Origin of the sequence: Klebsiella sp. 141251, assembly GCF_050600725.1 — a bacterium.
Lineage (GTDB): Bacteria > Pseudomonadota > Gammaproteobacteria > Enterobacterales > Enterobacteriaceae > Klebsiella > Klebsiella aerogenes.
Map to the genome: position 1 here is coordinate 115,343 of NZ_JAQIRG010000010.1, position 57,671 is coordinate 173,013.

Here is a 57,671-nt window from a genome sequence, read left to right on the forward strand (position 1 = left end):
CGCCTTTACCGGTCAGCGCGTTAAGGTAGGCCGGCAGGGTCGCGGTCAGGGTTTTACCTTCACCAGTACGCATTTCCGCGATGCAGCGGTCGTTCAATACCATACCGCCCAGCAGCTGCACGTCGAAGTGACGCATACCGAAGACGCGTTTACTCGCTTCGCGCACCACGGCAAAAGCTTCCGGGATCAGGCTTTCCAGGCTTTCGCCTTTCTCCAGACGCGCGCGGAATTCTCCGGTTTTGGCTTTCAGCTCGTCATCAGAGAGCTTTTCCATCGCCGGTTCCATACCGTTGATGATATTGACGACTTTGCGCATACGACGCAGCGTACGGTCGTTACGGCTACCGAACACCTTAGTTAACATTTTAATTAGCATAATAAAATCTCAAACGCCCCGCAGTGCGGAGTAAAAAAATAGGATGGTCCGTGTTTATTTTCAGCTGAGACGTTGAGGCCCTGCGCGGATCCCCGCTACCTGGCTTATCCAGGCGCTGACGCGGAAGACAGAATAAGAGGAAGGGATATAAGCTGCCTGGCGGATAACCACCGGCGGTCTGCTGTCCTGGGTCAGCAGCGCGCTGAGCGTATCGAGCAGGGCCAGATGCTGAGCCTGAAGCGGCGACGATTCTTCCGCCACCGGCAAAGCCTGCGGCGCCATCGCGAACGACAGATGGCGAATAACGGTGCGAATCGCATGCTGATGCCAGTAATCGACGGTAAAGTTCGGCCGACGGTTGGCCTCCAGCAGCGCCAGCTGGGAGAAGTTAACTTTATTCGGGTTATGGTTGCTGGCCGTGGCTTTCGCCGGCGTAGTGGTTTCGTGGCTGTTGTTAAGCGCAGGCAGGCCGAGGCTAGCCGCGACCATCCCCAACAGGAGATGCGGCCAAAAATACCGTCTGCCAAACTGTCGCCAACGCGTCAGCAATCCACTCACTTTCTTTACCTTTAGTTGGTATTCCTGCGTCCTTTCAGGCGGTCCATTTTATTGGCGGTCTTCGCAGTACAGCCTGAAATCGACAGGATAAAGCAACCCAGAGAAAAATTTTGCGCCCAAATACTAACATTAATACCGCGCCGAGACAGCAGGAATGAACGCTAATGCTGCGGTAAAACGCTTAATAAAGCAGCGAACGCGCACAGGTTATTGCCAGCGAAACGCAGTGAAAAGCGGTTTGGGGAGGCTAAAAAGAAAAACGACTGGTTCCCTGGACGGAGAGAGTACCAGGTTACCAGTCGAATTTACTGAATGGTCAGGCTTACGCCAGAACCATTGACGGTGCGCGGAATGCCAGCGGCAGTTTTGCGTCGTCTTCGAAGGTCACATACTCCCAGGCTTCCTGTTTTGCCAGAACAGCCTGCAGCAGTTTGTTATTTAACGCGTGACCGGATTTGAACGCCGTGAATGCGCCGATAATGTTGTGACCACACATAAACAGGTCACCGATCGCATCCAGCATTTTGTGGCGTACAAACTCATCTTCAAAGCGCAGACCGTCTTCGTTCAGTACGCGATAATCGTCAACAACGATGGCACAATCGAAGCTGCCGCCCAGGCACAGGCCACGGGACTGCAGATATTCGATATCACGCATGAAACCGAAAGTACGAGCACGGCTAATCTGACGCATGAACGCATCGGCCGAGAAGTTCAGCGCATAGCGTTGGGTGCTGGAGTCAATCGCCGGATGGTTAAAGTCGATGGTAAAGTCCAACGAAAAACCATTGTACGGCTTAAACTCAGCCCATTTGTCGCCATCTTCAACGCGAACCGTCTCTTTGATACGCACAAATTTCTTGGCGCTGTTCAGTTCATCGATGCCGGCATCCAGCAACAGATAAACGAACGGAGCGGCGCTACCGTCCATAATCGGGATTTCCGGCGCATCGACTTCAACAATAATGTTGTCGATGCCCAGGCCAGCCAGTGCGGCATTTAAGTGCTCGACTGTAGAAATCCGCACGTCATGCTCGTTCACCAGGCAAGTACAGAGCATGGTATCACGCACAGATTTGGCATCAGCCGGAAAATCAACCGGTGGATTCAAGTCGGTGCGACGATAGATGACCCCGGTATTTGCCGGCGCAGGGCGTAAAGTCAGCGTGACTTTCTTGCCGGTATGCAAACCGACACCAGTCGCCTGAACAATACGTTTAAGAGTCCTTTGTTTGATCATCGTATAATCTCGCCAAGTTACCTATCCAACCGAAGTGTACTATACATTCGGCAGGGCAGTTTAGCACAAAGAGCGCAGATGCCCAACTTCCAGCCAATTCTTAATCGGCTTGCTTACGCAGGAAAGCTGGAATATCCAGATAATCCGGCTCTTTCGCGGTTTGCGGCGTATTGTCGTTCACCACTTTCGCGACCGGTTTCTGCTCTTGAGTTAATGGAGCCATACCGTGCTGCTGGTAGCGATCCATTACCGGCTGCTGTACCTGTTTGTTGGTCACCAGGGTAATTTCCGGACGCTTGTCCATACCGATACCGGTGGCAACAACGGTTACACGCAGTTCATCGTTCATATCCGGGTCCAGAGAGGTACCGATAACCACGGTGGCGTTATCCGAAGCAAAGGCGCGGATCGTGTTACCGACGGTCTCGAACTCATCCAGACGCAGGTCGAAGCCAGCGGTGATGTTGACCAGTACGCCGCGCGCGCCGGACAGATCGATATCTTCCAGCAGCGGAGAAGAGATAGCCATTTCAGCCGCTTCTTCCGCACGGTCTTCACCGCTCGCCACGCCGGAGCCCATCATTGCGTAGCCCATTTCCGACATCACGGTACGAACGTCCGCGAAGTCGACGTTCATCAGACCCGGACGGGTAATCAGTTCGGCAATACCCTGCACCGCGCCTTTCAGTACGTCGTTCGCCGCGCCGAAAGCGTCAAGCAGAGAGATACCGCGACCCAGTACTTTCAGCAGCTTGTCGTTCGGGATGGTGATCAGTGAGTCAACGTGCTTGGACAGCTCGGTGATCCCCTGCTCAGCAAACGCCATGCGCTTCTTGCCTTCGAAATTAAATGGCTTAGTGACGACCGCAACGGTCAGGATACCCAGATCCTTCGCCACTTCCGCGACCACTGGCGCCGCACCGGTACCGGTACCGCCGCCCATACCCGCCGCGATAAAGACCATGTCCGCGCCATCAAGCGCAGCGCGCAGCGCTTCACGGTCTTCGTCAGCCGCATTACGGCCAACTTCCGGGTTCGCGCCTGCACCCAGACCTTTGGTAATACCGCTACCGATCTGGATAGTCTGGCCAACAGCCGTTTTACGCAGCGCCTGCGCATCGGTGTTCACCGCGAAGAATTCAACACCCTCAATGCGCTCGCGCACCATGTGTTCAACGGCATTACCGCCGCCGCCACCGACGCCGATGACTTTAATCACCGCGTCGTTGGTCAGTTCCATAGGTTCAAACATAGTTTCTCTCCGTCTTGTGCCTGTCGCCTGAGAACGCTAATTGTCTGCGTTCTCTTAAAAAATTAAAACTCTTTTCGCAGCCAGCTGTTGAGTCGCTTAATCCACGAGCCCACTGACGCCGTCACGCGTTTTTCGACTTCTGCTTCACCACTGAGATGTGACTCTTTTCCGTAGTGCAGCAGCCCAACCGCCGTCGAATAATACGGCTCCTGAGCGTAATCCGTTAAACCGGTAATGTTCAGCGGCGCGCCAATGCGTACCTGCGTATGGAACACGCGCTGCGCGCAGGCCGCCAGGCCTTCGATTTGCGCGGCGCCGCCGGTTAAAACAATCCCCGCCGCCAGATGGTGTTTGACCCCTTGCTGACGGAGCTGTTCCTGCAGCTGCAGGATTTCTTCATTAACCAGATTGAGCAGTTCGGTATAACGCGGTTCAATCACCTCCGCCAGCGTCTGACGCTGCAGGCTACGCGGCGGACGTCCGCCCACGCTCGGTACTTCCACGTTTTCGTCTTTACCGACGATTGAACCTAATGCGCAACCGTGACGAACCTTGATGGCTTCGGCGTCGCTCGGCGGCGTACCGAAGGCATAGGCGATGTCGCTGGTCACCACGTTGCCCGCGTAAGGGATCACTTTGGTGTGACGCAGCGCGCCGCCGGTATACACGGCGATATCCATTGTACCACCGCCGATGTCCACTACGCAGACACCCAGCTCACGTTCGTCTTCCGTTAATACGGAATAACTGGCCGCTAAACCGGCGAAAATAAGTTGGTCAACTTTCAGACCACAACGTTCAACCGCTTTAACAATGTTTTTCGCCATATCGTTATGGCAGGTAATCAGATGTACCTTCGCCTGCATACGCACGCCGGATAACCCTACCGGGTTTTTAATACCTTCCTGGTAGTCGATGGCGTATTCCTGCGGGATGACGTGCAGTACGCGATGCTCGTCGCGCACGCGTACCGATTTCGCAGTATGAACGACGTTTTCCACGTCATCCTGCGTCACCTCTTCTTCGGAGATAGGCACCATGCCAATCTCATTTTGACAGCTAATATGCTTACCTGAAAGCGCCAGATACACTGATGAGATCTGGCAATCGGCCATCAGTTCAGCCTGGTCGATAGCGCGCTGTACGCATTTCACTACCGACTCGAGGTCATTCACCCCGCCTTTATCCATGCCGCGCGATGGGCAACTGCCCACGCCAATGATATTAATCATACCGTCGGGCAGAACTTCCCCTACTAAAGCGGCAACCTTCGCGGTGCCAATCTCCAGTCCAACTACCAGTTTTCTGTCCGTCGCCTTGATCATCGTTGTTCTGCCTGTGCCTGATTCTGTTGTTGATTATTTTCCTCTACGGGAGCAGGTACCCAACCTACCGCCGCACCCGAGTCATAGCGCAAATCAACGTAGCTTATCCGTTTGCCGTCGGTCTGTGCCTGCTGCTGAAGAACCGGGTAGAGTTCCATAAAGCGCTGAAGCCGTTTCATGGTGTCGCCGCGGCCAAGGTTGAGCTTAATATCGTTATTAAGCGTCAACTGCCAGGAGCGACGCGCGGTCATTGCCGCCACTTTCAACGTGAACTTATTCTTTGCCAGCACCTGCCCCATGTCGCGGTATCCCTGCAGCACTTCATTTTCGCTGCCTTCAGGGCCGTATAACATCGGTAAGTTCTGTTTGCTGGTACGATCCGCCGGCACGCTGAAAGAATTTCCTTCGACGTCTACCATATGTTGATCATTCCAGCGCGCAATCGGCACATATTCAACCAGATGAATCTTCAATTCATCGGGCCATTGTTTTCTTACGCTCGCCTGTTTAATCCACGGCAGGCGCTCAATTTGACTCTGGATGATATTGACGTCCTGAGTCATAAAAGTGCCCGGCGAGCCCAACGCCAGAATAGCCTGACGGATATCATCGTTACGCGTGTAGTGACGTTCGCCGGTGACGACCATTTTCGACAACGGCAGACGCTGCGCATCTTCCATCCATCCAAGAACCATCCATCCGCTGACCAACACGGTACACAACACCGCCAGCAGGAAAACGATACCTGCCAGCCGGGTTCCATTATTCCGACGCGAAGAAGCAATCGACTCTTCTTCCTGGTTCCGCGTATTCAGCGCCGCCTGCGACATATCACCCCGCCAGGTCCAGAATTCGTACAACAAGCTGCGAGAAGCTCATCCCCGCCTGGCGGGCCGCCATCGGCACCAGACTATGGCTGGTCATCCCCGGTGAGGTGTTCGCTTCCAGCAGATAAAACTGGCCATCGCTGTCCAGCATCACGTCAATACGTCCCCATCCTTTGCAACCCAGAACATTCCAGGCTTTAAGCACCAGGCTCTGGATTTCTGTCTCGCGGGCAGGTTCCTCAAAACCAGGGCAGAAATATTGCGTCTCATCAGAGAGATACTTCGCCTCATAATCATAGAAGGTTCCAGCCGCCTGGATACGAATTGACGGTAAAATTTCTTCACCGACGATAGCGACGGTAAATTCCGGGCCACTAAGCCATTTCTCAATCAGAACTTCATCATCATGCTGAAAAGCCAGCGCCAATGCATCCTGCATTGCACAACTTTCGCTAACTTTCGACATGCCGACGCTGGACCCTTCGCGGCTCGGCTTGATGATAACCGGCAGCCCCAGCGCCGCAATCTGCTCACTAACGCCAGCAGAAAGTCCTGCGTTGAACTGGGCGCGGGTCAATGCAACCCATGGCGCGACCGGTAATCCCGCCCCCTGCCACAGTAATTTGCTGCGCAGTTTATCCATCGAAATGGCGGAAGCCATTACGCCGCTGCCGGTGTACGGCAGTTGAATGAGCTCAAGAAGGCCTTGCAGCGTGCCATCTTCGCCGCCGCGCCCGTGCAGGGCAATAAACGCTTTCTGAAAGCCCATGTTTTTCAACTGGGTGATATCAACGTCACGCGGATCGACCGGGTGGGCATCCACCCCGCCTTCACGCAGCCCGGCCAACACCGCCGCGCCTGAATTCAGCGAGACTTCACGTTCAGCGGAGGTTCCGCCGAAGAGAACCGCGATTTTATCAGCCATGGCGGTCCTCCTCCGTTTTTTGCGGTACCAGTTTGATTTCAGCCAGGTGACGTGCGATTTTTCCTATGTTGCCGGCGCCCTGCACCAGCACCAGATCGTCGCCGGTCAATACCGACGCCAGCATCTCCGCGGCCTGCGCCGGATCGGAAACCAGAATCGGGTCAACTTTGCCACGACCGCGGATCGTACGGCACAGCGAGCGGCTATCGGCGCCAGGGATCGGCGCTTCGCCCGCCGGATACACATCCAGCATCAGCAGCGCATCGACCTGGGTCAGCACGTTGGCGAAATCATCGTACAGATCGCGAGTACGGGTATAACGGTGCGGCTGGAATACCATCACCAGATTTTTATCCGGCCAGCCGGCACGCGCCGCTTTGATAGTGGCGTCGACTTCCGTCGGGTGATGACCGTAATCGTCGATCAGCATCGCGCTACCGCTCTTGCCGTTGACTTCCGCCAGCGGATATTCGCCAAGGAAGTCGAAGCGGCGGCCGGTGCCCTGGAAACTTTCCAGCGCGCGCAGAATCGCCTCGTCTTCAATGCCCTCTTCCGTCGCGACGGCAACGGCCGCGGCAGCGTTAAGCGCATTGTGGCGACCCGGCGCGTTCAGCGTCACCTGCATGACCTCTTTGTCCTGGCGTACCAGGCGGAAATGGCCCTGCGCGCCGACCTGACGATACTCTTCAATGCGTACGTCGGCGTCATCGCTAAAACCATAGGTGGTGATTTGGCGGCCGACGCGCGGCAGCAGTTCACGAATCACCGGGTCATCCACGCACATCACCGCGCGCCCGTAGAACGGCAGGTTGTGCAGGAAATTAATAAAGGTCTGCTTCAGATTCTCGAAGTCGCCATGATAGGTATCCATATGGTCAGCTTCAATGTTGGTCACAATGGCGACCATCGGCTGCAGATGCAGGAACGACGCATCGCTCTCGTCCGCTTCCGCAATCAGATAGCGGCTATGGCCAAGACGGGCATGCACGCCCGCCGCCTTCACCAGCCCGCCGTTGACGAAGGTCGGATCGAGGCCGGCCTCGGCGTAAATGCTGGATACCATCGCGGTGGTGGTGGTTTTGCCGTGCGTACCGGCAATCGCAATCCCGTGACGGAAACGCATGAGTTCCGCCAGCATTTCCGCGCGGCGGATCACCGGAATGCGCGCTTCGTGCGCGGCGACGATTTCCGGGTTATCCGCGGAGATCGCGCTGGACACCACGACAACGCTGGCATCGCGCACGTTTTCCGGGCGATGGTTGAAATAAATGGTGGCGCCAAGCTGCGACAGCTGCTGAGTCACCGGATTCGGCGCAAGATCGGAGCCGCTAATCTGGTAGCCTTCATTCGCCAACACTTCGGCAATACCGCCCATACCGGCACCGCCGATGCCGACAAAGTGAATGTGCCGGACGCGACGCATCTCGGGCACTATGGAACGCAGTTTTGCCAAATCTTGTGTATTCATTCTTTACGCCATCAACTTCTTTATTCGGGCGGTGATAATCACCGCGATTAGCGCGCCAAAGCTACGGCGCTGACCTCTTCCGCTACCCGCTCGGTAGCATCCGGAATCGAAGCGCCACGCGCTCGTTCCGCCATATCCATCAGGGTTTCCCGATCCCAACCGGCCAGAGTGGCCGCCACGGCATCCGCCGTGAACTCGGGTTGTTCGAGAATTTTCGCCGCGCCGGCTTTTTCCAGCGGCAGCGCATTCCAGTACTGCTGACGATCTTTGTGCTGGAACGGGACGAACAATGCCGGTAAACCTGCGGCAGCGATTTCGCTGACCGTCAGCGCGCCGGAACGACAAACAACCACATCGGCCCACGCATAGGCTGCCGCCATATCATCAATAAACTCAGTCACTTTATGCTGCGGCTGACCGGCGGCGGCGTACGCCTGGCGCACGGTATCCATGCCGCCTTTCCCGCTCTGATGCCAGATGGTCACCGCATCGCCGAGCTTCGCGGCCACCTGCGGCATAGTCTGGTTCAGCACGCGCGCGCCCTGAGAGCCGCCGACCACCAGCACGCGAATCGGCCCCTGCCGGCCCACCAGACGCTGTCCCGGCAGCGGTAGCGCGAGAACGTCGGTACGCACCGGATTCCCCACGACATCTGCGTGCGGGAAGGCGCCGGGAAACGCCTGCATCACTTTCTTCGCAATCTTCGCCAGCCATTTATTGGTCAGGCCGGCAATCCCGTTTTGTTCATGCAGCACCACAGGGATCCCGAGCGACCATGCCGCCAGACCGCCAGGTCCGGAAACATAACCGCCCATGCCCAGCACCACATCCGGCTGGAAACGCTTCATGATCGCCCGCGCCTGCCGCCAGGCGTTGAAGATCCGCACCGGCGCTAACAGTTGCGCTTTTATCCCTTTGCCGCGCAGGCCGGAGATGCGAATAAAATCGATATCAATGCCGTGTTTCGGCACTAAATCCGCTTCCATACGATCGGCGGTGCCAAGCCAGCGAACCTGCCAGCCCTGGTCCATTAAATGGTGCGCGACCGCCAGCCCCGGGAACACATGTCCGCCAGTGCCGCCCGCCATCACCATTAACCGCTTTTCCTGACCGCTCATCGAACACCCCGTGTAAACGCCTGCGCTTTCTCGAGGCGCGTTTCATAATCTATTCGCAATAAAAACATAATGGCCGTCGACATAATCAGCAGACTGGAGCCACCATAACTAATCAATGGCAAGGTCAACCCCTTGGTCGGCAGCATTCCCGCCGCCGCCCCGACGTTAACCAACGCCTGGAAGCTAAACCACACGCCGATAGCACAGGCCAAAAAGCCGGAGAAGCGGTGGTCAATCTCCAGCGCCTTGCGGCCAATCGACATGGCGCGAAAGGCGACGAAGAATACCATTAAAAGCGCGAGTACCACACCGATATAACCGAGTTCTTCGCCGATAATGGCGAAGATAAAGTCGGTATGCGCTTCCGGCAAATACTCCAGTTTCTGCACCGAGTTGCCGAGGCCCTGCCCCCACATCTCGCCGCGGCCAAAGGCCATCAGCGATTGGGTCAGCTGATAGCCGCTACCAAACGGGTCTTCCCACGGGTTCCAGAAGGAGGTGACGCGGCGAATACGATACGGTTCGGCGAGGATCAGCAGCACCACCGCCGAGATCCCCATGCCGATAATAGCGATGAACTGCCAGAGTTTCGCGCCGGCCAGGAACAACATCGCCAGCGTAGTCACGAACAGTACAACCACCGTACCGAGGTCAGGCTGCGCCAGCAGCAGAATCGCCAGCACGAAAATCACGCCCATCGGCTTTAAGAAGCCGCGCAGGTTGTTACGCACCTCATCCGCTTTACGCACCAGATAGTTGGCGATGTAGCAGAACAGCGATAGCTTGGTAAACTCCGCCGGCTGAATACGCAGCGGCCCGAGCGCGATCCAACGCGAGGCGCCGTTAACCGAGCTCCCCACCACCAGTACGATCAGCAGCATCACAATCGAGGCGATCAGCATCGCGGTACTGTGGCGCTGCCAGAACTCCATCGGCAGACGGAGCGTAATCATCGCCAGCGCGAAAGCCAGCACAATATACAAACCATCACGCTTAGCAAACAGGAACGGATCGTTCGCCAGGCGCTGTCCGACCGGCATCGAGGCCGAGGTCACCATGATAAAACCGATAGCCGCCAGGCCGAAGGTCAGCCACAGCAGCATCCGGTCATACATGACCAGGCTATCGTTATCTTTCGGGCGCGAGCCCATCACCCAACCTTTCAGCGCGGCGAACAGCCAGGCGAAAATAAACATCCCCGGCAGTCGCGGCAGCTTCAACCGGGGCAGGCCCAGCTGTGGCATTCTCAGGCGTGGGAGAGAGAAACGCATCAACCTAACTCCTTCGCCAGACGGGTAAAGACATCACCCCGTTGTTCAAAGTTTTTAAACTGGTCCAGGCTCGCGCAGGCCGGCGACAGTAAGACCATATCGCCTGTTTTAACCTGCGAAGCGATTTGCCGCATCGCCTGTTCCATGGTTTCGGTTTGTACCGCGATTTCCGGACGCAGCGACGCCAGTTGAGCGCCGTCGCGGCCGAAGCAGTACAGACGAACGTTCTCGCCGCCAAGATAGCGTTTCAGCGGCGTGAAGTCGGCGGATTTACCGTCGCCGCCCAACAGCAGATACAGCGTACCGTCGAGATGCAGGCCGTTCAGCGCCGCCTCGGTACTGCCGACGTTGGTCGCCTTGGAGTCATTGATCCAACGCACGCCGTTATGCTCCAGCGCCAGCTGGAAGCGGTGCGCCAGACCGGTGAAGGTAGTCAGCGCCTTCAGGCTACTGGCGCGCGGCAAGCCCGCGGCATCCGCCAGCGCCAGCGCCGCCAGGGCATTGCTGTAGTTGTGCTGGCCGCTGATGGTCATTTCTTTCACGTTCAGCACTTTCTCACCCTTCACCCGCAGCCAGGTTTCGCCCTGCTGGCGGTTAAGGTGATAGTCGCCGACATCGACGCCGAAGCTGACGCAGCGTTCGTCAGCGCCGCGTACCGGCATGGTCAGCGCATCATCGGCATTCACCACGCAGGTTTTAGCATTTTCATAGACCCGCAGTTTCGCCGCGCGGTACTGCTGCAGCCCCAGCGGATAGCGGTCCATATGATCCTCAGTCACGTTGAGGATGGTGGCCGCGACGGCTTTCAGGCTGGAGGTGGTCTCCAGCTGGAAGCTGGAAAGTTCAAGCACGTACAGTTCGCGCGCCGGATCCAGCAGCATCAGCGCTGGCAGGCCGATATTGCCGCCAACGCCGACATTCACGCCCGCCGCCTTCGCCATCTCGCCCACCAGGGTAGTAACGGTGCTTTTTCCGTTAGAGCCGGTAATGGCGATAATCGGCGCCTGCGCCTCGCGGCAAAACAGCTCGATATCGCCGACGATTTCCACGCCAGCGTCCGCCGCCGCGCTCAGTGAAGGGTGCGCCAGAGCAATCCCCGGGCTTGCGACAATCAGATCCGCCGCCAGCAGCCAGTCGTCGTTAAGGCCGCCCACGTGGCGCTCAACGGCTTCCGGCAGCTTATCAAGCCCGGCAGGGGCGACGCGGGTATCCATCACGCGCGGGGTTACGCCGCGCGCCATGAAAAAGTCCACGCATGACAGGCCGGTCATGCCCAGCCCAATAATGACGACTTTTTTACCCTGATAATCTGCCATGATTAACGTACCTTCAGCGTCGCCAGGCCAATCAGCACCAGCATCAGCGAAATAATCCAGAAGCGCACGATAACGCGCGGTTCCGGCCAGCCTTTCAGTTCATAGTGGTGGTGAATCGGCGCCATACGGAAGATGCGCTGGCCGCGCAGCTTGAACGAGCCGACCTGCAGGATAACCGACAAGGTTTCCACGACGAAAACGCCGCCCATAATCACCAGCAGGAACTCCTGACGCAGCAGTACGGCGATAATGCCCAGCGCGCCGCCGAGCGCCAGTGAACCGACGTCGCCCATAAAGACCTGCGCCGGGTAGGTGTTGAACCACAAGAAGCCCAGGCCCGCGCCGACAATCGCCGTGCAGACGATAACCAGCTCGCCGGCGTGACGCAGATAAGGAATATGCAGGTAGTTGGCGAAGTTCATGTTACCGGTGGCCCACGCTACCAGCGCAAAGCCGGCGGCGACGAAGACGGTCGGCATAATCGCCAGGCCGTCGAGGCCGTCGGTGAGGTTGACCGCATTGCCGGTACCGACGATAACGAAGTAAGCCAGCAGGATGTAGAACAGTCCCAGCTGCGGCATCACATCTTTAAAGAACGGCACTACCAGCTCGGTCGCCGGGGTGTCTTTCCCCGCCAGATACAGCGCGAACGCCACGCCCAGCGCGATTACCGACATCCAGAAATACTTCCAGCGGGCAATCAGGCCCTTGGTGTCTTTACGCACGACTTTACGGTAATCATCGACAAACCCGATGATGCCGTAGCCGATTAATACCGTCAGCACGCACCAGACGTATGGATTTGACGGATAAGCCCACAGCAGGACGGAAACGGTAATCGCGGTGAGGATCATAATCCCGCCCATGGTCGGGGTCCCGCGTTTGCTGAAGTGGGACTCCGGGCCGTCGTTACGAACGACCTGACCGAAGGACAGTTTTTGCAGACGGGCGATCATACGCGGGCCCATCCACAACGAGATGAACAGCGCGGTCAGCAGGCTGACGATGGCGCGAAACGTCAGATAGGAAAAGACGTTAAAGCCGGAATAATATTTGACCAGATGTTCGGCCAGCCATACTAACATGTCGCAATCTCCTGTAATGCGCGTACTACCTCTTCCATAGCGGCACTACGTGAACCCTTCACTAAAATGGTCATGATTTTATGCTCTGCCAGCAGCTCGCGCAGGCGAGCTACCACGGCGGCTTTATCGTTAAAATGTTCGCCCACGCCGCTGGCGCTGCTGATATCCGCGCTCAGTGAACCGACGCTGAGCACGCAATCCAGGCCCGCCGCTTTCGCCGCTTCGCCCACTTCGCGATGACAGGCCGCGCTTTCCGCGCCGAGTTCAGCCATATCGCCGACCACCATCGCCCGGAAGCCCGGCATTTCCGCCAGCACCTGTACCGCGGCGGTCATCGAACCGACGTTGGCGTTGTAGGAGTCATCCAGCAGCAGCTGGTTTTCCGCCAGTTGGATCGGGAACAGACGTCCCGGCACCGCTTGCAGCTGCGCCAGCCCAGCTTTCACCGCGGCCAGATCGGCGCCTACCGCCATCGCCAGCGAAGTTGCAGCCAGCGCGTTAGCGATGTTATGGCGCCCCGGCAGCGGCAGCAGTACGTCGACGTTGCCGAACGGGGTCTGCAGCGTAAATTCGGTGCCATGACTGGTGATATAAACATTGGTCGCCGTGAAGTCGCTGTTCGCCGCGTTCGGCGAGAAGCGCCACACTTTGCGATCGCCAATCACGCTCTGCCAGTTCAGCCAGTCGTTATTGTCGGCATTCAAAATCGCGATGCCGTTTTGCGGCAGGCCGGTGAAGATTTCGCCCTTGGCTTTTGCCACGCCCGCCAGCGAGCCGAAGCCTTCGAGGTGCGCGGCGGCGAGGTTGTTGACCAGCGCCGCTTCCGGACGCGTCAGGCTGACGGTCCAGGCGATTTCGCCCTGGTGGTTGGCGCCAAGTTCAATCACCGCATACTGGTGATCTTTGTTCAGACGCAGCAGCGTCATCGGTACCCCGATATCGTTATTCAGGTTACCGGCGGTATACAGCGTATTACCGCACTGGCTGAGGATCGCCGCGGTCATCTCTTTGACCGAGGTCTTACCGGAAGAACCGGTGAGCGCCACCACGCGGGTCGGCACCTGCTGACGCACCCAGGCCGCTAACTCGCCAAAAGCCAGGCGGGTATCTTTCACTACGACCTGCGGTAAATCGCAGGCCAGTTGGCGGCTAACCAGCAGGGCGCCTGCGCCCGCCGCTTTCGCTTGTTCGGCAAAATCATGCGCGTCGAAACGCTCGCCTTTCAGCGCCACAAACAGGCAACCCGCCGTGACTTTGCGGGTATCGGACGTCACGTCATCGATAGCGATATCGCTACCCTGCAGTTCGCCGCGGGTGATATCGGCGAGCTGGCTTAATGTAAAGCGAATCATGCTACCGCTCCCAGCAGACGCGCGACAGTCACGCGGTCGGAGTAATCCAGACGGCGGTTGCCGACTATCTGATAGTCTTCGTGGCCTTTGCCCGCGACCAGCACAACGTCGTTCGCTTTCGCCTGCATCACCGCGCTGGTCACCGCTTCCGCGCGGCCTTCCATCACCTTCACCTGCCCGGCATCAAGCATGCCGGCCAGAATGTCGTTAATAATCGCCCGCGGCTCTTCGGTACGCGGGTTATCGTCGGTAACGACCACGATATCGGCAAACTCTTCCGCGATAGCGCCCATCAGCGGGCGTTTGCCCTTGTCGCGGTCGCCGCCGCAGCCGAAGACGCACCACAGCTTGCCGCTACAGTGCAGACGCGCGGCCTGCAGCGCTTTTTCCAGCGCGTCAGGCGTATGGGCGTAATCGACCACCACGGTCGGTTTGCCCGGCGCGCTGAACACTTCCATGCGGCCGCACACCGGCTGTAAACGCGAAGAGGTTTTCAATAGGTCCGCCAGCGGATAGCCCAGCGCCAGCAGCGTCGCCAGCGCCAGCAGCAGGTTGCTGACGTTAAAGGCGCCCATCAGGCGGCTTTCGATTTCGCCCTTGCCCCAGCTCGAGTCAAACTGAATGGTCGCGCCGCTGTCGTGATAGTTGACCGCGGTCGCCTTCAGCCAGCGGCCGTGGCAGTTCGGATTGATATGATCTTCCATCGACACCGCCACCGCATCCGGCAGTTTCGCCAGCCAGCGACGCCCCACTTCATCGTCGGCGTTGACGATGGCCTGGCCGCAATGGTGGGTGGAATAGAGCAGCCATTTCGCCGCTTCGTAATGTTCCATGTCGCCATGGTAGTCGAGGTGGTCACGGCTCAGGTTGGTAAACACCGAGGCGGCAAACTGCAGCGCCGCCACGCGGTGCTGAACCAGCCCGTGAGAAGAGACTTCCATCGCGCCGAAAGTCGCCCCCTGCCCTACCAGACCGGAAAGCACGTGCTGAACATCAACCGCAGAGCCGGTGGTGTTTTCGGTTGGCACCACTTTATCCAGCAGGCCGTTACCGACGGTACCCATCACCGCGCTGGTTTCGCCGAGCAGTTTCGCCCACTGCGCAAGCAGTTGAGTCGTGGTGGTCTTACCGTTAGTGCCGGTAACGCCCACCAGGCGCATCTGCTGCGAAGGTTGATGATAAAAACGCCCGGCCAGCGCGGATAACCGCTCGTTCAGTTGGCTAAGGTAGATGACCGGCACGCCGTGCATCTCGCGAACTTCGCCGTCTGCGGCCTCGCCCTGCGCCTCAGCAATAATGGCAGCAACACCTTGCGCTATCGCCTGCGGGATATAACGACGCCCGTCCGCCTGATGACCCTGTACCGCGACAAAGAGGTCGCCGGACGCCGCCACGCGGCTGTCCAGCGTCATCTCTCGCAGAATTCGCTCCGGCGCATTTGGCACCCACGGAGCGAGAAGGTCGCGCAAATTACGATCTGCCACCTGTTCCCTCGCCTTGATTAATCACAAATTCACTTTTTTCGCCCGTTGCCAGCGCATCCGGTTCGATGTTCATGGTGCGCAGTACGCCGCCCATGATGGCACCGAATACCGGCGCGGAAACGGCGCCACCGTAGTATTTACCTGCCTGCGGGTCGTTGATCACCACCACCAGCGCGAAACGCGGGTGGCTGGCGGGCGCAACGCCTGCGGTGTAAGCAATATATTTGTTGATGTAGCGGCCATCCGGCCCCACTTTTTTCGCCGTACCGGTTTTAATGGCGATGCGATAGCCTTTAATCGCCGCTTTCACGCCGCCGCCGCCGGGAAGCGCCACGCTTTCCATCATGTGAACGACGGTACGAACGAGCGAGTCCGGGAACACGCGCTCGCCCGGAACCGGTGGATCAACTTTGGTAATCGACAGCGGGCGATAGATGCCATAGCTGCCAATCGTTGCGTAGACTCGCGCTAACTGTAACGGAGTTACCATTAGCCCGTAGCCGAAAGAAAAGGTGGCCCTCTCTATGTCAGACCACCGTTGTTTTTGAGGATATAAGCCACTGCGTTCTCCGACCAACCCCAAATTGGTCGCCTTTCCAAGCCCAAAACGTGAGTAAGTATCTACTAACGCTGAGGACGGCATCGCTAACGCCAGCTTAGAAACGCCGACGTTACTCGACTTCTGTAGCACCCCGGTCAGGGTCAATTCGCTGTAGCGCGCCACGTCTTTGATTTCGTGGCCGTTAATTCGATATGGAATGGTATTCAGCACGGTATTTTCATTGACGATGCCGCGCTGCAGCGCCGTCATCACCACCATCGGCTTCACCGTTGAACCCGGTTCAAATACGTCGGTGATGGCGCGGTTACGCATGGTATCTTTGGAGGTACCCGCGAAATTATTTGGGTTGTACGACGGGCTATTCGCCATCGCCAGCACTTCACCGGTGTTGACGTCAACCAAAACGGCGGTGCCTGATTCCGCTTTGTTGAACGCCACCGCATTATTCAGTTCGCGATATACCAGCGCCTGCAGGCGCTCGTCGATGCTCAACGCGAGGTTATGCGCCGCCTGGCTGTCGGTGGAAGAAATGTCTTCAATCACGCGGCCATAGCGGTCTTTACGCACGATACGTTCGCCCGGCTGACCGGTCAGCCATTTATCAAAGCTTTTCTCAACCCCTTCAATCCCCTGGCTATCGACGTTGGTGAAGCCAATGAGGTGAGCGGTTACTTCACCTGAAGGATAATAACGGCGAGACTCCTCGCGCAGATGGATCCCCGGCAGCTTCAGTTTTCTGATGTAGTCGGCCATGTCAGGGTTCACCTGACGCGCCAGATAGATAAAACGCATCCGCGGGTTGCTGTTGATGCGCGATGCCAGCTGATCCAGCGGCATATTCAGCGCATCGGCTAGCGCTTTCCAGCGGTTATCGAGCGTCACACCGCCCGCATCATGCAGCTCTTTCGGGTCGGCCCAAATCGCTTTTACCGGAACGCTGACCGCCAGCGGGCGGCCGGAGCGGTCGGTAATCATGCCGCGCGCGGTGGAGACTTCCTGTACGCGCAGGGAACGCATATCCCCCTGACGCACCAGCATGTCCGGGCTGACAACCTGCAGCCACGCGACGCGGCCAAGCAGGAAGGCGAGAGCGATTAAAATACATCCGCACAGCAACGCAAAACGCCAACTGATAAAGTTGGCCTGTTCTTCCTGACGTTTTGCTTTTGGCGTTTTCGGCGCTGCTTTCATGCGTCGCAATAATCCTTATTTCTGTACCACTATATTTTCTTGTGATGGATCAACGTGTTGCATCTGCAACTTCTCTGTCGCGATCCGTTCAACCCGACTGTGATCGCCAAGGGCGTTCTCTTCGAGGATCAGGTTGCGCCATTCAATATCCAGAGCGTCACGCTCCAGAACTAATTGTTCACGCTGCGCGGTTAACAGACGGGTATGGTGCGCCGTCGTCACCACGGTCACTGCCGTTATGATGATGCAAATGAACAGGCAGAGTGGCAGCTTCCCAAACCGCAGAAGATCGTCCCCGATAACGCCAGGCAAGGCATGGCGCTCGTTGCTTCCTAACGATCCTTTAACTTTGCTTAAGGCTACTGTCACTCTGCCGATCATGCGTTCGTCCTCTCTGCGATACGCAGCACTGAACTACGGGCGCGTGGATTCTCTGCCACCTCTTCTTCGCCCGGCATCAACTTGCCTAGTGCTCGCAACTGACGGCCGCCCAGTTTCCTGAGCTGCTCTTCAGTCATCGGGATCCCTGCTGGAACCTGCGGACCGCGGCTTTGCTCACGCATAAAGCGCTTCACAATGCGGTCTTCCAGCGAATGGAAACTGATAATCGACAGCCGACCACCGGGGGCCAGCACGCCGAGCGAGCTTTTTAGCGCCTGCTCTATCTCCTCCAGTTCACTGTTCACCCAGATGCGCACCGCCTGGAAGGTACGGGTCGCGGGATGTTTGTGCTTATCTTTCACCGGCGTCGCCGCCGCGATAACTTCCGCCAGCTCTTTGGTACGGGTCATCGGCTCAATGCGGTTACGCTCAACGATCGCGCGCGCGATACGTTTACCGAAACGCTCCTCGCCAAAGGTTTTAATGACCCAGGCGATGTCGGCTTCTTCGGCGGTCTGTAACCATTCGGCGGCGGACTGACCGCGAGTCGGATCCATGCGCATGTCCAGCGGACCATCGCGCATAAAGGAGAACCCGCGTTCCGCGTCGTCCAGCTGCGGTGAAGAAACGCCAAGATCGAGAAGGATACCGTCGATCTTGCCGGTAAGATTGCGCTCGGCGACGTAGTCAGCCAGCTGCGAGAAAGGACCATGTACGATGGAAAAGCGTGGGTCATCGATGGTTTGCGCAACGGCAATAGCCGTCGGGTCGCGATCGATTGCCAGCAGGCGCCCTTCCGCCCCCAGTTGGGAGAGGATCAGACGCGAGTGACCACCGCGGCCAAAGGTTCCATCAATGTAGATACCATTTGGACGAATATTCAGGCCGTTAACGGCTTCATCCAGAAGTACCGTAGTGTGTTTAAAATTTTCCATCATTTTATAAAGACAAATCCTGCAGGCGCTCCGACAGTTCACCGGTAGCGGACTGCTCAGCGTCGATATCTTCCTTGACCCGTTGATACCAGGTCGTTTCATCCCACAGTTCAAATTTATTAAACTGTCCGACCAGCATCACTTCTTTTGTCAGCCCGGCATGTTGCCGCAGCACCGGCGCGATTAGCAATCGTCCGGCGCTATCCATCTGACATTCGCTGGCATGCCCCAAAAGCAGGCGCTGTACGCGCCGCTCAACGGGATTCATGCTCGACAAACGCGACAATTTTTGCTCGATGATTTCCCATTCAGGCAAAGGATAAAGCAGCAGGCACGGGTGATGAATGTCAATGGTGCACACCATTTGACCAGAAGCATCCTCGATCAGCCCGTCGCGGTAGCGCGTCGGTACGGCCAAACGGCCTTTACTGTCGAGATTGACTAACGTTGCTCCACGGAACATGCCAGCCTCACCCCTTTTCGCCACTTTACCCCACAAATTCCCACCTAAAGGAGTTTACGGAGCGGAGGAAAAGCTTGTCAAGCCAGCACTAATGCCAACGGAGCGCAAAAACCCATTATTTACAGCCGATATTAGCCCTGATGAATAAATCACCAACAAACGAGGCAAATTAACGTTATGAATACGTGTAAGAAAATAACCAACAAACTCGTAACAGTTAAAAGCGACAAAATATCTTCAGCGGGAAAATATAAAGTGTCAGTTTGCGACGCGAGCGGCATTTTAGGCCATTCTGATGTCCGTTAACAGTGCCTGTTGTGGACGGAGAAGCACTTGTGCCGCGGCCTGACGCTCTCAGATGCGATGAAGGTAGGATAAAGCGATTGTTAATTCAGCAATTATTCCGATGAATGTAACAAAATAATACTAACAAAGGGTATTGCGCATTTTCTTGCACCATTTGGATACAAAAAAATCTTTCTCAGGAATAAAACAAAATAAGGCGTAAAGAAGTTTAGGGATTTGTCTGAAAGCGAATAGATTTACGAATCTCTACGTAAATTGTATGGAATATCGCCAGATGCTAATCCATCTGGCGAATAACCTACGAAGAATCTTAACCTTTTTTCGCTAATGGATCAGCGGCGATTCAAACTTCCGCGATGATAAAGGTTACGACGAATACGGCTTAAGCCTGGTTTTGGCTTACGCGGTTCATCCAGGCTTGCCAGTACAATCTCTAAAACACGCTCGGCAACGTCGCGGTGACGCTGCGCGACCGCCAGCACCGGACACTGCAGGAAATCGAGCAGTTCGTTATCGCCGAAGGTGGCGATGGCGAGTTCGGATGGCAGTTTGCCTTCACGGCGCAGCGTGACGTCCATCACTCCCTGCAGCAGCGGGAAAGAGGTGGTGAACAGCAGTTGCGGCATCGGATGCGTTTCCAGCCATTTCTCGAAAAGATGGGCTGCAGCTTCGCGTTCGTAGCTGTTGGCATACAGGAAGTTCACTTCCCGCGGGTCATCCTTCCACGCCGAACGGAACCCCTGCTCACGCAGGAAACTCACCGACAGTTCCGGCAGCGCTCCCAGATACAGCACATTGTCACCGGGGAATTTGCGCAGCTCGGCAGCGAGCATTTCGGCGTCGTCCTGGTCCGCACCGACGACGCTGGTAAAGTGTTCACGATCGAGCGCGCGGTCAAGCGCGACAATTGGGAAGGGATCGTTCGCCCAGCGCTGATAAAACGGGTGCTCCGGCGGCAGCGAAGTCGATACAATAATCGCGTCCACCTGACGCTGCAGCAGATGCTCAATGCAGCGCATTTCGTTGTCCGGCTGATCTTCCGAGCAGGCGATCAGCAACTGGTAGCCGCGCTGACGCGCCTGACGCTCCAGGTAGTTCGCAATACGGGTATAACTGGTATTTTCGAGATCCGGGATTACCAGACCAATTGAACGCGTGCGTCCTGCGCGCAGGCCAGCAGCGACCGCATTCGGGTGGTAGTTATGCTCGCGCACCACCGCCATCACCTTCTCGACCGTTTTATCGCTGACGCGATACTGCTTCGCTTTGCCATTAATCACATAGCTCGCGGTGGTTCTTGAAACACCGGCCAGCCGGGCGATTTCATCCAGTTTCACAATTGCCCCTTGGGTAAGAAGTACAAAAAACAACCATTAAATAGATATACTCATTAGAGTATAGAGATCCATTTTTATAACATCTAAACGCAGAATAGTTAGCGCGGCAACCGCTTTCGTCCACAGTTCCTACGGAATTCGCAAAAAAATAACCCGACAGTTTGTGTCGGGCTATTTTTACGTCATTTTTTCAGCGTTTAGCGCATAATTTTATCGCCACGCGACAGGCCGACGACACCGGAGCGCGCCACTTCAACAATGCGCGCGACGTCGCGCAAGGAGGCCAGGAAGGCATCCAGCTTATCGCTGGTTCCTGCCAGCTGCACGGTATAGATAGAAGGCGTCACATCAATAATCTGCCCGCGAAATATCTCGGTGTTGCGTTTCACCTCTTCACGGCCATAACCGCTGGCCTGCACTTTAACCAGCATGATTTCACGCTCGACGTGGGAGCCCTGGCCCAGTTCGCTGACCCGCAGCACATCCACCAGCTTATGTAACTGCTTTTCGATCTGCTCAATCGCTTTCTCGTCGCCCACCGTCTGGATGGTCATGCGGGACAGCGTCGGATCGTCGGTTGGCGCTACCGTCAGGCTTTCAATATTGTAGCCGCGTTGGGAAAACAGGCCGATCACCCGGGATAATGCCCCCGATTCGTTCTCCAGTAATACAGATAATATCCGGCGCATAATCAGGTTCTCTCCGTTTTGCTCAACCACATTTCGTCCATGCCGCCGCCGCGGATCTGCATGGGGTAAACATGCTCGCTACCATCAACCGTAACATCAACGAACACCAGACGGTTATTACGTACCTGCTCCAGCGCTTCCGCCAGTTTAGCTTCCAGCTCTTGCGGCTCGCTGATGCGAATACCGACGTGGCCATACGCCTCGGCGACGCGCACGAAGTCCGGCAGCGATTCCATATACGACTGCGAATGGCGGCCGGAATAGAGCATATCCTGCCACTGCTTCACCATCCCGAGGTAACGGTTATTCAGGTTCAACACCAGCACAGGTAGTTCATACTGCAGGGCGGTGGAAAGCTCCTGAATGTTCATCTGGATGCTGCCGTCCCCGGTCACGCAGATGACGGTTTCTTGCGGTAGCGCCATCTTCACGCCCAGCGCCGCAGGCAGGCCAAAGCCCATCGTGCCGAGGCCGCCGGAATTAATCCAACGTCTTGGTTTATCGAATGGATAATAGAGCGCGGCGAACATTTGATGCTGGCCAACGTCGGAGGTCACGTAAGCATCACCGTTGGTCAGGCGCCAGATAGCCTCGATTACCGCCTGTGGTTTAATCTTGCCGCTTTGCGTGTCGTATTGCAGACAATGACGGGAACGCCACTGTTCGATCTGCTGCCACCAGTCGCGGATCTCATCCAGCGGCTGCTGGCTCTCTTCCTGCTCAAGCAGATCAAACATCTGGTCGAGCACCTGCCGCGCGTCGCCAACGATCGGCACATCCGCAGGGACGGTCTTGGAGATCGACGTAGGATCGATATCAATATGCAGCACCGTGGCGTTCGGGCAATACTTAGCCAAATTGTTGGTGGTGCGATCGTCAAAGCGTACGCCGACTGCAAAAATAACGTCGGAATGATGCATGGTCATGTTGGCTTCATAGGTGCCGTGCATCCCCAGCATGCCAAGCGCCTGCTGATGAGTCGCCGGAAAAGCGCCTAAGCCCATTAATGAAGAGACAACCGGTAACTTCAACTTTTCGACCAAGGTACGCAGCTGTGCTTCGCACTGCGAATTGATCGCCCCGCCACCGACGTATACGACCGGTTTTTTCGCCGCCACCAGCGTTTGCAACGCACGTTTGATCTGACCTTTATGCCCGCTGGTTGTCGGGTTGTAAGAACGCATGCTGACCGCATCCGGCCAAACGTAAGGCAGCTTTTTCGCCGGATTGAGAATATCCTTCGGCAAATCGACCACCACCGGCCCCGGTCGGCCGCTGGCCGCCAGCCAGAACGCTTTCTTTAAAATGCCGGGAATATCTTCAGTCTGTTTCACCAGGAAGCTGTGTTTGACCACCGGGCGCGAGATACCGACCATATCGCACTCCTGGAAGGCATCGTAGCCAATCAGCGAGGTGGCGACCTGCCCGGAAAGAATGACCAGCGGAATAGAATCCATGTAAGCCGTTGCGATACCGGTAATAGCGTTAGTCGCTCCCGGGCCGGAGGTCACCAACACCACCCCGACTTCGCCGGTCGCGCGCGCCAGCCCGTCAGCCATATGCACCGCCGCCTGCTCATGGCGCACCAGCACATGGTCTATGCCACCGAGGGTATGTAATGCATCGTAGATATCGAGGACCGCGCCTCCGGGATAGCCGAATACTTGCTTGACGCCCTGATCGACAAGCGATTGGACGACCATCTCGGCTCCTGACAACATCTCCATGGTTTGCCTCCAGGCTTTTTGTTTTCACGACGGCGGAAGTCATTTTCCGCGCGCGTCGTATGATGCGCCGCCATCGGCAGCGCATTGAAGTGAACAACTTGCTGTGCATTACCATAACTGCTCGCCAACAGGCAGGCAATTCGCCTGGCGGCGTCTGGAGCGGGTCTCAAAAGCAGAAAAGAAAGCATATGGAGAAATATATGGAGGATTGCTTCAGGAATAGAAAAATGAGACAGCCAATACTCGGGGAAAATGGCTTACGGCAGAAAATCATCCATTTTTCACCGTCGGGTTGCGAGAACCCGCGGTGATAAACAGAATAATATTCTGCTTTTTTAATGTTTACTCAGATAAGCTGGAACTTCCGCTCCCCTTTGTGGATGAGGACAATTAGCGCTGGCAGATATTCGCCAGTAACTCTTCCATCCATTGATGGCCTTTATCACGACCGGCCGCTTCGTGCCATGAAAGGAAGCAGGTGCGGCTATTTACCTTCAGCGGCAGCGGTAATATCTGCAGGTCTAATTTATCCGCGAATTCATTGGCTAACCAGCGTGGCGCTATCGCCACCATGTGGGTTTGCGAAACCACGTTTAATACGCTAACCATGGCATTACCCTGATAGGCAATGCAGGATTGTTTATCCACGGAGTCATACCACGGCTGGCTAAATGAAGCATAACGATCCAATGCGACGACCGCGTGCTCTTCCTGATAAATATCCGCTTCCGTTAACGGCCCGGAAATACGCGGATGTTTACGGCTGGCAACCAAAACCATTTCATCTTTGAATAAAGGTATGCAGGCGAACTCCGGACGACGGAACTCTTCATAGCCGATAACAAATTCAATTTCCTGATAACGCAGCTGATGTTCGGTGTTTTGATGTAGCGCTGATTTAAAGACCAGATGAATATTTGGCGCGATTTCACCAACTTTATTAAATATTAGCGAGGTTAAGTAATTATCCAATGGGCTACAAACGCAGAGGTTAAATACGCGCTCGCTGCTCAGTGGTTCAAAGCCGGAACCCGGCAGCTCATTTTGCACCAGTTGCAATGCCTGGCGTACCGAGCCGAACAGCTGATAGGCCCGCGCCGTTGGCTGAATGCCGCGCCCATAGCGAACAAACAGTTCATCATTAAACATCACCTTAAGGCGAGAGACCGCGTTACTCACCGCCGGTTGGGACATCCCGAGAGTATGGGCCGCACGGGTAATATTTTGTTCCTGCATCACCGCATCAAACACGGTCAGCAGGTTGAGATCCACCATCCGCAGTTGTGGTTTAACGACTTCCTGTCCCGGGGCTGATTTATATTCAGTATTTTCAATTAACATATCTAACTCCACCGTCACGCTAAATTCCTTTTACCAAAGTGCAGTAATTAATTAAGACAATATCATTTATCATGCATATTAAATCTGCAAAAGGGCAAAATGGAATTTTAGGAATATATCAAGGTTATGAGTAGCGACGAAAAACCTCACAGGACATCACCGGAACCCGCCTAAAACATATCATTTACTTGATGATATAAAGTGTACCCATAGATCACAGGAATAAACAACACCACTATTAGTTAATTACAATTTAAGTATCAATTAACTATCTAGTTTATCCCTGCGATTAATTAACACTTTGTTATCCTTCCTTTTGTCTAAACCCCTCAAAATCAGCGATGAGAATACCATTAATCTCTTATCTTTCATTAAGATAACAATGGAACCCTCTCTCATATTTTTCATCCCCTTTATGATAAAAAATTTTTCTAATTGTTTTATTTTTCCAGAGGCAGATGAATGTCTCAAATAGGATCGTCGGTAAAACAAGGGATAATCCAGCACAATTAGCTAATTCACCAGGCTGGTGAAAAACAGTTTTTATCTTGCCTGGGGTTGACATCAAAACCGCTATCCAGTAACTCTAAAAGCATATCGATTTCAACTGGAGTATGACGCATGATTCGCACCACTCGTTTCACCAGCCTACTACTACTAAACGCATCCATTGTGCGCGGTAGGCTGTTGGGCGACGTTCAGCGTTAAGTCATCTTCCAGCAAGACACTAAACCCGCGCCATTGCGCGGGTTTTTTTATGCTCGAAGCAAGGCGCCAGGCAACAGATTAAGGATCTAAACCATGAGCCAGCAAGTCATTATTTTCGATACGACCTTACGTGATGGGGAACAAGCGTTACAGGCCAGCCTGAGCGTGAAAGAGAAGCTGCAGATAGCCATGGCCCTCGAACGTATGGGCGTCGATGTGATGGAAGTCGGTTTCCCGGTTTCTTCCCCAGGCGATTTTGAATCGGTGCAGACCATCGCGCGCACCATCAAAAATAGCCGCGTGTGCGCGCTGGCTCGCTGCGTTGAGAAAGATATCGACGTGGCGGCGGAATCCTTAAAAGTGGCCGAAGCGTTCCGCATCCACACCTTCATCGCAACGTCTCCGATGCATATCGCCACCAAGTTGCGCAGTACGCTGGATGAAGTCATTGAGCGCGCTATTTACATGGTGAAACGCGCACGTAACTATACCGATGACGTCGAATTTTCCTGTGAAGACGCAGGTCGTACGCCGATCGACGATCTGGCTCGCGTCGTCGAAGCGGCTATCCGCGCCGGCGCCACGACTATTAATATCCCGGATACCGTCGGCTACACCATGCCGTTCGAATACGCCAACATCATCAGCGGTCTGTATGAACGCGTACCAAACATTGATAAAGCGATTATTTCAGTCCACACCCATGATGATTTAGGCATCGCCGTCGGTAACGCCCTCGCCGCCGTCCACGCTGGCGCGCGTCAGGTAGAAGGCGCGATGAACGGTATCGGCGAACGCGCCGGTAACTGCGCGCTGGAAGAGGTGATCATGGCGATCAAAGTGCGCAAAGACATTATGAACGTGCACACCAACATCAATCACCACGAAATCTGGCGTACCAGCCAGACCGTCAGCCAAATCTGCAATATGCCTATCCCGGCTAACAAAGCCATCGTCGGCACCGGCGCCTTCGCCCACTCTTCCGGTATTCATCAGGATGGCGTGCTGAAGAACCGCGAAAACTACGAAATCATGACCCCGGAATCCATCGGCCTGAACCAAGTACAGCTGAACCTGACTTCACGCTCCGGTCGCGCGGCGGTGAAACACCGTATGGAAGAGATGGGCTATAAAGAGAGCGACTACAACCTGGATCATCTGTATGACGCGTTCCTGAAGCTGGCGGATAAAAAAGGCCAGGTCTTCGACTACGACCTGGAAGCGCTGGCGTTCATCAATAAGCAGCAGGAAGAGCCAGAGCATTTCCGTCTCGACTACTTCAGCGTCCAGTCTGGCTCGAGCGATATCGCTACCGCCTCTATCAAGCTGGCCTGCGGTGATGACATCAAAACCGAAGCCGCCAACGGCAACGGCCCGGTTGACGCTATCTACCAGGCTATTAACCGCGTGACGGACTACAACATCGACTTAGTGAAGTATGGCTTAAGCGCCAAAGGTCACGGCAAAGATGCGCTGGGTCAGGTTGATATCGTCGTGGAATACAACGGTCGCCGCTTCCACGGCGTCGGCCTGGCGACCGATATCGTCGAATCGTCAGCAAAAGCGATGGTACACGTGCTGAACAACATCTGGCGCGCCGCCGAAGTCGAAAAAGAATTGCAACGCCAAGCTCAGAATAAAGAGAACAACAAGGAAACCGTGTAATGTCGAAGAATTATCATATTGCCGTTTTGCCGGGTGATGGAATTGGCCCGGAAGTGATGAACCAGGCGATGAAAGTACTGGAAGCCGTTCGTAACCGTTTTTCAATGCGTATCACCACCAGCCAGTACGACGTTGGCGGCATCGCCATCGACCGTCAGGGCATGCCGCTGCCGCAAGCCACCGTTGATGGCTGCGAGCAGGCAGACGCGATTCTGTTCGGTTCCGTCGGCGGTCCGAAGTGGGAACATCTGCCGCCGGCCGAACAGCCGGAACGCGGCGCGCTGCTGCCGCTGCGTAAGCACTTCAAATTATTCAGCAACCTGCGCCCGGCTAAACTGTATCAGGGGCTGGAAGCGTTCTGCCCGCTGCGCGCCGATATCGCCGCCAACGGCTTCGACATTCTGTGCGTGCGCGAACTGACCGGCGGCATCTACTTCGGTCAACCGAAGGGCCGCGAAGGCAGCGGCCAGCATGAAAAAGCTTTCGATACTGAGGTATACCACCGCTTTGAAATCGAGCGTATCGCGCGTATTGCCTTTGAATCAGCGCGCAAGCGTCGTCATAAAGTGACGTCAATTGATAAAGCCAACGTCCTGCAGTCTTCTATCTTGTGGCGCGAAATCGTCAACGAGATTGGCAAAGAGTATCCGGATGTCGAGCTGGCGCATATGTATATCGATAATGCCACCATGCAGCTTATCAAAGATCCGTCGCAGTTCGACGTCCTGCTGTGCTCGAACCTGTTTGGCGACATCCTGTCCGACGAATGCGCGATGATCACCGGCTCTATGGGCATGTTGCCGTCCGCCAGCCTCAACGAGCAAGGTTTTGGCCTGTATGAACCAGCGGGCGGCTCGGCGCCGGACATCGCAGGCAAAAATATCGCCAACCCGATTGCGCAAATCCTGTCGCTGGCGCTGCTGCTGCGCTATAGCCTGGATGCCGGCGACGCGGCGAGCGCCATTGAACGCGCTATCAACCGCGCGTTAGAAGAAGGCATTCGTACCGGCGACTTAGCGCGCGGTACGGCGGCGGTCAGTACAGATGAAATGGGCGATATCATTGCCCGCTATGTCGCAGAAGGGGTGTAATCATGGCGAAGACGTTATACGAAAAATTGTTTGATGCGCATGTGGTATACGAAGCGCAGAACGAAACCCCGCTGCTGTATATTGACCGCCATCTGGTGCACGAAGTCACCTCTCCGCAGGCGTTTGACGGCCTGCGCGCGCACGGTCGTCCGGTGCGCCAGCCGGGCAAAACGTTCGCCACCATGGATCACAACGTCTCAACGCAGACCAAAGATATCAACGCCTCCGGCGAAATGGCCCGTATTCAGATGCAGGAGCTGATTAAGAACTGCAAAGAGTTTGGCGTTGAGCTGTATGACTTAAATCACCCGTTCCAGGGCATCGTACACGTCATGGGCCCGGAACAGGGCGTCACCCTGCCGGGGATGACCATTGTTTGCGGTGACTCCCATACCGCCACACACGGCGCGTTCGGCGCGCTGGCGTTCGGTATCGGCACATCCGAAGTGGAACACGTATTGGCGACCCAGACCCTGAAACAGGGTCGCGCGAAGACCATGAAAATCGAGGTTCGCGGCAAAGCGGCGCCGGGCATTACCGCCAAAGACATTGTACTGGCGATCATCGGCAAAACCGGTAGCGCCGGCGGTACCGGTCACGTGGTCGAATTCTGCGGCGAAGCCATTCGCGACCTGAGCATGGAAGGCCGTATGACCCTGTGCAATATGGCAATCGAAATGGGCGCCAAAGCGGGTCTGGTCGCGCCGGACGAGACGACCTTCAATTACGTGCAGGGTCGCCTGCACGCGCCGAAGGGCCAGGATTTCGCCGACGCGGTGGAATACTGGAAAACGCTGAAAACCGACGATGACGCCACCTTCGATACCGTAGTCACGCTGCAGGCGGAAGAGATTGCGCCGCAGGTTACCTGGGGCACCAATCCAGGCCAGGTCATCTCGGTCACCGATATTATCCCGGATCCGGCATCGTTCAGCGATCCGGTCGAACGCGCCAGCGCCGAGAAAGCGCTGGCCTATATGGGGCTGAAATCCGGCGTGCCGTTGACCGAGGTCGCGATCGATAAAGTCTTTATCGGTTCCTGCACTAACTCGCGAATCGAAGATTTACGCGCGGCGGCGGAAATCGCCAAAGGGCGTAAAGTGGCGCCGGGCGTACAGGCGCTGGTGGTTCCCGGTTCCGGCCCGGTGAAAGCGCAGGCGGAAGCCGAAGGTCTGGATAAGATTTTCATCGACGCCGGTTTTGAATGGCGCTTACCGGGCTGCTCCATGTGCCTGGCGATGAACAACGACCGCCTGAATCCCGGCGAACGTTGCGCCTCTACCAGCAACCGTAACTTTGAAGGCCGTCAAGGCCGCGGTGGACGCACCCATTTAGTCAGCCCGGCGATGGCCGCGGCGGCAGCGGTGACCGGCCATTTCGCCGATATCCGTAACTTGAAATAAGGAGACCATCATGGCAGAGAAATTTACCCAACATACTGGCCTGGTGGTTCCGCTGGATGCCGCAAACGTCGATACCGATGCGATCATTCCTAAGCAGTTCCTGCAGAAAGTGACGCGTACCGGCTTTGGCGCGCACCTGTTTAACGACTGGCGTTTCCTCGACGACCAGGGGCAGCAACCGAACCCGGAGTTCGTGCTGAACTTCCCGCAATATAAAGGGGCGTCTATCCTGCTGGCGCGTGAAAACTTCGGCTGCGGCTCCTCGCGCGAGCACGCGCCGTGGGCGTTGACCGATTACGGTTTCAAAGTGGTGATTGCGCCAAGCTTTGCCGATATCTTTTACGGCAACAGCTTTAATAACCAACTGCTGCCGGTGACGCTCAGCGATGAGCAGGTGGACGAGCTGTTCAAGCTGGTACAGGCGAGCCCGGGCATTAGCTTTGAAGTAGATCTTGAAGCGCAGGTGGTTAAAGCCGGGGATAAAACCTACAGCTTTAAAATCGACGACTTCCGCCGCCACTGCATGCTCAACGGTCTGGATAGCATCGGCCTGACGCTGCAGCATGAAGAAGCGATTTCCGCCTACGAGCGTCAACAGCCCGCCTTTATGAACTAACCTTTAAGCCCGGCGAGCAAGCCGGGCTTTCTCTTTGTGTTCCTCTCTGGCGCACATAACTACGTATAATTTATAGATAAATTTATTCTTCCCGTCCTTTATCGTGCATTTATACCGGCGTAAGCGGGCTGTTTTTGTATATATCCACAATGACAAGTAAATAATCAGCAGAAGTATTTAAAACAAACCGCCCAATATGTGAATTAACGGTTAACTCCATAGAAAACCCCTATAGCTCAGCACAAAAAAAAGCATTATTTTTCCCCTCCCCGGCTCGTTATCTTTCCTGACAGAGAAATATTAACTTTAGATACGTCACGTCGCCTGCCTCACATCGTGGGCCGCCTGCCGTTCTTGTGGAGAGCCTAAATGAGCCACTATCCTCATCTATTCAGCCCGCTAACCATCAACGGGATGACCATAAAAAATCGCATTATCATGCCGCCGATGGGTACCAATATGGCCACTCTGAATGGCGAAGTCTCGCAGGAGCAGCTTGAATACTACGAACTGCGGGCGAAAGGCGGCACCGGGCTCATTACCGTGGAAAATATCTGCATTGATTTTCCCTTCGCCTCCAATGGCACGACGCAGTTACGTATCGATAACGATCAATATATTCCGCGCCTGTTTAAATTAACCGAAACCCTCCATAAACACGGCACCTGCGTAGCGATTCAGCTGAATCACGCGGGCGCTTCGGCTTATGCTTATCGCCTGAATGGGCAGACGCCGCTTTCGGCATCCAGCACGCCGTCGAAAAAGCACGGTAATATTCCGCGGCCAATGACTCACGAGGAAATTTATCACGCGGTAGACAAATTTGGCGACGCCGCTGAGCGCGTACGCCGCGCCGGTTTTGACTGCGTAGAAATTCATGGCGGCCATTCCTATTTAATTAGCCAGTTTTTGTCGCCGCTATTTAATAAACGTACCGACGAATTCGGCGGCAGTATCGAAAACCGCACCCGCATATTAAGCCTGATTATCGATAAGGTTCGCGCCTGCGTCGGACCACGTTTCCCGATAAGCCTGCGCATCAGCGCCGACGATTTCTTAAAGGGCGGCAACACGCTGGAAGATTCGCTGCGCATCCTCGAGCTGTGCCAGGATAAGGTCGACATTATTAACGTCTCTGCCGCGCAGAACGATAACCTGAATTTACAAATCGACCAGATGTCGCTGGAAGATGGCTGGAAGCGCTACCTCTCTCGCGCGGTACGCGATAAATTCCATAAGCCGACGGTCATCGCCGGCAACATTCGTTCGCCAAAAATCGCCGAAGATATCCTCGCCAGCGGCGATGCCGATCTGATCGCCATTGGTCGTGGTTTGATTGCCGAGCCTGAATGGGTACAGAAAGTACAAAGCGGCAATGAGCGTCTGATGCGTAAATGCATCTCCTGCAATATCGGCTGCGCGGATCACCGCATCGCCCGTTCTCGTCCGCTGCGCTGCTCGATCAACCCGGACATCATCCACGGCGACGCTTACAAGCAGCAGCGTGTTTCGCGCGAAACCAACGTTGTGGTAATCGGCGCCGGCACTGCAGGAATGGAAGCCGCCTGCACCGCCGCGGAAGTCGGCTGTAACACCTGGCTGCTGGAAGAGAAAAGCCACGTCGGCGGACTGGCCAGCACCATTGCGCTGCTGCCGGAGAAAAAGCGCATCGCCGATTTCCCGCAGTTTATGAAAAACCGCCTTTCCGGGCTCAGTAATCTGATGCTGCAGGTCGGTAAACGCGCCGATGTCGCTTCAGTCGCCGCGCTGCATCCACAGCTCATCGTCAACGCCACCGGCTCGGTTCCTCTGCTGCCGCCTATCGAAGGCCTGCGCGAGAACATTGACGCCGAAGGTGGCCGCCTGTTTTCAATAACCGGCATGATTGAACACCTTGACTCCTTTGCCGATGCCGCAGGTAAACGCATCGTCGTGGTTGGCGGCGGCGCCGTCGGCCTGGACGTCATTGAATACTTCTCAGCGCGCGGCGCCGAGACGGTGCTGATTGAAATGCAGGACGCGCCGGGACAGGACCTCGACATTATTACCAAAAACGCGATGTTGACCATGCTGGAAGAACACCAGGTGGAGCAACACATGCAGACCCGATTAACCGCCGTCGCTCCAGACCATTTCACCGTTAATACCGTCAACGGCACGTTCGACATTCCCTTCGACTATGGCTTTGTATGCCTGGGAATGCGCGCCAACCGCGCAGGTCTCGACGATATCGCCCAGTGGGCCGCCGCCAACAACGTAAAAATCATGAATATCGGCGACAGCCTGTCGGCCCGGAGAATTATCGACGGCGTGCGCGAAGGCCGCAACGTGCTGGAGATACTCGAAGACATGGGCGTACTCGGCAATCGCGAAGCGCAACAGATTCCATTTTTAACATATTGAGGATATTTATCATGGCAGAACGTCTTACCGGTCATACCGAACTGATTGGCCTAATCGCTACCCCGATTCGTCACAGCATGTCGCCGACCATGCACAACGAAGCCTTTGCCCATCTTGGCCTCGATTACGCCTACCTGGCGTTCGAGGTCGATAACCAGGAGCTAAAAGATGTCGTGCAGGGTTTCCGCGCGCTAAAACTGCGTGGTTACAACGTCTCGATGCCGAATAAAACCGAAATTTGCCAGTATCTCGACAAGCTTTCGCCGGCGGCGCAGCTGGTCGGCGCGGTCAATACCGTCGTCAACGATAATGGCGTGTTAACCGGCCACATTACCGACGGCACCGGCTATATGCGCGCGCTGTCAGAAGCCGGTATCGATATCATTGGCAAGAAGATGACCATCCTCGGCGCAGGCGGCGCGGCTACCGCCATCAGCGTACAGGCCGCGCTCGACGGCGTGAAGGCCATCTCGATCTTCAACCGTAAAGACAAGTTCTTCGCCAATGCCGAGCAGACCGTCGCCAAGATCCGCGACAACACCGACTGCGAGATCCATCTCTTCGATCTCGACGATCATGACAAGCTGCGCGCCGAAATCGACAGCAGCGTGATCCTCACCAACGCCACCGGCGTCGGTATGAAACCATTCGAAGGCCAGATGCTGCTGCCAAACGACAGCTTCCTGCGCCCGGACCTGATTGTCTCCGACGTCGTCTATAACCCGCGTAAAACCCATCTGCTGGAAGTGGCGGAGAAAAAAGGCTGCCGGACCCTCAACGGCCTGGGAATGATGCTGTGGCAAGGCGCGCGCGCGTTCGAAATTTGGACGGGCAAAGAGATGCCGGTTGACTACGTCAAGAGCATTCTGTTCTAAGAGGCAAGAGATGAAAAACAAATACATCCCTACTGCGGCAGGGCTGTATCTCAACTACCTGATCCACGGCATGGGGGTGCTTTTAATCACCCTCAACATGGCCCATCTTCAGGAACAGTGGGGAACAGACGCCGCTGGCGTATCGATCGTTATCTCCTCATTAGGTATCGGTAAGCTGGCGACGATCGTGACCGGCTTTTTGTCGGATCGCTTTGGTCGTAAGCCCTTTATCTATCTTGGGATCCTCAGCTACCTGATCTTTTTCGTCGGCATTCTGCTGACCAAAAATATCTATCTGGCCTACGTGTTTGGCATCATGGCCGGTCTGGCGAACAGCTTCCTCGACTCCGGAACCTATCCGGCGCTGATGGAGTCGTTCCCGCACTCCGCCAGCCGCGCTAACGTACTCATCAAAGCCTTCGTTTCCGCAGGGCAGTTCCTGCTGCCATTCATTATCAGCCTGCTGATATGGGCGAATCTGTGGTTCGGCTGGTCGTTTGTGATCGCGGCGGCACTGTTTGTACTGAGTGCAATTTATCTGCTCAAGATGCCGTTCCCCGACAGCCAGGCGGCCAAAAAGGAAGAGACTCCAACGGCGCAGACAGAAGCTTCCGCTAAGCCGCAAGCCAACAAACTGGATATGGTTGTCTTTACCCTGTACGGCTATATCGGCATGGCAACCTTTTACCTGGTCAGTCAATGGCTGGCGCAATATGGTCAGTTCGTGGTCGGCATGCCTTATGCCTCGGCGATCAAGCTGCTGAGCATCTACACCGTCGGTTCGCTGGTCTGCGTCTTCGTGACCGCCGCCTTTGTCAAAGAGGTGTTCAGCTCAGCGGTGGCCATGATCATCTATACCTGTCTGTCGATGGTCTCGCTGCTGTTAGTGTGCCTGTTCCCGACACCGGTGATGGTGACCGGCTTCGCCTTCGTCATCGGCTTTGCCGCTGCCGGCGGGGTACTGCAGTTGGGAGCGACCATCATGGCGATGAGCTTTCCGAATGGCAAGGGCAAGGCGACGGGGATCTTCTACACCGCTGGCAGCATCGCGAGCTTCACGATCCCGCTTATCACCGCCAGGCTTTCGCAGATTAGCATTGCCAGCATTATGTGGTTTGATTTCCTGATCGCCGTCATTGGCTTTGTGATCGCCCTGTACATCGGCTATCGTCAACTTCAGGCGCGCGCGGCGCAAAGAATGTCCCGCACCACCGTCACCGCCTGAGGTTCAACGACAACAATAATGGATACCTACATGACAACTGCAGTAACCGTAAAGAACATCACCTTCAAGGAAGGCGAAACCTTAGTTTGCGTACCGCTGATCGGAAAAACGCTGGATGAGCTGCTGACTAATGCTCAGGGCCTGGTTGACGCCGGCGCTGATATTATCGAATGGCGCGTTGACCATTTTACCCACGTCCGGGAAATCCCCCAGGTGCTGGCCGCGCTGGCGGAAATCCGCCATACGCTGAAAGCTCTGCCGCTGCTGTTCACCTTCCGCAGTAAGAAAGAAGGCGGCGAAACGGAAATCAGTGACGAAGCGTACTTTGAACTTAACCGCCAGGCGGCGCTAAGCGGATTCGCCGATGTTATCGACATCGAGCTGTTTAACGATGAAGCGCAAATTCGCGCGCTGGTGAACGACGCCCATCAGGCCGGCGTAAAAGTGATCATGAGCAACCATGATTTCCATAAAACGCCGGCACAGGAAGATATTATCTATCGCCTGCGTCGAATGCAGGATCTGGGTGCCGATCTGCCGAAGATCGCGGTGATGCCGCAGTCGCCTCAGGACGTACTCACTCTGCTTTCCGCCACGCTGACCATGAAAGAGAAATATGCGACGCGCCCGCTGATCACCATGTCGATGGGCAAATCCGGCGGCGTGAGCCGGGTAACCGGTCGCTTGTTCGGTTCAGCGATGACCTTTGGCACCGTCGGCCAGGCCTCCGCGCCGGGCCAGATTGCCATTGCAAAGCTGCGTGAGCTGATGGACATACTGTCCTGATAACCATGCCGCCCGGAGCCAGTCTCCGGGCGCTTACTCAGTTGATTCTCTGGCTATCATTAATAATGACGTTTTTAAATGATTGAATCGCTGAGGAAAGTACCCTTTCCTTCATCGTTGCCAGGTAGATATAACGAGGGGGAATCTCATTTTTTATTTTCAGAATGTGCACGTTATAATTTGCCAGCGCGGAGATCCTCGGCATAATCGCAATGCCATAATCGATGCTAACTAACCCCGCCATCGCGGTATCTTCATCGACGTAGCAGGCGATATCCGGCACCAGTTTTTGCTGCATGAAGACATTATCAATAAAAGGCCGCAGACCGCTGTTTTCTGAGAAGTAGATATAGGGATAGTGAATCGTCTCAACCAAATCGACCTCATTTTCATACAATCGGGCAAGCGGGTGATCTTTCGCCGTCACCACCACCAGCTCCTGCTGAATGATGGGAATAAAATCGATGTCTGGTTCATCGGCAATATATGAGCAAATCGCCAGATCGGTTTTTCCTGCCTTTAATGCTTGTAATAACGAAAGTGAAGTGCCTTGCGTGAAGGAAAAAGTCACCTTGTGACTGGATGGTGAATTAGTGTATTTATTAATTAACTGCGGAACAACAAATTCACCCATCGTATAAATAAAGGCGATACGAATATTCTCTTTCTTTTCACTATCATTGTTTTGCAGCGTCAGGCGCCCATTCTCTAAAGAAGCGAGCGCATCTTCCACATAGGGTAAAAAACGTTTACCGCTTTGCGTAATTTTGACGTTGCGGCCTTTTCTGGCGAACAGCGCCACACCCAACTCCTTCTCCAGCTCAGATATGGCGTGGCTTAACGAGGGTTGAGTGATGAACAGGCTGGATGCCGCCTCGGTGTAATGTTCCGTCTCGCTCAATCGCTTAAAATAATAAAGTTGCTTCAGGTTCATTATTTTTGTCCGTATAATATAAGAATAAAACCACTGCGCCTAATATACCATGCGGCAGGTGGATAATACGCTACAACGAGCCAATATCAGATTCCCATCAAATATTATTTGATATTTTCTTTTGTGCGTAACAAGGCGTTGCCATTCATAGACACAGTCTATGAATCATTAGAGTATTTCTGCATGCATTAATACATGCAAAAATATTTTAAACTTTAAAGGAAATCTATATGTGTATACCTGACTCTCAGGGTAGCCTGGCGTCATCGCCCGGCGCGCTAAAAAGAAGCAGAACGCGTATTTTTATTTTATCGCTCTTATCGCTGGGTACGATGATTAATTATCTCGATCGTACCATTCTTGGAATCGTTGCTCCAAAATTAACCACTGAAATCCATATCGACCCGGCGATGATGGGCATTGTTTTTTCCGCTTTTGCCTGGACTTATGCGCTGGCGCAAATTCCTGGCGGCATGTTTTTAGACCGTTTCGGTAATAAATTGACCTACGCCCTGTCCATCTTCTTTTGGTCGCTGTTTACCCTGCTGCAAAGCTTCTCGCTGGGGCTGAAATCATTGCTCCTTCTGCGTCTGGGGCTAGGCGTCAGCGAGGCACCCTGCTTTCCGGCCAATAGCCGCATCGTCAGCAAATGGTTCCCCCAGCATGAACGGGCCAGAGCCACCGCTACCTATACAGTAGGCGAATATATTGGGTTAGCCGCCTTCTCGCCATTGTTATTTTTAATCCTGGAACATCATGGCTGGCGCACCTTATTTTTTCTAACCGGCGGGCTAGGAATTTTATTCACTTTCGTATGGTGGCGTTTTTATCATGAGCCGCATGAATCGAAAACGGCAAATAAAGCAGAACTGGATTATATTGGCGCCGACCAGGTTGCCAATAAGAGTGAAAACATTCCATTTAACTGGCGTGATGCCAAACGATTACTCTGCTGTCGGCAAATTATCGGCGCCAGTCTGGGGCAGTTTGCTGGTAACACTACGCTGGTCTTTTTCCTTACCTGGTTCCCTACTTATCTGGCCAACGAACGCCACTTGCCGTGGCTTCACGTGGGCTTTTTCGCCACCTGGCCATTCCTGGCCGCCGCGGTTGGCATCATCTTCGGCGGCTGGCTTTCCGATAGGCTACTTAAGCGTACGGGCTCAGCCAATATAAGCCGAAAACTTCCAATAATTTCTGGATTATTGCTTTCCAGTTGCATTATCGCCGCCAATTGGGTGAGCGCGAATTCGACGGTAATTATTATTATGTCGATCGCTTTCTTTGGTCAGGGAATGGTTGGTCTGGGCTGGACGTTAATATCTGATATTGCCCCAGATAATATGGCTGGGTTGACCGGCGGTATATTTAATTTCTGCGCCAACCTGGCATCAATTATCGCGCCACTCATCATTGGCGTGATTATATCAGCCACCGGTAACTTCTTTTACGCCCTCATTTACGTTGGAGTGACCGCCCTGATCGGGGTAATTGCCTACATCTTTATCATCGGCGACATCAAGCGAATCGTACTGAAGTAACGCTCTCTCCGCGCCGGGCCAGCATGGCCGGCGCGGGAGATTGACTTAAATATCTTTCACCCGGCTGGTCAAAAACAGCGTCAGCAGCGAAATCGCCGCGATTGTCCAGTAGACGCTGGCGTGACCATAGCTTTGCGACAGCGCCCCCTGAATCACCCCGGCCAGAATAACCCCGGTGGAGATACTGTTGGTAAACAGCGTGGTCGCCGCCCCGGCGCGCCCCGGCATCAGGTCCTGGAACCACAACATGCCGATCCCCGCGATGATACCAATAAAGATGGCGTTGAATAGCTGCAGCGCCAGCAGCGCCGTGCGGCCATGGAACATAATCAGCCCCACATAGAACAACACGCCGGCGGCGACTGCCGCCACCATCATTTTGCGTTTACCCCAACGCTTAACGTAGTAGCCGGCCAGGATCATCGCCGGAATTTCAAGACCGGCGGCCGTGCCCATCAGTATCCCCGCCAGGCTATCCGGCAGGCCAAGATCGCTACTGATCCACAACGGCATATCGATGATATACATGGTGTTGCAGGTCCACATCAGCGTTGAGGCGATAAATAGCATGCGGACGTTTTTATCGCGCCAGCCGCCTTCCAGTTCCGGCAGGCTGCTGCCTTCCCGCAGTTGCGTCACTCGCGCCACCGAAGGCAGCTTAAAGGCAATCAGCGCCAGGCTGATGACAAAAATCCCGGCGGCGATGGAAAACATGGTCGTAAAGCCATAATTTAACGCCAGCATAAAAGCCAGCGGCGGGCCAATGACCCACGCCAGCGACAGCTGGGCGCGCATCACCGAGCTGAACATCACCACTTCGCGAGCAGAGCTATCGGCGTATTCGCGGGCAAGAGCAAACAGTTGCGGCATTGCCGCATTGGCGACCGACGCCAGCATCACGCCACAGGTGATAAGCGTCAGATAATGGCGGTTGAAAGCGAACAGCAGCGCGTTACCCACCGCCATCAGGCAGCAGAACATAATTAACCGCCGACGATCGCCGCGGCTATCGGATCGTTTGGCCAGCGCCAGGCTCACCAGGATACCGGCAATCGCATTCACCGTATAAAACAGGCCGACCCAGAACGGCTGCGCGCCGACTTCACGACTAAGAAATAGACTGAGCGTCGGCGCCTGCAGCGCCCCGGCCACGCCCATCATAAAAGCCACCAGCATAAAGGCGGCGTAGACGCCGTTTAACCGTCGCCCCATCGTCATCAACCACAGCATGAAATATCCTTAACACACGCGAAGTAAACGAAAAAAGCCAGCAGAAGCAATCTGCTGGCGGGTGATTCTATACTCTGTGGATTTCGAGTTGCAGCCAATGCGCTTGCAGCCTGAAAGACGGCGAGTATAACACCAATACTCAGTCACACATGATGTCGGCAAGTCAACGATCGGAGGTCGGCGACGTAACTCCCCACTGCATCAATTCCTCCAGCATTTTCTGCTGCCTTCCTGCTAACTGGCGGGCCAGCCAGGACGCGCCCTGCGTCGCAGAAAAGTACCGTTGATAGAACTGCTTAGTGGTTGACCTCGTCATATTCATCTCCTTACTTCATCGAGGTTCATTATTGGCTTAATATAGGAACTCATAAATTGCTGAGTTTTCGTCAGGAGTTCCTCTTTTATGCCTTCCAGCCGTCTGCAACAACAGTTCATCCGCCTGTGGCAATGCTGCGATGGCAGGTCGCAGCAGACCACCCTCAACGAACTGGCGGAAATGCTCAGCTGTTCGCGCCGCCATATGCGCACCTTGCTCAATCTGATGGAAGCGCGCGGCTGGCTGGCGTGGGAATCTGAAGCCGGGCGTGGCAAGCGCTCCAGGTTGACCTTCCTTTATACCGGTCTGGCGCTACAGCAGCAGCGCGCCGAAGATCTGCTGGAGCAGGATCGCATCGATCAGCTGGTACAACTGGTAGGTGATAAAACGGCGGTCAGGCAAATGTTGATCTCCCATCTGGGACGCAGCTTCCGCCAGGGGCGCCACATCCTGCGCGTGCTCTACTATCGGCCGATGAAAAATCTGCTGCCCGGCAGCGCGTTGCGCCGTTCGGAGACCCATATCGCGCGGCAAATTTTTAGCGCTTTGACGCGGGTAAATGAGGAAAATGGGGAACTGGAGGCCGATATTGCCCACCACTGGCAACAAATTTTGCCTAATCACTGGCGCTTTTTCCTGCGTCCCGGCATTCATTTCCATCATGGCCGCGAGCTGGAGATGGCCGACGTTATCTCTTCGCTACAGCGCAGCAGCGAACTGCCGCTATTTTCCCATATTGAGCGCATCGTCTCGCCGACCGCCTGGACGCTGGATATTCACCTCAGCCAGCCGGACCGCTGGCTGCCCTGGCTGTTAGGGCAGGTCCCGGCAATGGTGCTGCCGCAGGAATGGCGCACGATGGATAATTTTTCCAGTATGCCCATCGGTACCGGACCTTACGCGGTCGCGCGCAATAATCAAAATCAGTTGAAAATCCATGCCTTCGAAGAATACTTCGGCTACCGGGCGCTAATCGATGAGGTTAACGTCTGGGTGCTACCGGAAATTAGCGAAGAACCCAACGGCGGTTTAACCCTGCAGGGGAATACCGAAAGCGAAAAAGCCGTAGAGAGCCGCCTGGAAGAGGGGTGCTATTACCTGCTCTTTGATAGCCGCAGCCCGCTGGGCGGTAATGATGACGTGCGCCGCTGGTTAAGTTATCTGTTCCAGCCCGCCAACCTGCTGTATCACGCCGGTGAACACTATCAAGGCAACTGGTTTCCGGCCTACGGTCTGCTGCCGCGCTGGCACCACGCCCGCAGCCATGCCTGTGAAAAACCAGCCGGCCTCGAGTCAGTCACCCTCACCTACTACCGCGATCATGTGGAACATCGGGTCATTGGCGGGATCATGCGGGCGCTGCTGGCGGAACATCAGGTAAAGCTGAACATTCAGGAGCTGGAGTACGATGACTGGCATCGCGGCGAAACGGTGAGCGATATCTGGCTCAACAGCGTCAATTTCACGTTGCCGATCGATTTTTCCCTGTTCGCCTATTTATATGAAGTGCCGCTGATGCATCACTGCATTCCCATCGACTGGGAGGCAGACGCCAACCGCTGGCGCGCAGGGGAGTTCAACCCGGCGACCTGGAGCCAGCAACTGCTGGAGAAGCAGCATATTGTCCCGCTGATCCACCACTGGCTGATGATTCAGGGCCAGCGCAGTATGCGCGGCGTGCGCATGAACACCCTCGGCTGGTTTGACTTTAAATCGGCCTGGTTCGCCCCGCCGGAGCCCTGAATGCTTTGCGTCAACTAACAAAATCATTACACTATCGCCGTTCTCAACGGGGTGCTAATAAACATACGCAATATCATTCAAGTTGCATCAAGGCAGCAAGCGGGTGAATCCCCTGGAGCATAGATAACTATGTGACTGGGGTGAACGCGCGAAGCTAACGCAGATGCGGCTTGAAGGATGAAGCGTATGGGCTGAGAAAATACCCGTCGAACCTGATCCGGATAACGCCGGCGAAGGGATTTGAGGCCTACTCAAAATCCTTTGCCTCCCCATATACTGAGGTGCAAAGTGTTGAAAAAACTGCTTCCCCTGCTGGCGCTGGTCGCCGCCCCGGTCTTTGCTAAACCGATCCTGACCGTTTACACCTACGATTCGTTCTCCGCCGATTGGGGTCCTGGCCCGGCGGTGAAAAAGGCCTTCGAGGCCGACTGCGGCTGCGAGCTGAAATACGTCGCCCTCGAAGATGGCGTATCGCTGCTTAACCGGTTGCGAATGGAAGGCAAAAACAGCAAAGCTGATGTCGTGCTCGGCCTTGATAACAATCTGCTGGCAGCCGCGGCGCAGAGCAAACTGTTTGCCAAAAGCGGCGTTCCGGGCAGCGCGGTCACCGTACCTGGCGGCTGGGATAACGACACCTTCGTGCCTTACGACTACGGCTACTTCGCCTTCGTGTATGACAAAAACAAGCTGAAAAACCCGCCGAAAAGCCTGAAAGAGCTGGTCGAGAGCCCGCAGAAATGGCGCGTGATTTATGAAGACCCGCGCACCAGTACGCCGGGGCTCGGCCTGCTGCTGTGGATGCAAAAGGTGTATGGCGATAAGGCGCCGGAAGCCTGGCAGAAGCTGGCGGCCAAAACCGTCACCGTCACCAAGGGCTGGAGCGAAGCCTACGGCCTGTTCCTGAAAGGCGAAAGCGACCTGGTGTTGAGCTATACCACCTCGCCGGCTTATCACCTCATCGAAGAGAAAAAAGATAATTATGCGGCGGCGGACTTTACCGAAGGCCACTATCTGCAGGTTGAAGTCGCCGCGCGTACCGCCGCCAGCAAGCAGCCGGAACTGGCGGAGAAGTTCCTGAAATTTATGGTCTCGCCTGGCTTCCAGAACGCGATCCCCACCGGCAACTGGATGTACCCGGTAACTCAGGTCGCGCTGCCGGCCGACTTCAATAAGCTAACCAAACCGCAAACCACGCTGCAGTTCACCCCGCAGCAGGTCGCCGCTGAACGTCAAAACTGGATCGGTTCATGGCAACGCGCCGTCAGCCGCTAAGTTTCGGCTGGCTGATCCCCGGCGCCGCGGCGGCCTGCTTACTGGTCATCGTGGCGCTGGCGGCGTTTCTGGCGCTGTGGCTGGAAGCGCCGCAGGCCCCCTGGCAGACGATCCTCAGCGATAGCTATCTCTGGCACGTCGTTCGTTTCTCTTTCTGGCAGGCTTTTTTGTCGGCGCTATTTTCGGTGGTGCCGGCGATATTCCTTGCCCGCGCCCTGTATCGCCGCCGCTTTCCGGGGCGCACGCTGCTGCTGCGCCTGTGCGCGATGACGTTGATCCTGCCGGTTCTGGTGGCGGTGTTCGGCATCCTCAGCGTCTATGGCCGCCAGGGGTGGCTCGCCGCGCTGTTTCACGCCCTCGGCTGGCAATGGGATTTCTCACCATACGGCTTACAGGGCATCCTGTTGGCCCATGTGTTTTTTAATATGCCGATGGCGACCCGCCTGCTGCTGCAGGCGCTGGAAAACATTCCCGGCGAACAGCGGCAGATCGCCGCACAGCTCGGCATGCGCGGTTTCGTCTTCTTCCGCCTTGTGGAATGGCCGTGGCTGCGTCGGCAGATCCTGCCGGTGGCTACGCTGATTTTTATGTTGTGCTTCGCAAGCTTCGCCACCGTGCTGTCACTTGGCGGCGGGCCGCGGGCCACCACCATTGAGCTGGCTATCTATCAGGCGCTAAGCTTTGATTACGACCCGGCGCGGGCGGCGCTGTTAGCGATTATTCAAATGGTCTGCTGTCTTGGGCTGGTGCTGCTGAGCCAGCGCCTGAGCAAAGCCGTGGCGATCGGCGCCAACCAACTGCAGGGCTGGCGCGACCCCGATGACCGTCTGCATAGCCGCCTGTGCGATTGCGCGCTGATCGCGCTTGCTCTATTGTTGTTGCTGCCGCCGCTGTTAGCGGTAATCGTCGATGGCCTCAACGTCAATCTGCCGAAGGTGCTCGGCCAAGCCGCGCTATGGCAGGCGCTGTGGACATCGCTGCGTATCGCCCTCGCCGCCGGTCTGCTTAGCGTTATCCTGACCATGATGCTGCTATGGAGCAGCCGCGAACTGCGGGCCCGCAATCTGCCGCTGGCCGGGCAGACGCTGGAGCTCAGCGGCATGCTCATCCTCGCCATGCCGGGGATTGTGCTGGCAACCGGATTTTTCCTGCTGCTCAATAACAGCGTCGGCCTGCCGGAATCCGCCGACGGCATCGTCATCTTTACCAACGCGCTGATGGCAATCCCCTATGCCCTGAAGGTGCTGGAAAACCCGATGCGCGATATTGCCGCCCGCTACGGCGCTTTGTGTCAGTCGTTGGGGCTACAAGGTTTTAACCGGCTGCGGGTAGTGGAGCTACGGGCGCTGAAACGGCCGCTGGCGCAGGCTTTGGCTTTCGCCTGCGTGCTGTCTATCGGCGACTTCGGCGTGGTGGCGCTGTTCGGCAATGAATCCTTCCGCACGCTGCCTTTCTATTTGTATCAACAAATAGGCTCCTACCGCAGCCAGGACGGCGCGGTCACCGCGCTCCTGCTACTGTTGCTGTGCTTTATCCTTTTTACTTTGATCGAGAAACTACCGGGACGCGATGCTAAAACTCAATGATGTCACCTGGCTGTATCAGCATTTGCCGATGCGCTTTACGCTCAGCGTCGAGCGCGGAGAACGCATCGCCGTGCTCGGTCCCAGCGGCGCCGGCAAAAGCACGCTGCTGAATCTGATCGCCGGTTTTCTGCCGCCGGCCAGCGGCAGCCTGCTGATCGACGGCGAGAAGCATAACGCCACGCCGCCGGCGCAGCGTCCGGTTTCCATGCTGTTTCAGGAGAACAACCTGTTTAACCATCTCACCGTCCGGCAGAATATTGGCCTCGGCATCCACCCCGGCCTGAAGCTGAACCGCGAGCAGCACGCGCAGGTCACGGCGATAGCCGGGCAGATGGGAATGGATACGCTGCTGGATCGTCTACCGGGCGAGCTTTCCGGCGGTCAGCGGCAGCGAGCGGCGCTGGCCCGCTGTCTGATACGCCAACAGCCGGTGCTGCTGCTTGATGAACCCTTCTCGGCGCTCGATCCGGCGCTGCGTCAGGAGATGCTGACGCTGGTCGCCGATGTCTGTCAGCGGCAACAGTTGACGCTGTTGATGGTATCGCACAGCGTGGAGGATGCGGCGCGCATTGCGCCTCGTTCCATCGTAGTGGCCGAAGGGCGCATTGCCTGGGACGGCGCCACTGACGATCTGTTAAGCGGCAACAGCAGCGCCTCGGCGCTGTTGGGAATTAGCGCGAAATGACCTTATGCAGGATCTCAAGGTAGACCGGCATCAGGGGATGGCGGAAAACAAATGTTAGCGCCGCTACCGCCAGCGCCGCCATCAACGGCGCCAGCCACAGCAGGCGTCCGCGCGGTAACCAACGGGTCAGGCGATCGCCGGAGGTTTTCGCGCTCCGCCACAGCCGCCAGCACAGCCAGCCCGCCAGCCACGCCAGCAGCGCCGCGCCCAGCAGCAGCCATTTGAAGCTGGCGCTGTTTTCATCGGCAGGAATATCAATCGCCGCCCCCGCCAGAATACCGGGGAGGAAATAGAGCGGTGGCCAGAGCAGGCAGCCAATAATATTCGGCAGCACGAACTTCGCCACCGGCAGGTCGAGCATCCCGGCGACCATTGGCACCAATGGCCGCGTCGGCCCGACAAAGCGGCCAATCAGAATCGTCACCATGCTGTGCTGGTGCAGCGCGTGTTCGGTTTTCTCCAGCAGCGCGCGATTTTTTTTCATAAACGACCAGCGGTGTAACGGCTTTTTAAAGCGCCAGCCGAGCCAGAATGAGATCCAGTCTCCCAACAGGCAGCCGACAATCCCCGCCAGCCACGCCTGCCAGAAGTTAACTTCGCCGCTGCCGATGAGCGCCCCCAGGCCAGCCATCATGACCGTGCCGGGTAAAATAAGCCCCACCAGCGCCAGCGACTCAAGAAATGCCACCAGCATCACGGCTATCAATGAGTAGACCGTGGATTGGGTGATAAAGTGTTCCAGCAATGCCTGCATAATGTACCCGGTTAAAAAACGAAGCCCGGATTCTCCGGAGCCGTCACGTCGCCGTCAAGCCACCAATTGTCTTAATAGTTTACTGGCTGTGACATTTAAGCGGGTCATCATTTCACTTTCTTTACTTTTTATTCACATCCTGCGCGGAATTCACTGGGGCTGGCGCCGGTGCATTTTTTAAAGACCCGCGAAAAATAGAGCTGATCTTCGAAGCCAACGTTGCGGCCAACGCTGGCAATCGGCATCCGGGTAGTACTCAACAGCAGTTTGGCCTGGCTAATTCGCTGATCTTCCCGCCAGCCAAGTACGCTTATCCCCAACTGCTGGCGAAACAGGTGCGACAGACGCGAAGGCGACAGACAGACGTGCTGGGCGACGCTGGCGATATCGAAATGGCTGTCCGCCAGATGGTCACTGATGTACTGGCAGGCATCGCGAACCCGGTTATCCAGCGGCGGATGCAGCGATTCGTTAATCGCCTCCATGCGCCGCAGCAGCAACTGTTCCAGCAGGTTAATCGCCAACAGTTCGGAATAACGTCCCGCCCCCTGACCGGCATCGACAATCTGCCCGAACAGCTCGCCAAACCGCGCCTGCCACTGTTCATCCGGGCGGAAGAAACCGGTCTGAGCGAAGATCGTCGGCCAGTTAAGCCATTCGTGCCAGTAGGCGCGTGGGCGGAAATAGACCCACTGGTGATACCACTCGCTGGCGTCGGGATGGCGGCCATAGTGGTGAATCTCACCCGGCGGAAACAGCAGCATATCGCCGGGGCGACAAACGAACTGTTCGCCGTGGTTGTTAATCACCCCCTCGCCGCGGATCGTCAGGTTGAGAATATAGCCTTTCATGCCCAGCGGGCGGTCGATAAAGAAATCGAGATAACCCTGCGCCTCAATCGGCGTCAGGCCGGTGACCAGATGAGCGTTAAAGGAATAGCCCGGAAGCAGCGGATCGTTTTGCGTTTCGGCCATAAGCGTCGTTCTCCACGAGGTATTTTTGACACCAATTGTCCATATTCATCATTTTATCGCCATCCGCGCAGTTGCGACTGCGATACCGGTGGGAATTTAGACAAAAACCCGCACGGTGAGCGAAAAAAGCGCTACCAGCACGCATTTCGCGTTGATCCAGCGCATAACAAAAGTGTCTATAAATACGGCAGGAAAGTCCACATCGAATATTTGCACGGCGTCACACTTTGCGAGGTGACAGCAATATAGTCCATAAGATTAGCGAATACGGCCTGACGGATTTGGCCGGGGATATCTACTGTTGCTGCATGAATGATTTCAGCATGGAGTAACAAGATGGCAATTGCGATTGGCCTCGATTTTGGTAGTGACTCAGTACGCGCGCTGGCGGTGGAATGCGCTACCGGCGCGGAGCTGGCCGCGAGCGTAGAGTGGTATCCACGCTGGCAGGAAGGGCTGTTCTGCGATGGGCCGAATAACCGCTTCCGCCATCACCCGCGCGATTATATTGAATCGATGGAATCGGCGCTGAAAAGCGTCCTGGCGGCATTAAGCGCAGAACAACGAGCGATGGTGGTCGGTATCGGCGTCGACAGCACCGGTTCAACCCCGGCGCCGATTGATGCTGACGGTAACGTGCTGGCGCTGCGCGAAGAGTTCGCCGACAACCCGAACGCCATGTTCGTGCTGTGGAAAGACCATACCGCGGTGGAAGAGGCGGAAGCCATCACCCGCCTGTGCCACACGCCGGGTAAAGAAGATTACTCGCGCTATATCGGCGGCATCTACTCCAGCGAATGGTTCTGGGCCAAGATCCTCCACGTCACTCGCGAAGATAGCGCCGTCGCGCAGGCCGCGGCATCGTGGATTGAGCTTTGTGACTGGGTGCCCGCCCTGCTTTCCGGCACCACCCGCCCGCAGGATATCCGCCGCGGTCGCTGCAGCGCCGGGCACAAATCGTTGTGGCACGAGAGCTGGGGCGGACTGCCGCCCGCCAGCTTCTTCGACGAACTCGACCCGATTATTAACCGCCACCTGGCCTGGCCGCTATTCCGCGACACCTGGACTGCGGATCTCCCCGTCGGCAACCTGACCGCCGAATGGGCGCAGCGCCTCGGCCTGCCGGAGACGGTGGTGATTTCCGGCGGCGCTTTCGACTGCCATATGGGCGCGGTCGGCGCCGGCGCACAGCCTAACGCATTGGTTAAAGTTATCGGCACCTCCACCTGCGACATCCTGATCGCCGATAAACAGAGCGTGGGCAACCGCACGGTGAAAGGTATCTGCGGCCAGGTGGACGGCAGCGTGGTGCCGGATTTCATCGGTATGGAGGCCGGTCAGTCCGCCTTCGGCGATATCTATGCCTGGTTTGGCCGTATCCTCGGCTGGCCGCTGGAACAGCTGGCCCAACAGCACCCTGAATTGCGCGAGCCAATCAAAGCCAGTCAAAAACAGCTGCTGCCTGCGCTCACCGAAGCCTGGGCCAATAATCCGTCCCTCGATCACCTGCCGGTGGTGCTGGACTGGTTCAACGGCCGCCGCACGCCGAACGCCAACCAGCGGCTGAAAGGCGTTATTACCGATTTAAATCTGGCCACCGACGCCCCGGCGCTGTTTGGCGGACTCATTGCCGCCACCGCCTTCGGCGCCCGCGCCATTATGGAGTGCTTCACCGATCAGGGCATTCCGGTCAATAACGTGATGGCGCTCGGCGGCATTGCGCGTAAGAACCAGGTCATCATGCAGGCCTGCTGCGACGTCCTGAACCGCCCGCTGCAGATTGTCGCCTCCGATCAGTGCTGCGCGTTGGGCGCCGCCATCTTCGCCGCCGTCGCCGCTGGCGTCTATCCGGATATCCCTGCCGCGCAACGCAACATGGCAAGCGAGGTGGAAAACACCCTGCAGCCGCGCGCGCAGCAGGCGCAACGTTTCGAACAACTGTATCAGCGCTACCAGCAGTGGTCGGCCAGCGCGGAACAACACTATCTCCCTTCGGCTGCAAAGGCGGAAAACGCCCCGCAATCTCAGGCAGCGCTCACCCATTAAGGATACGAAAATGACGATTTTTGATAACTATGAAGTGTGGTTCGTAATTGGCAGCCAGCACCTGTATGGCCAGGAGACCCTACGCCAGGTGACGAAACATGCCGAACATGTGGTGAATAGCCTGAATGCGGAAGCAAAACTGCCGTGCAAGCTGGTGCTGAAACCGCTCGGCACCACGCCGGATGAAATCACGCATATTTGCCGCGACGCCAACTACGATGATAAATGCGCCGGATTAGTGGTCTGGCTGCATACCTTCTCACCGGCGAAAATGTGGATTAACGGCCTGACGCTCCTCAACAAGCCGCTGCTGCAATTCCATACCCAATTCAACGCATCCCTGCCGTGGGACAGCATTGATATGGACTTTATGAACCTCAACCAGACCGCGCACGGCGGCCGCGAATTCGGCTTTATCGGCGCGCGCATGCGCCAGCAGCACAGCGTCGTCACCGGCCACTGGCAGGATAAAGAAGCGCACCAGCGCATCGGCGCGTGGATGCGTCAGGCGGTTTCGAAGCAGGATACCCGTCATCTGAAAGTGTGCCGCTTCGGCGATAACATGCGCGAAGTGGCGGTAACCGATGGCGATAAAGTGGCGGCGCAGATTAAGTTCGGCTTCTCGGTCAACACCTGGGCGGTCGGCGATCTGGTGCAGGTGGTGAATAGCATCAGCGACGGCGATATCAACGCGCTGGTCGATGAGTATGAAAGCAGCTACCGCCTGACGCCAGCGGCGCAGGTGCACGGCGATAAACGCCAGAACGTACTGGACGCCGCGCGCATCGAACTGGGGATGAAGCGCTTCCTTGAGCAAGGCGGTTTCCACGCCTTTACCACCACCTTTGAAGATCTTCACGGCCTGAAGCAGCTGCCGGGTCTCGCCGTACAGCGCCTGATGCAGCAGGGCTACGGCTTTGCCGGCGAAGGCGATTGGAAAACCGCCGCTCTGCTACGCATCATGAAAGTGATGTCGACCGGTCTGCAGGGCGGCACCTCTTTTATGGAGGATTACACCTATCACTTCGACAACGGCAACGATCTGGTGCTGGGCTCGCACATGCTGGAAGTGTGCCCGACTATCGCTACCGCCGAGAAACCGATCCTCGACGTCCAGCCGCTGGGAATTGGCGGTAAGGCCGATCCGGCGCGTCTGATCTTCAACACCCAAACCGGCCCGGCGATCGTCGCCAGCCTGATTGATTTAGGCGATCGCTTCCGCCTGCTGGTCAACACCATCGAAACCGTCGCGACGCCGCACGATCTGCCGAAGCTGCCGGTGGCCAACGCGCTGTGGCAGGCACAGCCGGATCTGCGTACCGCGTCGGAAGCCTGGATCATCGCCGGCGGCGCGCACCATACCGTCTTCAGCCATGCGCTAACCCTCGACGATATGCGCCAGTTTGCCGAGCTGCAGGATATTGAGCTGACCGTCATCGACAACGATACCCGCCTGCCGTCGTTCAAAGACGCGCTGCGCTGGAATGAAGTCTATTACGGTTCAAAACGCTAAGAGGCCGCCCCTCACCCTAACCCTCTCCCCAGCGGGGAGAGGGAACCGACCGAGCGCGGTGTCGCCTTTATCCCACTCCCTTTGGGAGAAGGAACCGACCCGGCGCGGTGTCACCTTCCCCCTCCCTTTGGGAGAGGAGTGGGGAGAAGGAACCAACCGGCGCGGTGTCATCTTTCTCCCTCTCCCTTTGGGAGAGGGTCGGGGTGAGGGGAACCCAACTCACCTGCTATTCGGAGCACACTATGTTAGAAGATCTCAAACGCCAGGTGCTGGAGGCCAACTTAGCGCTACCGCAGCATAATCTGGTGACCTTAACCTGGGGCAACGTCAGCGCCGTCGATCGTGACAAAGGGGTATTGGTTATTAAACCCTCCGGCGTGGATTACGCAGTGATGACCGCTAACGACATGGTCGTCGTCAGTCTGGAGACCGGTGAAGTGGTGGAAGGCAACAAGAAGCCCTCTTCCGATACGCCGACCCATCGCCTGCTGTATCAGGCATTCCCGACGCTTGGCGGGATTGTGCATACCCATTCGCGCCACGCCACCATCTGGGCGCAGGCCGGGCAATCTATCCCGGCGACCGGCACCACCCACGCTGACTATTTTTATGGCCCGGTCCCCTGCACCCGGTTGATGACCGATGCGGAGATCAACGGCGAATATGAGTGGGAAACCGGCAACGTGATTGTCGAAACCTTCCGTCAGCAGGGCATCAACCCGGCGCAAATGCCCGGCGTGCTGGTGCATTCCCACGGCCCGTTCGCCTGGGGAAAAAATGCCGAAGACGCGGTGCATAATGCCATCGTGCTGGAGGAGATCGCCTATATGGGAATTTTCTGCCGCCAGCTGGCGCCGCAACTGCCTGCTATGCAGCAGACGCTGCTCGATAAACACTATCTGCGTAAACACGGGGCCAAAGCCTACTACGGCCAGTAATCACCCCTGTATAAAACCCCAGCACCTATCGTGAAACCAGGCTATAATCAGGCCTGGTTTTTTATCGTTGAGAGCACGCGTGACGCAGCCGCAAGCAGGATTTTTACTCACCCGCCACTGGCGGGATACCCCGCAGGGAACGGAACTGGCCTTCTGGCTGGCGACCGATAACGGCCCGCTGCAGGTCACGCTGCCGCCGCAGGAATCCGTCGCGTTTATCCCCGAAGCGCAGCGGCAGCAGGCTGAAAGCCTATTGCAAGGTGAAAACGGCTATCGCCTGTCCCCGCTTGCGTTAAAAGATTTCCACCGCCAGCCGGTTTTCGGCCTGTACTGCCGCGCCCATCGCCAGCTGATGCGGCTGGAAAAAAAGCTGCGTGAAAACGGCGTCACCGTTTACGAAGGCGATATCCGCCCGCCGGAGCGCTACCTGATGGAGCGCTTTATCACCGCCCCGGTCTGGGTGGAAGGCGAAACGCGCGGTTCGCAGTTGGTTAACGCGCGCATGAAACCTAATCCGGATTACCGCCCGCCGCTGAAATGGGTCTCGTTGGATATCGAAACCAGCCGCCACGGCGAGCTCTACTGCATCGGCCTGGAAGGCTGCGGCCAGCGGGTGGTCTACATGTTAGGCCCCGAGCCCGCTACGCCGCCGGATGTGGGCTTCAGCCTGGTCTATGTCGCCAGCCGCCCGCTGTTGCTGGAAAAGCTCAACGCCTGGTTTGCCGAACACGACCCCGACGTGCTGATCGGCTGGAACGTGGTGCAGTTCGATCTGCGGGTCCTGCAAAAACACGCCGAGCGCTACCGCATCCCGCTGCAGCTCGGCCGCGGCAATAGCGAGCTGGAGTGGCGCGAGCACGGTTTTAAGAACGGCGTCTTTTTCGCCCAGGCCAACGGCCGGCTGATTATCGACGGCATCGAAGCGCTAAAATCAGCGTTCTGGAACTTCTCCTCATTTTCACTCGAGGCCGTCGCCCGCGAACTGCTCGGCGAAGGTAAAGCTATCGACAACCCGTGGGATCGGATGGACGAAATCGATCGCCGTTTCCATGAAGATAAACCGGCGCTGGCCACCTATAACCTACAGGATTGCGAGCTGGTGACGCGGATCTTTCATAAGACAGAGATCATGCCGTTTCTGCTCGAACGGGCGACGGTCAACGGCCTGCCCGCCGATCGCCACGGCGGATCGGTCGCCGCCTTCAGCCATCTCTATTTCCCGCGCATGCACCGGCTGGGTTACGTGGCGCCGAATCTCGGCGAAGTTCCCCCGCAGGCCAGTCCCGGCGGCTACGTCATGGACTCCCGCCCCGGCCTGTATGACTCAGTGCTGGTGCTGGACTACAAAAGCCTGTATCCGTCGATCATCCGCACCTTTTTAATCGATCCGGTCGGCCTGGTTGAAGGGCTGGCACAGCCCGATGACCGCCACAGCACCGAAGGGTTTCTCGGCGCCCGCTTCTCGCGCGAAAAGCACTGCCTGCCAGGCATCGTCGGGCAGATCTGGCACGGCCGCGATGAAGCTAAGCGTCAGCATAATAAGCCGCTGTCGCAGGCGCTGAAGATCATCATGAACGCCTTTTACGGCGTGCTGGGGACCAGCGCCTGCCGCTTTTTCGATCCACGGCTGGCGTCGTCGATCACCATGCGCGGCCACGCGATCATGCGCCAGACCAAAGCGCTGATTGAAGCCCAGGGCTATGACGTTATCTACGGCGATACCGACTCCACCTTCGTCTGGCTCAAACGCCCGCATAGCGAAGCGCAGGCGGCGGAAATCGGCCGCAAACTTGTTGCCTATGTTAACGACTGGTGGGCGCAGGAACTGGGCAAAAGCCAGCTGACCAGCGCGCTGGAGCTGGAATATGAAACCCACTTTTGCCGCTTTTTAATGCCGACGATCCGCGGCGCCGATACCGGCAGTAAAAAGCGTTATGCCGGAATGATTCAGGAGGGCGATGCCCAGCGCATGGTGTTCAAGGGGCTGGAGACGGTACGCACCGACTGGACGCCGCTGGCCCAGCAGTTTCAACAGGAGCTGTATCTGCGCATCTTCCGCCATCAGCCGTATCAGGATTATGTACGGGAGACTATCGCAAGACTAATGAACGGCGAGCTCGACGAGCAGCTGGTTTATCGCAAGCGCCTGCGCCGACCGCTGGCGGAGTACCAGCGTAACGTGCCGCCGCACGTGCGCGCCGCGAGGCTTGCCGATGAACACAACGCGAAGCTTGGGCGGGCGCAGCAGTATCAGCAGCGCGGCACCATTAAATACGTCTGGACTACCGGCGGCCCGGAGCCGGTGGATTACCAGCAGTCGCCGCTCGATTACGATCACTATCTGTCAAAGCAATTGCAGCCGGTGGCGGAAGGAATCCTTCCCTTCGTCAACGACGACTTTGCTACAATAGTGACAGGGCAACTGGGGCTATTTTGACAGGTGACTAACACCTCGGCATCCAGTACCATAGCGCCCTTTCCATTCCTGGACCCAATTTTGATTCCTCAGCGTAACTATGCTGAGGATGCACTATTGCCTGCAATTAAAGAACAAAGAGCCGAACACATATGCCTTTTACACTTGGTCAACGCTGGATTAGCGATACAGAGAGCGAACTAGGACTAGGGACAGTGGTAGCGCTGGATGCGCGCATGGTCACTCTCCTTTTCCCCGCCATCGGCGAAAACCGTCTGTACTCTCGCAACGATTCCCCAATTACCCGCGTGATGTTTAACCCGGGTGATACCATTACCAGCCACGAAGGCTGGCAGCTCCACGTTGACGAAGTAAATGAAGAGAATGGGCTGCTGTCCTACACCGGCACCCGCCTGGATACGCAAGAAGAACATGTTACCCTGCGCGAAGTCCTGCTCGACAGCAAGCTGGCCTTCAGCAAGCCGCAGGACCGCCTGTTCGCCGGGCAAATCGACCGGATGGACCGCTTTGCCCTGCGCTACCGCGCGCGTAAGTTCCAGAGCGAACAGTACCGCATGCCGTGGAGCGGCCTGCGCGGCCAACGCACCAGTCTGATCCCGCATCAGTTGAACATCGCCCACGACGTGGGCCGTCGTCACGCGCCGCGCGTTCTGCTGGCCGATGAAGTAGGCTTAGGTAAAACCATTGAAGCCGGGATGATCCTCCATCAGCAGCTGCTCTCCGGCGCCGCCGAGCGCGTGCTGATCGTGGTCCCGGAAACCCTCCAGCACCAGTGGCTGGTGGAAATGCTGCGCCGCTTCAACCTGCGTTTCTCGTTGTTCGACGACGAACGCTACGCCGAAGCGCAGCACGACGCCTACAACCCGTTCGAAACCGAACAGCTGGTTATCTGCTCCTTAGACTTCGTGCGCCGCAGCAAGCAGCGCCTGGAGCACCTGTGCGACGCCGAATGGGACCTGATGGTGGTCGATGAAGCGCACCACCTGGTGTGGAGCGAAGAGGCGCCGAGCCGTGAATATCAGGCCATTGAACAGCTCGCCGAACGCGTGCCGGGGATTCTGTTGCTGACCGCGACGCCGGAACAGCTGGGCATGGAGAGCCACTTTGCGCGCCTGCGTCTGCTGGATCCAAACCGCTTCCACGATTTTGAACAGTTTGTTGAAGAACAGCAAAATTACCGTCCGGTCGCCGACGCCGTCGCCCTGCTGCTGGCAGGCAACAAGCTGAACGATAATGAGCTCAACACCCTTGGCGATCTGATCGGCGAACAGGATATCGAGCCGCTGCTGCAGGCCGCTAACAGCGATCGTGAAGATGCTCAGGCCGCGCGCCAGGAGCTGGTTTCAATGCTGATGGACCGCCACGGCACCAGCCGGGTGCTGTTCCGTAACACCCGTAACGGCGTGAAAGGTTTCCCGAAACGCGAGCTGCACACTATTCGCCTGCCGCTGCCGACCCAGTACCAGACGGCTATCAAGGTCTCCGGTATTATGGGCGCGCGCAAAACCGCGGAAGAGCGCGCGCGCGACATGCTCTATCCGGAGCAGATCTATCAGGAATTTGAAGGCGATACCGGTACCTGGTGGAACTTCGATCCGCGCGTCGAGTGGCTGATGGGTTACCTGACCAGCCATCGCTCGCAGAAGGTGCTAGTGATTTGCGCCAAAGCCGCCACCGCGCTGCAGCTGGAGCAGGTACTGCGCGAGCGCGAAGGTATTCGCGCCGCGGTATTCCATGAAGGCATGTCGATTATCGAACGCGACCGCGCCGCAGCGTGGTTTGCCGAAGAAGACACCGGCGCGCAGGTGCTGCTGTGTTCCGAAATCGGCTCCGAAGGGCGTAACTTCCAGTTCGCCAGCAACCTGGTGATGTTCGACCTGCCGTTTAACCCGGATCTGCTGGAGCAGCGTATTGGCCGTCTCGACCGTATCGGCCAGGCGCACGATATCCAGATCCACGTGCCGTATCTGGAGAAAACCGCGCAGTCGGTGCTGGTGCGCTGGTATCACGAAGGCCTCGACGCCTTCGAACATACCTGCCCGACCGGCCGTACCGTCTACGATAGCGTTCACGACGACCTGATTAACTACCTTGCCGCGCCGGAAGCCACCGATGGCTTCGACGATCTGATCAAATCCTGCCGTCAGCAGCATGAAGCGCTGAAAGCGCAGCTGGAACAGGGCCGCGACCGTCTGCTGGAGATCCACTCCAACGGCGGCGAAAAAGCGCAGGCTCTCGCGGAGAGCATCGAAGAGCAGGATGACGACACCAGCCTGATCGCCTTCTCGATGAACCTGTTCGATATCGTCGGCATCAACCAGGATGACCGCGGCGAAAACCTGATCGTCCTGACCCCGTCCGATCATATGCTGGTGCCGGATTTCCCGGGCCTGCCGGAAGATGGCTGCACCATCACCTTCGAGCGTGACGTGGCGCTGTCGCGTGAAGACGCGCAGTTCATCACCTGGGAACACCCGCTGATTCGCAACGGTCTGGATCTGATCCTCTCCGGCGATACCGGCAGCAGCACCATTTCGCTGCTGAAGAACAAGGCGCTGCCGGTCGGCACGCTGCTGCTGGAGCTGATCTACGTCGTCGAAGCGCAGGCGCCGAAGCAATTACAGCTTAACCGCTTCCTGCCGGCGACCCCGGTTCGCATGCTGCTGGATAAAAACGGCAACAACCTCGCCGCGCAGGTGGAGTTCGAAAGCTTCAACCGCCAGCTGAGCGCGGTCAACCGCCACACTGGTAGCAAGCTGGTCAATGCGGTGCAGCAGGACGTTCACGCGATTCTGCAACAGGGCGAAGCGCAGATAGCCAAAGCGGCGCAGGCGTTGATCGACGCGGCGCGTAACGAAGCCGATGATAAACTGACGGCGGAACTGTCGCGTCTCGAAGCGCTGAAGGCGGTGAACCCGAACATCCGTGACGACGAACTGGCGGCGATCGAAAGCAACCGCCAGCAGGTGATGGATGCGCTGGCGCAGGCCGGATGGCGTCTGGACGCGCTGCGTCTGATCGTCGTCACTCACCAGTAACGGAACGCGAAAATGGCGATGGAAAACTACAATCCGCCGCAGGATCCCTGGCTGGTGATTCTGTATCAGGATGAGCACATTATGGTGGTCAACAAGCCGAGCGGCTTGTTGTCCGTGCCCGGCAGGCTGGAAGAGCATAAGGATAGCGTGATGACGCGTATCCAGCGCGATTTCCCGCAGGCCGAATCGGTGCATCGCCTGGATATGGCCACCAGCGGCGTGATTGTGGTGGCGCTGAATAAGGCCGCCGAGCGTGAACTGAAGCGTCAGTTCCGCGAGCGCGAGCCGAAGAAGCAGTACATCGCCCGCGTCTGGGGCCATCCGCAGCCTGCGGAAGGTCTGGTGGATTTACCGCTGATTTGCGACTGGCCGAACCGGCCAAAGCAGAAGGTGTGTTATGAAACCGGCAAAGCGGCGCAAACCGAGTATGAGGTGCTGGAGTACGCGGAGGACAACACCGCCCGCGTGCGCCTGAAGCCGATTACCGGGCGCTCGCATCAGCTTCGGGTGCATATGCTGGCGTTAGGGCATCCGATCCTCGGTGACCGCTTTTACGCCACGCCGGAGGCGCTGGCGATGGCCCCGCGCCTGCTGCTGCACGCCGAAACGTTAACCATTACCCATCCCGCCTACGGCAACGCGATGACCTTCCGCGCGCCGATCGACTTTTAAGTCGTTATCCGGACGCCCCGGTCGCGCTACGCCGCCGGGGAAATCTCTAACGCAGACGCGATTAATCGCGGGCGAACCACGCATCGATCATCTGCTCAACGCGAGCGACCACCAGCCCGGTGTCGTGACGACGGCTGCGCGCGCAGGCGTGGGCCGGCTCATCGCACAGCAGGCAGCGGCGCATCGCTTCGCCCTGCGCCTGGCGGCTAATCAGCCCCGCTTGCGGACAAATGACGTCGATATCCCACAGACGTCCCAGCGGATGATTCTGTTCCAGCTCGCTGCATAGCGCTTTGATCTCTTCCGCGGAGTGCTCAACGCACCACATCGCTTCCGGGCCGGTAGGGAGCCACAACACCTGGCGGTCGAGCGTTTTCCAACGCTGCTGCCACAAAAGTTGGTCACAGGCCTGCAGCGCAACACCCATCATATTGCGATAGCGAATACTGTCTTTTACCGCCCCTGGCGTTACCAGAGTGAGAGAAATGACCGGTTGTTGATAATGGTTGAGCCAGTCTTGTTGACGGGCTGCGCGCTGCTCTTTCGCCGCCAGCAGATTTTCCATGCTGACGCCCGCCCGGGCGGGAGTATGCACTGACATTCTTTCCTCTCCTTTAATGATCAAAAAGGCAGCTCGGGGCTGCCGTCGCTATCGCGGATAACGCCGCCTATTGTATCGCTAATTGCACAG

General features: G+C 56.6%; 48 protein-coding genes (1 of these 48 cut by a window edge). 20 read left to right on the forward strand and 28 right to left on the reverse strand.

The features are described 5' to 3' along the window. The 22 genes from secA to leuO form a co-directional block, all read right to left on the reverse strand. A protein-coding gene (gene secA / locus PGR09_RS20680) for a preprotein translocase subunit SecA (RefSeq protein ID WP_032709883.1) crosses the window boundary here: on the reverse strand, positions 1–376 show its 5' end (the start). 2,330 nt of this gene lie to the left of the window's left edge; the window shows 376 of its 2,706 coding nt (coding positions 1–376); the start codon lies at positions 374–376; the stop codon falls past the left edge of the window. Between the two features lie 60 nt (positions 377–436). After that, positions 437–934, reverse strand: a complete 498-nt coding sequence (gene secM, locus PGR09_RS20685) for a secA translation cis-regulator SecM (protein ID WP_020079609.1) — start codon at positions 932–934, stop codon at positions 437–439. Positions 935–1,256: 322 nt separating this feature from the next. Further along, on the reverse strand, positions 1,257–2,174 hold the full coding sequence (gene lpxC / locus PGR09_RS20690) for a UDP-3-O-acyl-N-acetylglucosamine deacetylase (protein ID WP_015368241.1): 918 nt from the start codon (positions 2,172–2,174) through the stop codon (positions 1,257–1,259). 100 nt (positions 2,175–2,274) lie between these two features. After that, positions 2,275–3,426 (reverse strand): cell division protein FtsZ, encoded by a 1,152-nt coding sequence (gene ftsZ / locus PGR09_RS20695; RefSeq protein ID WP_004857884.1) that lies wholly within the window; start codon positions 3,424–3,426, stop codon positions 2,275–2,277. Between the two features lie 62 nt (positions 3,427–3,488). Next, positions 3,489–4,751: a cell division protein FtsA gene (gene ftsA / locus PGR09_RS20700; RefSeq protein WP_002888625.1), complete on the reverse strand. Its 1,263-nt coding sequence runs from the start codon at positions 4,749–4,751 to the stop codon at positions 3,489–3,491. Next, entirely contained in the window at positions 4,748–5,581 is an 834-nt protein-coding gene (ftsQ, locus tag PGR09_RS20705) for a cell division protein FtsQ (protein ID WP_015368242.1), read from the reverse strand. Before ftsQ ends, ftsA begins: the two co-directional genes overlap by 4 nt. Position 5,582: 1 nt before the next feature. Further along, positions 5,583–6,503, reverse strand: coding sequence for a D-alanine--D-alanine ligase (locus PGR09_RS20710; RefSeq protein WP_045390016.1), 921 nt, complete (start codon positions 6,501–6,503; stop codon positions 5,583–5,585). Next, entirely contained in the window at positions 6,496–7,971 is a 1,476-nt protein-coding gene (gene murC / locus PGR09_RS20715; protein WP_020079611.1) for a UDP-N-acetylmuramate--L-alanine ligase, read from the reverse strand. Before murC ends, PGR09_RS20710 begins: the two co-directional genes overlap by 8 nt. Positions 7,972–8,018: 47 nt before the next feature. Beyond that, on the reverse strand, positions 8,019–9,089 hold the full coding sequence (gene murG / locus PGR09_RS20720) for an undecaprenyldiphospho-muramoylpentapeptide beta-N-acetylglucosaminyltransferase (protein ID WP_047065207.1): 1,071 nt from the start codon (positions 9,087–9,089) through the stop codon (positions 8,019–8,021). Continuing rightward, positions 9,086–10,360, reverse strand: a complete 1,275-nt coding sequence (ftsW, locus tag PGR09_RS20725; protein ID WP_045390013.1) for a cell division protein FtsW — start codon at positions 10,358–10,360, stop codon at positions 9,086–9,088. Before ftsW ends, murG begins: the two co-directional genes overlap by 4 nt. Then, a complete protein-coding gene (gene murD, locus PGR09_RS20730; RefSeq protein ID WP_063413984.1) occupies positions 10,360–11,676 on the reverse strand; it encodes a UDP-N-acetylmuramoyl-L-alanine--D-glutamate ligase in 1,317 nt (438 codons plus the stop codon). Before murD ends, ftsW begins: the two co-directional genes overlap by 1 nt. A gap of 2 nt (positions 11,677–11,678) precedes the next feature. Beyond that, entirely contained in the window at positions 11,679–12,761 is a 1,083-nt protein-coding gene (gene mraY / locus PGR09_RS20735) for a phospho-N-acetylmuramoyl-pentapeptide-transferase (RefSeq protein ID WP_004204335.1), read from the reverse strand. Continuing rightward, a complete protein-coding gene (gene murF / locus PGR09_RS20740; protein WP_430916479.1) occupies positions 12,755–14,113 on the reverse strand; it encodes a UDP-N-acetylmuramoyl-tripeptide--D-alanyl-D-alanine ligase in 1,359 nt (452 codons plus the stop codon). Before murF ends, mraY begins: the two co-directional genes overlap by 7 nt. Beyond that, positions 14,110–15,597: a UDP-N-acetylmuramoyl-L-alanyl-D-glutamate--2,6-diaminopimelate ligase gene (gene murE / locus PGR09_RS20745; RefSeq protein ID WP_045376465.1), complete on the reverse strand. Its 1,488-nt coding sequence runs from the start codon at positions 15,595–15,597 to the stop codon at positions 14,110–14,112. The genes murF and murE overlap by 4 nt, the downstream gene beginning before the upstream one ends. Then, a complete protein-coding gene (locus tag PGR09_RS20750; protein WP_045390005.1) occupies positions 15,584–17,350 on the reverse strand; it encodes a peptidoglycan glycosyltransferase FtsI in 1,767 nt (588 codons plus the stop codon). Before PGR09_RS20750 ends, murE begins: the two co-directional genes overlap by 14 nt. 15 nt (positions 17,351–17,365) lie before the next feature. Then, positions 17,366–17,731 carry a cell division protein FtsL gene (gene ftsL, locus PGR09_RS20755; RefSeq protein WP_015704398.1) on the reverse strand — a complete coding sequence of 122 codons (366 nt, stop codon included), beginning with the start codon at positions 17,729–17,731 and terminating at the stop codon, positions 17,366–17,368. Then, positions 17,728–18,669 carry a 16S rRNA (cytosine(1402)-N(4))-methyltransferase RsmH gene (gene rsmH, locus PGR09_RS20760; RefSeq protein WP_015368254.1) on the reverse strand — a complete coding sequence of 314 codons (942 nt, stop codon included), beginning with the start codon at positions 18,667–18,669 and terminating at the stop codon, positions 17,728–17,730. The genes ftsL and rsmH overlap by 4 nt, the downstream gene beginning before the upstream one ends. Before the next feature lies 1 nt (position 18,670). Beyond that, positions 18,671–19,129, reverse strand: a complete 459-nt coding sequence (mraZ, locus tag PGR09_RS20765; protein WP_015368255.1) for a division/cell wall cluster transcriptional repressor MraZ — start codon at positions 19,127–19,129, stop codon at positions 18,671–18,673. Positions 19,130–19,767: 638 nt separating this feature from the next. Further along, positions 19,768–20,772, reverse strand: coding sequence for a catabolite repressor/activator (cra, locus tag PGR09_RS20770; RefSeq protein WP_045390003.1), 1,005 nt, complete (start codon positions 20,770–20,772; stop codon positions 19,768–19,770). Positions 20,773–20,969: 197 nt separating this feature from the next. After that, complete coding sequence (gene ilvN, locus PGR09_RS20775; RefSeq protein ID WP_015368257.1) at positions 20,970–21,461, reverse strand: acetolactate synthase small subunit; 492 nt, start codon at positions 21,459–21,461, stop codon at positions 20,970–20,972. A gap of 2 nt (positions 21,462–21,463) precedes the next feature. Then, entirely contained in the window at positions 21,464–23,188 is a 1,725-nt protein-coding gene (gene ilvI / locus PGR09_RS20780) for an acetolactate synthase 3 large subunit (protein ID WP_032706640.1), read from the reverse strand. Between the two features lie 390 nt (positions 23,189–23,578). Continuing rightward, the gene (gene leuO, locus PGR09_RS20785; protein WP_015368259.1) at positions 23,579–24,547 is read right to left on the reverse strand and encodes a transcriptional regulator LeuO; all 969 of its coding nucleotides are present in this window, start codon (positions 24,545–24,547) and stop codon (positions 23,579–23,581) included. 603 nt (positions 24,548–25,150) lie between these two features. Between leuO and leuL the strand changes: the two genes are divergently transcribed. The 9 genes from leuL (at position 25,151) to aroD (ending at position 35,301) form a co-directional block, all read left to right on the forward strand. Next, positions 25,151–25,237 carry a leu operon leader peptide gene (gene leuL / locus PGR09_RS20790; protein ID WP_020079614.1) on the forward strand — a complete coding sequence of 29 codons (87 nt, stop codon included), beginning with the start codon at positions 25,151–25,153 and terminating at the stop codon, positions 25,235–25,237. 93 nt (positions 25,238–25,330) lie between these two features. After that, positions 25,331–26,902: a 2-isopropylmalate synthase gene (gene leuA / locus PGR09_RS20795; RefSeq protein WP_015368261.1), complete on the forward strand. Its 1,572-nt coding sequence runs from the start codon at positions 25,331–25,333 to the stop codon at positions 26,900–26,902. Next, positions 26,902–27,993: a 3-isopropylmalate dehydrogenase gene (gene leuB / locus PGR09_RS20800; RefSeq protein WP_015368262.1), complete on the forward strand. Its 1,092-nt coding sequence runs from the start codon at positions 26,902–26,904 to the stop codon at positions 27,991–27,993. The genes leuA and leuB overlap by 1 nt, the downstream gene beginning before the upstream one ends. A gap of 2 nt (positions 27,994–27,995) precedes the next feature. Next, complete coding sequence (gene leuC, locus PGR09_RS20805) at positions 27,996–29,396, forward strand: 3-isopropylmalate dehydratase large subunit (protein ID WP_047065212.1); 1,401 nt, start codon at positions 27,996–27,998, stop codon at positions 29,394–29,396. A 10-nt stretch (positions 29,397–29,406) separates the two neighbouring features. Next, positions 29,407–30,012, forward strand: a complete 606-nt coding sequence (leuD, locus tag PGR09_RS20810) for a 3-isopropylmalate dehydratase small subunit (protein ID WP_045389996.1) — start codon at positions 29,407–29,409, stop codon at positions 30,010–30,012. Positions 30,013–30,381: 369 nt separating this feature from the next. Beyond that, positions 30,382–32,415: an FAD-dependent oxidoreductase gene (locus tag PGR09_RS20815; protein WP_430916480.1), complete on the forward strand. Its 2,034-nt coding sequence runs from the start codon at positions 30,382–30,384 to the stop codon at positions 32,413–32,415. Between the two features lie 11 nt (positions 32,416–32,426). Next, on the forward strand, positions 32,427–33,290 hold the full coding sequence (locus PGR09_RS20820; protein ID WP_045376448.1) for a shikimate dehydrogenase: 864 nt from the start codon (positions 32,427–32,429) through the stop codon (positions 33,288–33,290). Positions 33,291–33,300: 10 nt separating this feature from the next. Continuing rightward, positions 33,301–34,515, forward strand: a complete 1,215-nt coding sequence (locus PGR09_RS20825) for an MFS transporter (RefSeq protein WP_047042703.1) — start codon at positions 33,301–33,303, stop codon at positions 34,513–34,515. Between the two features lie 30 nt (positions 34,516–34,545). After that, positions 34,546–35,301 (forward strand): type I 3-dehydroquinate dehydratase, encoded by a 756-nt coding sequence (aroD, locus tag PGR09_RS20830; RefSeq protein WP_047042706.1) that lies wholly within the window; start codon positions 34,546–34,548, stop codon positions 35,299–35,301. Positions 35,302–35,338: 37 nt separating this feature from the next. On the opposite strand, the gene PGR09_RS20835 is transcribed toward aroD, so the two are convergent. Continuing rightward, positions 35,339–36,235: a LysR family transcriptional regulator gene (locus PGR09_RS20835; protein WP_045389984.1), complete on the reverse strand. Its 897-nt coding sequence runs from the start codon at positions 36,233–36,235 to the stop codon at positions 35,339–35,341. A 230-nt stretch (positions 36,236–36,465) separates the two neighbouring features. Here PGR09_RS20835 and PGR09_RS20840 point away from each other — a divergent pair, with 230 nt between their 5' ends. Continuing rightward, positions 36,466–37,776 carry an MFS transporter gene (locus tag PGR09_RS20840; protein WP_047042710.1) on the forward strand — a complete coding sequence of 437 codons (1,311 nt, stop codon included), beginning with the start codon at positions 36,466–36,468 and terminating at the stop codon, positions 37,774–37,776. A 45-nt stretch (positions 37,777–37,821) separates the two neighbouring features. On the opposite strand, the gene PGR09_RS20845 is transcribed toward PGR09_RS20840, so the two are convergent. Both PGR09_RS20845 and sgrT read right to left on the reverse strand, forming a co-directional pair. Then, on the reverse strand, positions 37,822–39,006 hold the full coding sequence (locus tag PGR09_RS20845) for a sugar efflux transporter (RefSeq protein ID WP_047042711.1): 1,185 nt from the start codon (positions 39,004–39,006) through the stop codon (positions 37,822–37,824). A gap of 163 nt (positions 39,007–39,169) precedes the next feature. Continuing rightward, on the reverse strand, positions 39,170–39,322 hold the full coding sequence (sgrT, locus tag PGR09_RS20850) for a glucose uptake inhibitor SgrT (protein ID WP_015704385.1): 153 nt from the start codon (positions 39,320–39,322) through the stop codon (positions 39,170–39,172). A gap of 87 nt (positions 39,323–39,409) precedes the next feature. On the opposite strand from sgrT, the gene sgrR reads away from it, so the two are divergent. The 4 genes from sgrR to thiQ all read left to right on the forward strand — a co-directional run bounded on the left by sgrR (position 39,410) and on the right by thiQ (position 44,608). Then, on the forward strand, positions 39,410–41,065 hold the full coding sequence (gene sgrR / locus PGR09_RS20855; RefSeq protein ID WP_289576187.1) for an HTH-type transcriptional regulator SgrR: 1,656 nt from the start codon (positions 39,410–39,412) through the stop codon (positions 41,063–41,065). A gap of 288 nt (positions 41,066–41,353) precedes the next feature. Beyond that, positions 41,354–42,337: a thiamine ABC transporter substrate binding subunit gene (thiB, locus tag PGR09_RS20860; RefSeq protein WP_045389973.1), complete on the forward strand. Its 984-nt coding sequence runs from the start codon at positions 41,354–41,356 to the stop codon at positions 42,335–42,337. Next, positions 42,313–43,923, forward strand: coding sequence for a thiamine/thiamine pyrophosphate ABC transporter permease ThiP (gene thiP / locus PGR09_RS20865; protein WP_047042718.1), 1,611 nt, complete (start codon positions 42,313–42,315; stop codon positions 43,921–43,923). Before thiB ends, thiP begins: the two co-directional genes overlap by 25 nt. Then, on the forward strand, positions 43,907–44,608 hold the full coding sequence (gene thiQ / locus PGR09_RS20870; protein ID WP_047078145.1) for a thiamine ABC transporter ATP-binding protein ThiQ: 702 nt from the start codon (positions 43,907–43,909) through the stop codon (positions 44,606–44,608). The genes thiP and thiQ overlap by 17 nt, the downstream gene beginning before the upstream one ends. Here thiQ and PGR09_RS20875 read toward each other — a convergent pair. Both PGR09_RS20875 and araC read right to left on the reverse strand, forming a co-directional pair. Further along, positions 44,595–45,362, reverse strand: a complete 768-nt coding sequence (locus tag PGR09_RS20875; RefSeq protein ID WP_047042724.1) for a DedA family protein — start codon at positions 45,360–45,362, stop codon at positions 44,595–44,597. The genes thiQ and PGR09_RS20875 overlap by 14 nt on opposite strands. Positions 45,363–45,490: 128 nt before the next feature. Next, the gene (gene araC, locus PGR09_RS20880) at positions 45,491–46,336 is read right to left on the reverse strand and encodes an arabinose operon transcriptional regulator AraC (RefSeq protein ID WP_045389966.1); all 846 of its coding nucleotides are present in this window, start codon (positions 46,334–46,336) and stop codon (positions 45,491–45,493) included. A 336-nt stretch (positions 46,337–46,672) separates the two neighbouring features. Between araC and araB the strand changes: the two genes are divergently transcribed. From araB to rluA, 6 genes are all read left to right on the forward strand, one after another. Further along, positions 46,673–48,382, forward strand: coding sequence for a ribulokinase (araB, locus tag PGR09_RS20885; protein ID WP_047042729.1), 1,710 nt, complete (start codon positions 46,673–46,675; stop codon positions 48,380–48,382). 10 nt (positions 48,383–48,392) lie between these two features. Beyond that, on the forward strand, positions 48,393–49,895 hold the full coding sequence (gene araA, locus PGR09_RS20890; protein ID WP_015368279.1) for an L-arabinose isomerase: 1,503 nt from the start codon (positions 48,393–48,395) through the stop codon (positions 49,893–49,895). Between the two features lie 242 nt (positions 49,896–50,137). Continuing rightward, positions 50,138–50,833 carry an L-ribulose-5-phosphate 4-epimerase gene (gene araD / locus PGR09_RS20895; protein WP_047078147.1) on the forward strand — a complete coding sequence of 232 codons (696 nt, stop codon included), beginning with the start codon at positions 50,138–50,140 and terminating at the stop codon, positions 50,831–50,833. A 79-nt stretch (positions 50,834–50,912) separates the two neighbouring features. Further along, entirely contained in the window at positions 50,913–53,270 is a 2,358-nt protein-coding gene (polB, locus tag PGR09_RS20900; protein WP_430916481.1) for a DNA polymerase II, read from the forward strand. Positions 53,271–53,401: 131 nt separating this feature from the next. Next, positions 53,402–56,308, forward strand: a complete 2,907-nt coding sequence (gene rapA, locus PGR09_RS20905) for an RNA polymerase-associated protein RapA (protein ID WP_045397305.1) — start codon at positions 53,402–53,404, stop codon at positions 56,306–56,308. A 12-nt stretch (positions 56,309–56,320) separates the two neighbouring features. Next, on the forward strand, positions 56,321–56,980 hold the full coding sequence (rluA, locus tag PGR09_RS20910; RefSeq protein ID WP_063413970.1) for a bifunctional tRNA pseudouridine(32) synthase/23S rRNA pseudouridine(746) synthase RluA: 660 nt from the start codon (positions 56,321–56,323) through the stop codon (positions 56,978–56,980). Between the two features lie 61 nt (positions 56,981–57,041). Here rluA and citX read toward each other — a convergent pair whose 3' ends face one another. Further along, entirely contained in the window at positions 57,042–57,581 is a 540-nt protein-coding gene (gene citX, locus PGR09_RS20915; RefSeq protein ID WP_015368283.1) for a citrate lyase holo-[acyl-carrier protein] synthase, read from the reverse strand. Positions 57,582–57,671 lie beyond the last annotated feature (90 nt).

Bases quoted from the DNA above. Each gene is read 5' to 3' on its own strand.
- lpxC (WP_015368241.1), bottom strand. From the start codon at position 2,174: ATGATCAAACAAAGGACTCTTAAACGTATTGTTCAGGCGACTGGTGTC.
- ftsZ (WP_004857884.1), bottom strand. From the start codon at position 3,426: ATGTTTGAACCTATGGAACTGACCAACGACGCGGTGATTAAAGTCATC.
- ftsA (WP_002888625.1), bottom strand. From the start codon at position 4,751: ATGATCAAGGCGACGGACAGAAAACTGGTAGTTGGACTGGAGATTGGC.
- ftsQ (WP_015368242.1), bottom strand. From the start codon at position 5,581: ATGTCGCAGGCGGCGCTGAATACGCGGAACCAGGAAGAAGAGTCGATT.
- PGR09_RS20710 (WP_045390016.1), bottom strand. From the start codon at position 6,503: ATGGCTGATAAAATCGCGGTTCTCTTCGGCGGAACCTCCGCTGAACGT.
- murC (WP_020079611.1), bottom strand. From the start codon at position 7,971: ATGAATACACAAGATTTGGCAAAACTGCGTTCCATAGTGCCCGAGATG.
- murG (WP_047065207.1), bottom strand. From the start codon at position 9,089: ATGAGCGGTCAGGAAAAGCGGTTAATGGTGATGGCGGGCGGCACTGGC.
- ftsW (WP_045390013.1), bottom strand. From the start codon at position 10,360: ATGCGTTTCTCTCTCCCACGCCTGAGAATGCCACAGCTGGGCCTGCCC.
- murD (WP_063413984.1), bottom strand. From the start codon at position 11,676: ATGGCAGATTATCAGGGTAAAAAAGTCGTCATTATTGGGCTGGGCATG.
- mraY (WP_004204335.1), bottom strand. From the start codon at position 12,761: ATGTTAGTATGGCTGGCCGAACATCTGGTCAAATATTATTCCGGCTTT.
- murF (WP_430916479.1), bottom strand. From the start codon at position 14,113: ATGATTCGCTTTACATTAAGCCAGCTCGCCGATATCACCCGCGGCGAA.
- PGR09_RS20750 (WP_045390005.1), bottom strand. From the start codon at position 17,350: ATGAAAGCAGCGCCGAAAACGCCAAAAGCAAAACGTCAGGAAGAACAG.
- ftsL (WP_015704398.1), bottom strand. From the start codon at position 17,731: ATGATCGGCAGAGTGACAGTAGCCTTAAGCAAAGTTAAAGGATCGTTA.
- rsmH (WP_015368254.1), bottom strand. From the start codon at position 18,669: ATGATGGAAAATTTTAAACACACTACGGTACTTCTGGATGAAGCCGTT.
- mraZ (WP_015368255.1), bottom strand. From the start codon at position 19,129: ATGTTCCGTGGAGCAACGTTAGTCAATCTCGACAGTAAAGGCCGTTTG.
- ilvN (WP_015368257.1), bottom strand. From the start codon at position 21,461: ATGCGCCGGATATTATCTGTATTACTGGAGAACGAATCGGGGGCATTA.
- ilvI (WP_032706640.1), bottom strand. From the start codon at position 23,188: ATGGAGATGTTGTCAGGAGCCGAGATGGTCGTCCAATCGCTTGTCGAT.
- leuL (WP_020079614.1), top strand. From the start codon at position 25,151: ATGATTCGCACCACTCGTTTCACCAGCCTACTACTACTAAACGCATCC.
- leuA (WP_015368261.1), top strand. From the start codon at position 25,331: ATGAGCCAGCAAGTCATTATTTTCGATACGACCTTACGTGATGGGGAA.
- leuB (WP_015368262.1), top strand. From the start codon at position 26,902: ATGTCGAAGAATTATCATATTGCCGTTTTGCCGGGTGATGGAATTGGC.
- leuC (WP_047065212.1), top strand. From the start codon at position 27,996: ATGGCGAAGACGTTATACGAAAAATTGTTTGATGCGCATGTGGTATAC.
- leuD (WP_045389996.1), top strand. From the start codon at position 29,407: ATGGCAGAGAAATTTACCCAACATACTGGCCTGGTGGTTCCGCTGGAT.
- PGR09_RS20815 (WP_430916480.1), top strand. From the start codon at position 30,382: ATGAGCCACTATCCTCATCTATTCAGCCCGCTAACCATCAACGGGATG.
- PGR09_RS20820 (WP_045376448.1), top strand. From the start codon at position 32,427: ATGGCAGAACGTCTTACCGGTCATACCGAACTGATTGGCCTAATCGCT.
- PGR09_RS20825 (WP_047042703.1), top strand. From the start codon at position 33,301: ATGAAAAACAAATACATCCCTACTGCGGCAGGGCTGTATCTCAACTAC.
- aroD (WP_047042706.1), top strand. From the start codon at position 34,546: ATGACAACTGCAGTAACCGTAAAGAACATCACCTTCAAGGAAGGCGAA.
- PGR09_RS20835 (WP_045389984.1), bottom strand. From the start codon at position 36,235: ATGAACCTGAAGCAACTTTATTATTTTAAGCGATTGAGCGAGACGGAA.
- PGR09_RS20840 (WP_047042710.1), top strand. From the start codon at position 36,466: ATGTGTATACCTGACTCTCAGGGTAGCCTGGCGTCATCGCCCGGCGCG.
- PGR09_RS20845 (WP_047042711.1), bottom strand. From the start codon at position 39,006: ATGCTGTGGTTGATGACGATGGGGCGACGGTTAAACGGCGTCTACGCC.
- sgrT (WP_015704385.1), bottom strand. From the start codon at position 39,322: ATGACGAGGTCAACCACTAAGCAGTTCTATCAACGGTACTTTTCTGCG.
- sgrR (WP_289576187.1), top strand. From the start codon at position 39,410: ATGCCTTCCAGCCGTCTGCAACAACAGTTCATCCGCCTGTGGCAATGC.
- thiP (WP_047042718.1), top strand. From the start codon at position 42,313: ATGGCAACGCGCCGTCAGCCGCTAAGTTTCGGCTGGCTGATCCCCGGC.
- thiQ (WP_047078145.1), top strand. From the start codon at position 43,907: ATGCTAAAACTCAATGATGTCACCTGGCTGTATCAGCATTTGCCGATG.
- PGR09_RS20875 (WP_047042724.1), bottom strand. From the start codon at position 45,362: ATGCAGGCATTGCTGGAACACTTTATCACCCAATCCACGGTCTACTCA.
- araC (WP_045389966.1), bottom strand. From the start codon at position 46,336: ATGGCCGAAACGCAAAACGATCCGCTGCTTCCGGGCTATTCCTTTAAC.
- araB (WP_047042729.1), top strand. From the start codon at position 46,673: ATGGCAATTGCGATTGGCCTCGATTTTGGTAGTGACTCAGTACGCGCG.
- araA (WP_015368279.1), top strand. From the start codon at position 48,393: ATGACGATTTTTGATAACTATGAAGTGTGGTTCGTAATTGGCAGCCAG.
- araD (WP_047078147.1), top strand. From the start codon at position 50,138: ATGTTAGAAGATCTCAAACGCCAGGTGCTGGAGGCCAACTTAGCGCTA.
- rapA (WP_045397305.1), top strand. From the start codon at position 53,402: ATGCCTTTTACACTTGGTCAACGCTGGATTAGCGATACAGAGAGCGAA.
- rluA (WP_063413970.1), top strand. From the start codon at position 56,321: ATGGCGATGGAAAACTACAATCCGCCGCAGGATCCCTGGCTGGTGATT.
- citX (WP_015368283.1), bottom strand. From the start codon at position 57,581: ATGTCAGTGCATACTCCCGCCCGGGCGGGCGTCAGCATGGAAAATCTG.